Raw genomic sequence first — 57,671 nt, 5'->3', positions numbered from 1 at the left:
GGAGCGGTCACTAAGATCGGTAGCGACGGTTCGCAGCGGCACCGGCAGTTGGTCAAAGTCGTCGATGTGAGACACAGAACCGATAGAACGACGCAGCAGCGATGACATGCTCTGTCCATCCAATGCGCCTTTGGCAAACTTAAGTTTGGTGTCTTCGAAGCCAACCTTCATCTCAATTGGATATTCATCAACGTGGCTACGGTCGCGAAAGTTCAATGCTTTACGAGGGATTTTGTCGGAGTAACCGGCGGTGAAGTCAAGGGTACTTAAGGTGGTTTCAATCTCGTCAGGGCTGTAGCCCAACGCATAAAGGCCAGCAACATAGGCGCCCATTGAGGTACCGGCGATGTAATCCACAGGGATATTGTTTTGCTCCAATACCCGCAAAATACCCACGTGAGCGGCGCCTTTGGCACCACCACCGGACAGTGCCACCCCAACTTTTAACCGTTCTGGCTGTGGCGGTTGTTCAGCCGCATTCACGGTTGCTGCGAATACGCACAGCGGCAACCACAGCCATTGCATCACCTTGGTCATATTTATCCCTAACATCAAACGTCCCCTAGCCACGATGAGCTTGCCCGACAGCACTATAAGCCAGCGTATGCGGTTGGCGCGCCGACAACAACGTTTTCGCCAAATAAGCGCAATTACCTATCGACTCAAACATTGAGGCTTTTAAATTTTAATCAGTATATCAGCATGTTCCTGCAGCAATAATGGATAGTATTCATTATGTTGAAGATAGTGCATTCGCTGCTGCACATAATCGCTGCCACAACCACGACACGAGTAAAAAGCACGCAATAAAAAGGCTGTGTACCAATTAAGTGTTGTTCTTGCCAATGCTGTTAAAGCACCGGCTAGGTGAGTTTTGATACAAAGGGTAAAGCACTACTGCCGTTACCTTCTGCCGCATTGGAGCAGTGCAGCGAAGCGTCTTGGACTGCGACCTAAGGCAAGGGGGGATTGCAAAGGGGGCGAAGCTCCCCGCTAATGCATACAAGAATTGCATACAAGAATATGCCGTCGCCAACCCGACATTGTCCCCTAAAAGTACCAAAATCGGTGAAGCCGAAGGCTTAAGATAAGCTTCAACAGCTAACTACGACACAACCACAAAAAAGGCGCTTAACGCGCCTTCAGTGTCTAAATCTAACCAATATTCCGCCCTGTTCAGCTCATCGCACGGAGGTATTTAATCGGTGCCCACTTCATCAAGTGGCGCATGTAAGCCCATGGCCACGATGGTACAAAGGCGTTAGTCTTTTCCGCTTCAATGGCACGGATCATCGCGGCTACGCCAACATCGGTATCAACCATAAACGGTACTTTTTCAACCTTCTCGTTGATCTCGCTACGAATAAACCCTGGATGGATGCAGCTGGCTTTGATGTTGGTACCTAGTAGATCCACCCGGATCCCTTCGGTCAGATTGGACAACGCCGCTTTTGAAGCTGCATAGACGGTTAGGGCACGTCGGAAACCACGTACCGCACTCATCGATGAGATGTTGACCAGATGACCATCGTCTTTGGCTCGGAATATCTCCAATGCGGCTTCGCATTGAGCAATGGCTGAGACAAAGTTGGTAATGGCGGTCTCTTTATTGGCCTTGAAATAGCCTGTTCCCAACGAGGCGCCCTTGCCCATCCCGGCATTAACAATGACGCGATCCAAACCACCTTCAAACTCGGCATTAAAGGCGCGAAACACCTCAAACACTTGATCGTGGTCATTCACATCCAACGACTTGATCACCACCTTGATATCGGGGTAATTCTGCTCGAGCTGCGCCTTAACCGCCTCTAGCCGTTCAACTCGTCGAGCACATAATGCTAAGTTTCGTCCCTTCGCCGCAAACTGCTTGGCCATCTCTAGCCCTAAACCAGAGGAGGCTCCGGTAATTAAGATGTTCTTTCTTTCCATGATGTTCACCGATAAGTCACTAATTCATTGTCTTTATCGAACAGGGCGTGATCATTCAAACTCGACAATCGCAAACCATCCTTGCTCGCCAAAATCTTGCTAACACCGGCATTCACTAGATGCCAATTGAGTTTCAACGCTTGGGCGTTATCAAAACCCATTAGCTGTTGCGCTACGACACTAATGGCACCGCCAGAGCTCACCACCCACACTCGTTGTTTATCCCGAGCCAACTGCTCTGCACGCGCTAACGCGGCGCCGACACGTACACTAAACTGCTGCCACGGCTCGTGATAGTCATGATCGTGTTGACCCGACTGCCAGCGAGAAAAGGCTTGGTAGGTTTGCTCCATCAGGAATCGTTGCGGGTTCTGTTGTTGCGCGGCAAACGCCTTGATAGCTGTGTTGCTGGAAAATTCAGGACGAAACGCTTGCAACACCTGTTCGTGATCAAACTCATTCCAGCCGGGGTCGGTCTCTACCTCAAGTTCAAGCCCAGCAGCAGCCAGTGCCAGTTGAGCCGTATGTTGCTGCCGCTCCATCGAGCCAGCAAAGACACGCACCGGTATCAAGCCTCGCTCAACGAGATCTGGCCCAAGCAAACTGGCTTGACGTTGCCCCAAATCAGAAAGCCGATCGTAGTGAGCTTGGCCAAATGAAGCCTGACCATGGCGGATCAACGTAATCACACTCATGCAGCGCTCCTACGGCCACTGGCCTTGATCAGTCGCTGGCAGCGCCACAGCAAATAGTTAGAGAACAACCACATGTTTTTAAAGGCCGGATTGCGTGTTTGTTTGGTGTGATAGCGATGGTAGAGCTGTTGCACAATCCCGGTTAGGCGGAACAAGCCATAGACCTCATAGAAGGTAAAATCATCGCAATCGATCTGCGCTTGTTGGCAGTAATAGTCAATCACCTGAGCTCGAGTCAGCATGCCTGGGGCACTGGTTGGTTGACGACGATTGCCGCGCATCACTGGGTCATCGTCCGCTTGCACCCAGTAGGCGAGGCTGTTACCTAAATCCATCAACGGGTCGCCAATAGTGGCCATCTCCCAGTCCAATACCGCCAACACTTGGTCTGGTTGCTGTGGATCCAGTACCAAGTTATCCAAGCGGTAGTCGTTGTGAATAAGTGCCTGTCGCTCGGTCTTGGGCATGTTGGCTTCAAGCCAATTCATGATGCTAATGCCGCTACCAACGTTCCAAGTTTTGGCGTTCCGGTAGCGCTTATTCCAGCCTAAAATCTGCCGTTCAATGTAGCCCTCGCCCTTACCGATGCTGGCCAAGCCTGTGGCGTTAATATCAACCTGATGTAATTGGATAAGGGTATCGATAGCGCTCTTACACAAGGCATTGGTTTGGCTGCTATTGAGATTGAGTGAACGCGGCAGGTTGCGCCGAGGAATAAAGCCGTCGACCTTCTCCATCAGGTAAAAGTCGCTGCCCATAATCTCTTCGTCTTGGCACAGCGCCAGCATATTGGGAACCAGTGGAAAATGCGGCTGCAGCGCCTGCTGAATATTGTGCTCCCGCGCCATATCATGAGCACCCTTGGCTTTTTTACCAGCAGGGGCGCGGCGCAAGATAACCTCGGTATCACCAAAATCGAGGCAGTAGGTCCAGTTAGAAGCGCCACCGCTGTATTGGGTAATATTGGGTTTGCCTTGCAGTTGCGGGCAATTGGCAGCAAGCCATGGCAACAGTTGTTCTAACGGCAGCTCTTCACCTGAGCGAACATGACCACCGGGGTTGAGATCACTCATGCGGCCTGCTTCTTCGATTTTAAAACGCCAAATTTGGCCATCTTTTTGATCATCATCTTGATGTACCGCTGCTTACCAAGAATCCGTTGCAACATAACCACCTGACGGGTCGACTTATGAGTCACAATTTGATGCTCACCGCGGTCCATACTGGTGATTAAGGTGGCAGCGATCTCTTCGGCACTAAAGCCAGATTTGTTCAGTAGCTTGGTAACAAACTCTTTCATTTCAGGATCGTTAGAGCGGATGCTTTTATCGAGGTTGGTTTTAAAGAACTCCGGACAGGCCCAGGACACGTGAATGCCTCTTGGTGCCAGCTCTATCGCCATCGATTCAGCGAAGGAAACTACCGCAGACTTACCGGCACAGTAGCTGCCCATACGTGGCATCCCCACCAAGCCTGCAGCGGATGCGGTACAGAGGATCTGACTGCCCTGACGCAGCAGCGGCAAGAACACCTTGCAGGTACGCACCACCCCTAATACGTTAATCTGGGTAACCCAATTCCAGTCTTCCATCGATTCATCTTCGATGGCGCCGCCGGTCGCAACACCGGCATTGGCAACCAGCACATCAACACCACCCCAGCGTTGTTCAACGGCAGTGGCCAATGCGTTCATAGATGTGTCGTCGGTGACATCGCATTGCTGGAAGAAGGCTTCACCGCCAGCGGCTTCTATCTGTCGCACCGCATCCGCACCATCTTGGCGATCAGCTACCGCGATTTTACAACCCTGCTTGGCGTAATTAAGTGCCAATGCCAGCCCCAGTCCAGACGCTGCCCCAGTAATAACAATCCGCTTGCTCATGTCGTTGTCCCTAATTTAACTAAAATCCACATTGCCTATTTTTCACTCAATAGGCAATTACTTGAAAATTTTCAATCACACCGATAAACCGCTATTCGATTGAATGCTGACTGTTGCTGGCGTTACTTGTATTTTCGAAGTTCAAGGCGGGACAACATGCCTTTGTGTACTTCATCAGGGCCGTCGGCCAAACGCAAACTGCGGGCCTGCGCGTAAAAACGCATTAGGCCAAAATCTGGTCCCATACCGGCCCCACCGTGCAACTGCATCACCATATCGACAATATCTTGCAGCATGTTTGGCGCAGCCACCTTGATGGCCGAGATCTCTGTCATCGCCTGCTTGACCCCGACGTTATCGACCTTCCACGCGGCGAAGTAAGTCAGTAAACGAGCTTGATCAATAGCTAAACGTGCGTCAGCAATGCGTTCTCGATTGCCACCAAGTTCGATGATTGGTCGGCCAAATGCACTGCGGCTCATAGCCCGCTTGATCCCCATTTCCAGTACTCGCTCCGCCGCGCCAATGCAGCGCATGCAGTGATGGATTCGGCCTGGCCCTAAACGCCCTTGTGCGATGGCAAAACCATCGCCGAGTTTTTGAATCAGATTGGTCTTCGGCACCCGCACATTGTCGAAATTCACTTCGCCATGGCCATAAGGCGCATCGCTTTCACCGGCGGCGGTTAGCATTCGTTCAATGGTGATCCCCGGCGTATCCAGCTCCACCAACACCATCGAGTGCTGCTGATGCTTAGGGTTGTCTGGATTCGACAGCCCCATAAACACCCCAACCTTACAGTTTGGATGGCCAACCCCAGAGCTCCACCACTTGCGACCGTTAAGGATAAGATCGTCACCATCTTCGGTGATGGTGGCCGCCATATTAGTGGCATCGGACGAGGCGACGCCGGGCTCGGTCATAAAGAACACCGAGCGGATCTCACCGGCCAGCAGTGGCGTTAACCACTTAGCTTTTTGTTGCTCGTTACCAAAGTGATACAGCACTTCCATATTGCCGGTGTCCGGCGCATTACAGTTAAACACCTCTGGATAGAGCAACGACCGACCGGTTAGCTCCGCCAATGGCGCGTACTCCAATACCGATAAACCAGCTCCTAACTCGGCATCAGGTAGAAATAGATTCCACAACCCTGCAGCTTTGGCTTTGGCCTTAAGGGCTTCGGTCTCGGGAACCACCTGCCAGTTGCGCCAGTTAGTGTCGGGGTTTAACTGTTCGTTCAGCTGAAAGTATTCCTGCTCGAACGGGTCGAGGTTGTCAGCAATAAACTGCTGCATCCGTTGCTGCAGTTCGAGGCTTTTGGCGCTGTGAGTAAAATCCATGTAGTTATCACCTTGTTAACACTTTACAGACCACCCTAAGACAATTACCTTTGTGAATGAAACGAAAACAATTCAAACAACAAAATGAGTGAAATTCACCATGGATCGGTTACCGGAACAGCTCGATTTTAATTTGTTGAAAGTGTTTGAAGCGATCTACACCGAGCAGAGTATTAGTCGCGCTGGCGAGGTGTTACACGTTACCCCTTCGGCGGTAAGCCACGCCTTAAAGCGACTACGAGAGCGCATGGGCGAGCCACTGTTTGAGCGCCGAGGTCAGCAGATGGTGCCAACCCCAAGCTGCCAGCGGATGGCACCGCAGTTGTTGGCTACCTTGGCGCAATTACGACAGCTACTACAAAGTTGGGGCAAGTTTGAACCGGTATCGGCGGAGCAGCACTTTCAGCTAGGGATATCCGAGGCGCTAGAATCACTGTTATTGCCGCAGGTATGCGATGTATTGCAACAGCATGCACCCCACTGCCGCCTCACCAGCCGTCGCTTTAGCCGTGATCAGATGGAGCGCTTACTGGTACATCGGCAGTTGGATCTAATCATCGATATTCAGGCACTGACCCCAAGCGGCATTGCCCATCACCCACTAATGGATGATCAACTGGTGGTGGCCAGCAATGACCAGTTAGAACAGCTCAACCTAAAGCAGTACCAACAGGCCAAACACATCGAGGTTTCTAGTCGGCCATCTGGCCGAGTATTGGAAGAATACGCGCTGGATAAGCGGGGCTTGAGCCGTCAAGTGGCGGTGCGATGCCAAAGCTACCAATCGGCTTTGGCATTAGCAGCCCAGTCGGAGTTATTGGTTACCTTACCCAGTAGCATTGCGCTGGCACACAACTGCGATGATATGCAGATCTGGCCGCTACCATTCACTACCAGTCACATCAGCATTCACCTCTACTGGCATCAAAGCCGGGAGAACGATCCGGCCTTACAGTGGCTTATTGGCCAGCTTAATCAGGTTTTTGCAGTAGAGACCGCGCAGGCTACTGACGTCTCGCTATAGCAACCGGCACGTTTCCAGTAACAACAAAAAAGCCAACACCTAGGTGTTGGCTTTAGCATGGCGGAAAGCAGATTACTTGGGCTCTGTCGTAGTTAGCTGTTGAAGTTTATCTTAAGCCTTCGGCTTCACCGATTCCGGTGCTTTAACTGTATTAGAAAGAACAACAGTTAATTGCTACACAGCCATTACTTGCTTAGGTTGATGCCACGGCGGATCAACAGCGCTTCTGTTGTCGGCTCACTGCCACGGAAGCCTTTATAGGTTTCCATCAGATCCTGACTGTTACCCATCGATAGAATCTCCTTGCGGAACTTTTCCCCCTGCTCTCGGCTTAAGCCGCCGTGCTCACGGATGTAGGCAAAGGCATCAGCGGCAAGGATCTCACTCCACATGTAGGCGTAGTAACCCGCACTGTAGCCACCAGCAAAAATGTGGCTGAAATAGCTAGACTTATAACGTGGTGGAATCGCCGCTACGTTAATACCGTGCTTAGCTAATGCTTCCTTTTCAAAGGCTTCAATATCACTGATTGCAACATCACCACTGACACTGTGCCACTCCATATCCAGCAAAGCTGAAGAGAGATACTCAAGGGTATCAAAACCTTGGTTAAACTTACCCGCAGCCAATACTTTTTGCAGCAAATCAGCTGGGATCGGCTCACCGGTTTGGTAGTGCTTGGCGTAATTGCTGATTACATCAGGATGGGATGCCCAATCCTCTTGGAAGGTTGATGGAAACTCAACAAAGTCACGGGATACCGAGGTTCCCGCTAGGCTTGGGTAGGTCACATCAGAAAACAGCCCATGCACGCCATGTCCAAACTCATGGAACATGGTAGTGGCTTCATCAAACGATACCAGCTGCGGTTGACCTTCCGCCGCCTTGGGGATGTTCATCACGTTGAAGATAACCGGCTTAGTACCGAGCAGATGCGACTGGGTAACAAAGGCGTTCATCCAAGCACCACCGCGCTTACCTTCACGGGCAAAGTAGTCGGCAAGGAACAAGCCCATGGATGAGCCATCAGCATCGAAGATCTCGTAGGCATCAACATCTTCATGGTAAGTCGGTAGATCCGGGCGAGCCTTAAAGGTGATACCAAACTGGCGCTCCATGGCGTAGAAAACGCCGTCGTGCAGTACTCGGTCAAACGGCAGGTATTGTGCCACCTCAGCCGGATCCAGCTGGTATTTCTGCTGCCGAACTTGTTCACCATAGTAGAACCAGTCCCAAGGTTGCAGCTCGTGCTTAATCCCCTGCTGCGCCATCAACGCTTTGATCTGCTTCGCTTCGGTATCAGCGTTGATCACCACCTTCGGCACCATCGATCCTAATAGATCAAATACCGTATCAGAGCTTTGTGCCATCTGGGTTTTAAGCTGATAATCCGCCCACGTTGCATAACCAAACAGAGCCGCTTTCTGGGCACGTAACTTAGCGATCTCTAGCGCCACTGGGGTATTATCAAACTTGCCATGATTGGCACGGTTGGCAGACGCTTGCCACACCTGTTGGCGCAGTTCACGGCTGTGCAGATTAGTCAGGTAAGACTGGCGAGTGGTGTTAACCAAGGTCAGTAGATAACCGTCACTGTACCCGGCTTTCTCGGCGGCCATTTTAGCGCTGCCGATCTCCACCTCACTAAGGCCACTCAGCTCAGCCGCATCCTCCACCAAGACCGCATCGGCTTGGCTGGCTTGCAATACATTCTGACCAAACTCAGTGGTCAGTTCCGATAAACGGGTATTCAGCTTACGGACTTCGGTTTGCTGTGCTTGCGTTAAGCTGGCACCGGCTTGATCAAACTGTTGCTGGTAGACATCAATTAGACGCTTTTGCTCTGGATTCAGGTTGGCACTATCACGACTTGCCTTTACCTCAGTGAAGCGTTGGTACAGTTTGGCGTTTAAGTAGATGTTGTCTTGCTGCTGACTAACCAACGGGCTGATCTTAGCCATGAGCGCCAACCGCTCTGGGGTGCCATTAGAGCTACCAAGGTTGAACAAAATGGATAACCCACGCTGATACAAAGCTCCGCTTTGCTCTAGTGGCACCAATGTGTTGTCGAAGGTCGCTGGTGCGGGGTTGTTTGCGATGGCATTGACCTGCGCCAGCATCTCCACCATGCCCGCCATAATGGCCGCTTCCACATCCGCATCGTTAATCTTATCAAACGGCGGCAACTGGTAAGGCAATACACTTGGGTGCTTTAACGCATTGGCTTCGGGTAACGCTGCAACTTCGGCAACATCAACGTTAATAATGGACTCTGTCATCGTACTCTTTTCTATGGCGTGGTCGTCCAGACCGGAACAGGCACTCAACGCCAGCACTACGCTGACGGCAATCAGAGGCTTGGTAAACATCCTGTTGCTCCTTGGGATTGATTTAGCTACAGCGCAGTGCATGCGCCACCGACATTGAATCGGTCTAGCTTACTGAATTACCTCGCTTAGACTGCAATAGCTTAGTAACAAAGTGTGTACCTCCAGTACACAACCAATCACCATACCGATGGTGTATGCATTACGCAAAACCCCCTCTGTAGCGACTGTAAAACCCACCTCTAGATGTCCATTTTGTAAGTAAATAATGGCTACTTCGGCCTAAAAAGTGGCTCAGTTGGCAAATCCTAGCTTGGGTGGTTGCTGGATAATTTTGATTTTGCTACCACAACAACACCAATTGAATTAGTCGTCCTCACGACAGCCTTAGTTGCGCTAACGGCTGTCGCAGATTGTTACGATTCAGTACTCAGGCGACCCGCTTTCTCGGCACCAAATAACGCGCTGTTATTATCGTTGCCGAGAGCGTTGACTAAAGGAACCGTCATCATGTGCCTCTCCATCCCCTCTCAGGTAACTGAGCTTCATCCCAACGAAGACAGCGTCACTGTCGATACCATGGGGGTCAAACGCAAAGTCAGCACCCACTTGATTGCTGAGCCGCTTGAAATCGGCGACTACGTGCTATTGCATGTTGGGTTTGCGATGAACAAAATTGACCATAAAACCGCTATCGAGAACTTAGCTTTACTGAAGCAGATGGAGCTGGCTAATGGCTGCTAATGGCATCACCCTAGAGCAGCTATACAACGGTTTTCGCGATCCCGACACCATCAAGATGTTGTTGGCTAAGATCGCCCAGATAGCACCACAACTGCCTGAGCCACTGCGTATCATGGAGGTGTGCGGCGGCCACACCCACTCCATTATGAAATTTGGCTTGCACCAATTGCTGCCAGATAACATCGACTTTGTTCATGGCCCGGGTTGCCCAGTATGTATCATGCCGAAAGAGCGCATCGATCAAGCGATCGCCCTCGCCCAACAGCCAGATGTTATCCTCGCCACCTTAGGCGATATGATCCGCGTTCCCGGCTCAGACACCAGTTTGGCCAAGCTACGAGCCCAAGGCGCAGACATTCGCGCCCTATATGATCCCCTCGATGCGCTAGTACTGGCACAACAGAATCCAGACAAAACCGTAGTATTCTTTGCCATCGGTTTTGAAACCACTACTCCAATGAGTGCGGTGCTAGTGCAACAAGCAGAAGCGATGGAGTTAGATAATCTGCTATTACACGTCAACCATGTGTTGGTTCCGCCAGCAATCGATGCGGTGATGGCTGGCGGTGAAGCCACGATTAACGCCTTTATCGGCCCATCCCACGTTTCGGTTATTACTGGTGCCAAGATCTATCAAGCCGCCGTCGACAACTACCAAACTCCCCTGGTTGTTACTGGTTTTGAGCCAGTCGATATCCTCGAAGGAGTGTTGATGCTAGTACAGCAAGCGATTGCAGGCGAAGCCAAACTTGAGATCCAATACCGGCGCTCGGTGAGTCACGACGGTAATCTCAAAGCGCAGCAGTTAGTAGCTGATTACTTCGAATTAGCAGACGCCTTCCGTTGGCGTGGTTTAGGTGACATCCCCGCCTCCGCATTACGGCTGAAACCGCAGTTCAACCATCGCAACGCCGAACTTAAATACGCCCAGATCCTGCCTACAGATCCGGTTGACGATCACAAAGCCTGCATGTGCGGTGAGATCCTTAAAGGCATTAAAACGCCGCAACAGTGCAAGGTGTTCGGCCGCGGTTGCACCCCACAAACCCCAATGGGCAGCTGTATGGTTAGCTCCGAAGGCGCTTGTCACGCGCACTACAAATACGCTGGAGTCAGCCTATGAACGAATTAAAGAAACGCCGCGTCGAACTTAGCCACGGCGGTGGCGGCGTGGAGATGAACAACCTCATCCGTAAGGTGTTCTTCAAGCACTTTGAAAACGATATCTTAGTCCGCGACGAAGACGCAGCACGGTTGCAGTTTGATGGTCCGGTAGCCTTTACTACCGACAGTTTTACGGTATCACCCCGTCACTTTAATGGCGGCGACTTAGGCAAGATTGCCATTGCTGGCACCGTTAACGATCTGGCCATGGCTGGCGCGATTCCGCAGTACCTCTCCTGTGGTTTCATCATCGAAGAGGGCTTGGAGTTTGCTGAACTGGAAAGCCTAGTGCAATCGATGGCGGCAGAGCTGGCCAAGTCTGGCGCTAAGATCGTCTGCGGCGACACCAAAGTTGTGCCAAAGGGCGCTGCCGATGGCTTATTCATCAACACCTCGGGTGTAGGTACGTGCATAGCGGCACCATCATGGAAACGGCTCGAGGCTGGCGATGCTATCATCGTTTCCCGTGATATCGGTGCTCACGGCGCCTGTATCTTAGCAAGCCGCGAAGGGCTTGAACTCGACACCGAGCTGCAGTCAGATTGCGATACGCTATGGCCAGCAGTAAAGGCTCTATTGGATGCAGGCATCGACACCAAAGCGATGCGCGACGCTACTCGTGGCGGCCTAGCCGCGGTATTAAATGAGTGGGCTGAGGCACGCGAGCTGGGCATTGAGGTAGCGGAACAAGCGCTGCCGATTGATCCTGCGGTACAAGGTTTGTGCGAATTGTTTGGCTTCGAACCCGCAGAACTGGCTAACGAAGGCACCTTCGTTGTAGCGGTTGCTGCGGAACAGGCCGAACAAGCAGTGGCCATCCTGCAGCAGTTCCAGTCAACCGCTACCGTGATCGGCAAGGTGTGCAACGAGTACGCCGGTAAAGTAGTGCAGACCAGCCCGTGGGGATCTAAGCGTTATATGGAGCTGCCGAAAGGCGAACTGCTGCCACGGATCTGCTAACGGCAAACAGAATAACACTCGCCCCAGTTGCAGCTAGCTGGGGCAATCTCCCTCAAACAGGCCATTATTGCGCACAAAAATCATGCAAATGTGCACTCGTCGACGCTAATCGTCACCCAATTCCTGTATGGTACCCCGCTCTTTTAGCCGGACAGCGGAGCATCACTATGAGCACCCCACTCAATCCGAACCAAACACTAACCAGTGATGTGCAATATGCAGTATTGCGGTTGTTGCCTGGTCAGGAGCTATTGCAGCAACTCGATGCTTGGCTGCAACAACAACAGGTTGGCGCCGCATTTATCGCCTCTGCCGTCGGCAGCCTTAGTGTTGCCAATCTGCGCTTCGCAGCTCAGCCTGAGGGTTGTGTGTTGACGGAACCGTTTGAGGTCCATGCCCTCAGTGGCACCCTCGATGCCGATTGCAGCCACCTGCACATTAGCCTGAGTAACGCCCAAGGGCAGATGGTTGGCGGCCACGTACTGTCCGGTTGCGTCGTACGTACCACCTTAGAGTTGGTGATTGGGATCCTACCGGCGCTCAAGTTTGAACGACGCCATTGCCATCTCTCTGGGTATCCAGAGCTTTCCACCTCCAAACTAAATACCGATTCAAGGGTTTGATAGTGACTCCATCTAAATACCGTTTTAACAACCGCACCCTAAGCCTGATGGTTGTGGGCATAGCCATCAACATGAGTGGCGGTGAACTCAACTCAATGCTAAAGCTACCGTTGTTTATGGACTCCATCGGTTCCATCATCGTGGCGCTGCTTGCTGGACCTTGGGCTGCACTGTGCACGGGCTTAACTACCAACCTCATTTGGGGTTTGATCAGTGGCCCAGTTGCAGCCGCCTTCGCGCCGGTTGCTGGCGTTATTGGCTTAGTTGCGGGTTTATGCGCCCAACGCGGCGGCTTTAAGTCGTTCCCTAAGGTACTGCTCAGTGGTGTGTTAATTGCCTTAGCACTGACCCTAGTGGCGGCGCCAATTCGTGCTTACCTGTTTGGTGGTGCAACCGGTAGTGGGGCCGACTTTATCGTCGCCTACTTCACCGCCGTTGGCGACGGTTTGCTGCAATCAGTTGCCCTGACCGTTATTGGCGCCAATTTAGCGGATAAGATCATTGCTTGTTTGATTGCTTGGCAGCTAGTGCGCCGCTTACCACAGCGCAGCCGGAATCAATTCGATGATGCAGCTGCGGTGAGCTAAGTTGCACCCATTTACCGGCTTTATTCTATGGCTTTGGTACAGCGTCAGCGCCTTTATGCTGCCGCTTGGCCCGGCGTCGCTGTTGGCATTGGCATTGCCAATGCTGGCACTATTTGGCAACCCTGACGGACGTCAACGCCTAAGCTGGTTGCTGCAACTGCTGCTGCCGCTGGCGCTAGGTTTGTGGTTGATCCACAGTCAGATCCTAGCCTATTGCTTCGGCACTATTGAGAGCTGGCACTGGCCGTGGCCTGCCACCACTTTATGGCTGCGGATCGCCACCAGTTTAGTGGTGGCACAGCTGTGGTTTAGCTACTGCCCATTGCCACGACTAATCGCCGCACTGTTTGCCAGCCGGTTACCGCTATCCTTGAGCTACCTTCTTGCTGGACCACTACTGTTGCTCGATCCGATCAAGCGCCAGATAGCACAGATCCGCCAAGCTCAGCTTGCCCGTGGTGTGCCGTTGGACGGTACACTATGGCAACGTAGCAAGGCGGCGCCGGCGTTACTTATGCCGCTGCTCAATAGCCTGCTACAAGGGGTAGGACAGCAAGGTGCAATGCTGGAGATGCGTGGCTTTCGCCATCAAGCCCAGCGCACTCGCCGTAACGCCCCCTTAGATCCAATCTGGCAACAACAACTCCGTTGGGGCATTGCGGTGGTGATGCTACTGCAACTACTAGGAGCACTGTTATGGCGTTAATCGCACAGCAACTGCAACTGGTTGGCGCGGTTAATATCGGCCCAGTCGATCTGCACCTTGCTACCGGACAGTGGCTGCTGCTCGCCGGTGGCAACGGCTCCGGCAAATCGCTATTAAGCCAAGCACTGGCTGGCTGGGTCCCACAACTGACACCAATGTCCAGTTACGGCCAACTGCATTGGCACGATGAAGATCTGTTGGCACCGCAAACCCCACCATTGAAGGTACAACTGGTGCAAGCCAGCCCGCAGTGGTCTGGTTGCGTTTACACCGTAGCCGATGAGATTGGCTTCGGCCCGGACAATCTCAACCTAAGTGTTACTGAGGTTGAGCAACGGATTGAAACGATGTTGCAGCTAACCGGCAGTAGTCATCTGGCTGCACGTCATCCAGCCACACTTTCCGGCGGCGAAGCACAGCGGGTAGGTTTAGCCTGTGCCCTAGCGATGCAACCGGACTTGCTGATCCTAGATCAGGCCTTTTCTCGATTAACCCCCCTCGCCCACCAGCAGTTGTTACAGCAGTTGAAGCAGTACAGTCAGCAACATCAACTGACGGTTGTGCTGGCCGAGACCACGTTGCAACCAAGTGTAGAGTGGATTGATCAGGCCTTGGTGCTCAACGGCGGCACGGTCGCAGGTTATGGTTCGCCACAATCACAACTGCCACTGATGTTGCAACAGCTGCTGTGCAGCGATGCTTGGCAAGCATTGGCAGCCAACATCGCCACAGACGAATCGAGCGACAGCAAAGGGCTTCCACTAACCGACCGACAGCTGCTGCAATGGTTTAAGGAGCATCCAGATGCTACAACTTGAGCCGCTACGATTCAGTTGGCCAGACTGCGAGAACGACTGTTTGCACCTGCCGAAGTTAACCATCAAACCGGGTCAACATGTCGGCTTAGTCGGTGATAACGGTGCCGGTAAGTCAACCCTAATTAAACTGATAGCTGGGTTACTCCAGCCTCGGCGTGGCCACGTTTTATGGCAGCAGCAAGCTATTGATAAGATCCCCGCGCAACAGCGCTGCGGCTTAATTGGCATACTGTTTCAAGAGCCAGAAAACCAACTGTTGCACAGCCGAGTAGATAACGAAGTTAACTTGGTAATGAAGCAGCTAGGTTGGCCTCAAAGTAAGATAGAGCGCCATCGCAGCGACATCCTAGCGCAGCTTGAGCTAACTCAGTATGCACAATGCCACCCACTCGATCTTGATGCAGGTAAGCGCCGTATGGTGACTCTTGCCAGTATCGCGGTGGCACAGCCAGCAATACTGTTGTTGGACGAACCAAGCCGCGACTTTGATCGTCATAATCTAGCCTTGCTAGAACAGTTCCTGGCCGAGCAACGACAGCGTGGCACCACGATAATCAACATCAGCCATGACTTAGAGTTTGTAGCTCGAAATTGCGACCGAGTATTGCATCTGCAGCAGGGAAAAATTACTGCCGATGGCACGCCAGTGCAGACTCTGTCACATCCTGCACTACAAGCCTGCACTGAACTTCCGTCACCATCATTATGGTCATTGCGGCATCAGCTTGGGCTTGATAGAACTAATAACCACAAGGACTGATAGTGCCAATGCACTCGGTTCTTTTTAACCAGATAGGTAGCACATGACCTCCATTCTTTTAGTTGCGCACGATGGTCCTTATGGCAGCGAGAAGCTCTACAATGCGCTGCGCATGGCCATCGCGATGGAAGAACATAGCACCACACCGGTAACACAACGATTGTTTCTGATGTCTGATGCGGTCACCGCGGCGCTGTCGCAGCAAAAGACCCCAGATTTCAGTGTGCACATTGGCCAGATGTTGGAGATTTTGCTGGCCCAAGGGGTAAGCATCCATATGTGTAAAACCTGTGTTGAAGCACGGGGCATAACCCCTGAGCGTTGTATCGACGGAGTTGAGGTAGCTACCCTAGTTGAGTTAACCCAGTGGACCCTAGACAGCGATAAAGTGATTCACATTTAAAGCGGAATTTTGGATATCAGATGACTATTAAACTAACGGAATACAGTCACGGCGCTGGCTGCGGCTGCAAGATCTCTCCTAAGGTGCTCGACACCATGTTGCAATCTAGCCTGCCGGAACTGGACGATAAGCGTCTGATTGTGGGTAACGCTAGCCGTGATGACGCCGCCGTCTATGCGCTGGACGATCATACCGGGATCATCAGCACCACCGACTTCTTTATGCCAATCGTCGATGATCCCTTTACCTTTGGCCGCATTGCCGCCACCAACGCCATCAGTGACGTGTACGCCATGGGTGGCAAGCCGATGATGGCGATTGCGATCTTTGGTTGGCCAATTGCCAAGCTGCCACCGGAAGTGGGCCAGCAAGTGATTGAAGGTGGCCGTGCTGCCTGTCGTGATGCGGGCATCATCTTGGCCGGTGGCCACTCCATCGATAGTCCAGAACCGATCTTTGGCCTAGCGGTAACCGGTTCGGTGCCTCTGGAGCAATTGAAACGTAACGACCAAGCCAAAGCGGGCGATACCCTGTACCTAACTAAGCCTCTGGGCATCGGCATTTTAACTACCGCGCAGAAACAGAAGAAACTGCAGCCAGAGCACAGCGAAATTGCGGTTGAAGCGATGTGTCAGCTCAACAAAATTGGCATTGAATTGGCCAAAATTAGTGGTGTTCATGCCATTACCGATGTCACCGGTTTCGGCTTAGCTGGTCACCTAATTGAAGTGTGTGATGGCGCCGGCTTACAGGCGGCCATTAACTTTGAGTCGTTACCTTTGCTTCCACAGGTAAGCAACTACCTAGAGCAAGGTTGTATCCCTGGAGGTAGCGGACGTAATTTCGATAGCTACGGCCACAAACTGCCACAGCTAACCGATCAGCAGCGCACCATTCTCTGCGATCCTCAAACCTCAGGTGGCCTATTGGTTGCGGTGGCTGACGACGCTAAAGCGGAAGTAGAGCAAACCTTAGCGGCGGCAGGTATTGCCATTCAACCTATCGGCACCTTAGCTAAGCGCAGCGGTGAAACACGCGTCAGCTTAAGCTGATTGACCGCACACTAAAAAACCGCCATCGGCTCATGCTGGTGGCGTTTTTTTTGGCTGTGTCGTAGTTAAGTGTTGAAGTTTATATCAAGCCTTCGGCTCTGCCGATTACAGCGCCAGCAGCAGGAATATCCCTAACACCAAAGTGATAACCGCTAGCAACGGCCAACGGAATTGACGCAATAACACCATTGCGACCAAGGCGATAGCAACATCCCTTGGCTGACCAACGGCACTAGTAAACACCGGCTGATACAGCGCGCTAAATAACAGGCCAACAACGGCAGCGTTAAGTGCGGCAACAATCGCTGCTACCTGCGGCCGCTGTGCCAACGCTTGCCAACTGTTGATGCACAGCCACATCAACAACAACCCTGGCAGGAAGATAGCGATGGTCGTCGCGCCAGCCGCCATCACAGCATCATCGGGCAAACTCATGGCACCTAAGTAAGTGGCCACGGTAAACATCGGCCCCGGTACCGCTTGAGCCGCAGCATAGCCACTAAGAAATTCACTACTGCTAAGGCTATCGCCAGCAAATTGTTGTAACAGTGGCAGCACCACATGGCCGCCACCGAACACCAAGGCGCCAGCTTGATAAAAATCAGCCATCAACAGCCCCAGCGCCGTTTCACTTGGCCAGAGAATATACAGCGTCAACGCCAACAACGTTGCTAATGCCGGCCAGTTCAATGACAACGGTGAGGTGACTAATTCATCCGCCTGATTGCGGCCAGACCACCAGCCCCAACACGCCGCGGCGAGCAATACTGCCATTTGAGCACCAACATCGGGCACCACTAACATCACTGCTGCGGCCAGTGCCGCAAGTAACCACATGGCACTATCACGACAAAACTGCTTACTCATCTGCCAGACTGCGTCAGCAACCACCACCAATGCCACCAGCTTTAAGCCGCTGATTATCGAGTCAGCCATTGGCCACGACTGCCATTGGCCATAGCCCAACGCCAAGCTGAGCATGATAATGAATGACGGCAGGGTAAAACCCACAAAGGCGGCGATACCGCCAGCTAAGCCCCCCCTTAAGTAACCAATAGCAAACCCAACTTGGCTGCTGCCTGGGCCGGGCAACAACTGACTAAGTGCCACCAGTTGACTGTATTGTCCCTGCTTTACCCAGCGCAGTTCAGAGACAAAGTGTCGCTGAAAATAGCCCAAGTGCGCCGCTGGGCCACCAAAAGAGAGTAAGCCTAGCTTGAGGAACTGATAAAAGATCTGCAACGGATTGCTCATTGGCATCGATTGTTACCCCATGCAATAGAGGCAACAGCCTATCAAGGTTCGATGACAGTTTTAGGCTGTTGCCACTGCTGTAAATAATCTAAGTAGTGGTAAGGGTTGGTCGTTGATGCAAACCCTTTCCCGCCCGCAGAGCCAATAAACTTGGCGTCAATAACAACGTTAAGAAGGTGGCAAAAGCTAGCCCGCCAGCAACGGTTGTGGCCAGTTGCGACCACCATTGAGTTGATGGTGCTCCCACGGTTATCGCGCGGTTGAAGAGATCGATATTAACCTGCAACACCATCGGCATTAACCCAAGAATTGTGGTGATGGTGGTCAACATCACCGGCCGCAGTCGCTGCGCTCCAGTCCGGACGATCGCTTCGGCTGGCGTCATGCCCTGCTTGAGCAATACGTTATAGGTATCGATCAAAACGATGTTGTTGTTTACGACGATCCCTGCCAATGCAATTACCCCAAGGCCACACATGACAATACCAAATGGCTGGTTAGTCACCATTAACCCAAGCAGTACCCCTGCGATCGACAGCATCACTGCGGTGAGAATCAAAAACGCTTGGAAGATCGAATTAAACTGAGTGACCAAGATGATCGCCATAACGCACAACGCGATCAAAAAGGCGTTCACCAAGAAGGTTTGCGATTCTTGCTGATCCTCTTTCTCACCACGGAAACTGAACTGCACTGAAGGATCCAAGTTAAGATCCGGCAGTTTCGCTTGCAGTGCCGGTAGCACCTGCGCTAACTGGACACCGGGAGCCAGATCGGCTTCTATGGTCATCACTCGACGGCCATCAACCCGGCGAATACTATCCACCTTCGGTGCAGGTTGGCGCTCCATAAAGTTGCCTACCGGAACCTGGCCATAGCTGGTGTTTATCCGCAGCTGATCCAATCGCAGAATATGGCGTTTATCGGCAGGGAAGCGAGCACGGATATCCAGCTCATCATCGGCATCGTCCGGCCGATACTCCCCCAGCTTTAAGCCTGAAGTTACCAACTGAACGGTACTACCAACTAGGGTTGCATCAGCACCGAACCGAGCCGCCTTGGTTCGATCAACCAGCAGCTGCCACTCGATCCCTGGCTTGGTGCCGTTATCGGTAACGTTAATGAAATTCGGATCGGCGTCGAGCTCTGAGCGGATCTTATCGATCGCATCATTAAGAGCCACAGGCAACTTAGACGAGAGCTGCAACTGGAACGGTTTGCCGCCAGACGGACCATTTTGATCACGGCGTACCTCCAGCTCGATCCCTTTTAGATCGTCCAAGCGCTGGCGTACCTTAGCCACGACATCGTCCGCACTGACTCGCTGTTGCCAATCGATCAGATTCAAACGCGCATAGCCGATTTGATCGGTGCCACCACTGCGACTGTAAAGCGTTTCTAACTCCTCCATATCACCGATCCGCTGCTCCACCTTTTTCATCAGCTCGTCTTTCTCAGTGATCGACAGATCGCCATAGCCACGGACATAAAGATTAAGTCCATCAGGCTCTACTTCAGGGAAGAACTCAGTGCCCGCATTGTTAACCACATAAGCGGTGATGATCACCACCACCACTGCCAACATCAGCATTAAGACCTTCCAAGGGTGCACAATGGCTCGCTGCAACTGGCGCACATAATGGCCGCTAAAACCCGGCAACTTGGTTAAATCACCGCTTTGTGCTTGTGCCATCGCCGCCCTAGTTTTAGCGCTTAATGGCAAAGGTTTACCAAACAAAGAGCCAAGCGTCGGCACAAAGATCAATGCCATCAACAGTGACGCACTAAGGGTCGCTATCAAGGTGAGTGGCATATATTTCATAAACTCGCCCATGATCCCCGGCCAGAACAGCAGCGGAGCAAAGGCGGCTAAGGTGGTTGCGGTTGAGGCGATGATCGGCCACGCCATCCGCTGTGCTGCTTCGCTATAAGCGGTGCGTTTATCGGCGCCCTCGGTCATGCGTCGATCGGCAAATTCGGTCACTACGATCGCACCATCCACCAACATGCCGACCGCCATAATCAACGCAAATAGCACCACCATATTGACGGTAAGCCCCATGCTTCCAAGCAACAGGATCCCTGTGAGAAATGAACCGGGGATCGCAACCCCGACTAAACCGGCACTGCGCAGTCCCAGTGCCGCCACCACCACGATGGTAACCAAGATGATCGCCGACAAGACGTTATTTTGCAGATCCAACAACATCTCTTCGATCTCTTCGCTGCGATCGCCGGTAAAGGTTACCTCTAAACCGTTAGGCCACTGTGGTTGGCTCTGCTCAACAATGCCACGCACCAACTGCACCGTTTCGATAATGTTCTTACCCGGACGCTTCTTTACTTCAAGCGACAATGCCGGTTGTTGATTCAAGCGGGCGTAAGATTGCGGATCCTTAAAGCCACGACGAACCGTAGCCAGATCGCCAATGGTAACCACTTGATCGCCCTGTACCTTCACTGGCAGATCGAGCACATCTTTAATGCTTTCAAATACCGACGGTAACTTCACCGCAAAGCGGCCTTCGCCGGTGTCCATGGTGCCCGCCGGTACCAACCGGTTAGAGCGGGCAACCAAGGTAACGATGTCGCCAACCGACAGCTGATAGCTCTCCAGTAGCAGCGGATCAACAATGATCTCCAGCAGTTCATCGCGATCGCCGCCGATCTCAACTTCCAACACCTGCGGTAAGGCTTCAAACGCATCTTGCAAGCGACGGGCGATCTGCACCAATGATCGTTCCGATAACGGCCCAGACAGGGTTACCGTTATTACCGGATTCTCTCCGGCCATGGTTACTTCATTAACGGTTGGCTCTTCGGTATCCGCTGGCAACTTAGCCCGCGCTAAGGTGACTTTGTCGCGAACACTGGCTAGCGCCACCCGAGGATCAAAACCAGCATCGAACTCCATCACGATACTGGCGTGCCCTTCCGATGCGGTGGAACGCAACTCATCGATTCCCTCGATGCTGCGTAACTCCTGCTCCATCGGCCGGATCAACATGCGCTCGGCGTCTTCCGGTGAGATCCCATCGTGACTAATGGAAACGTAGATCACCGGAATGGTAATGTCGGGTTCAGATTCTTTGGGAATGTTGAGGTAGGTAACGGTGCCGGAGATCAACAGCAGCATGAAGACCATCAACACACTGCGGCTGCGACTCAACAGCGCTTGAATAATCGCACTCATGGTTGCGACTCCAGCGACACCTGAACTGGATCGCCATCGCGCACAAACGCCTGACCAACAGTGATAACGGTAATCTCGTCGGGCACACCGCCGGTCCAGACACCATCGCCGTCGGCTTTGACCATCTCGATGGGATAGAACTTAACGTGGCCCTGTTCGACCGCCTTTACCCCAAGATGACCCTGCTCATCCAACGCCAACAACGCCGGAGTGATGTAGATGGCGTTGCGCTGTTCCAGCGGCAAAACCAGCTCGGCGCTTTTACCTGCCCGCAGTTTGCCATTTGGGTTGGGTAACGCGACTTCAATACGGAAGGTGTTAGTACCTTCGCTCGACATTGATGAAATATAACGCAAGGTACCACTGGAACTGGCGTCGCCAATAAAGTTGGCCGTCGCTTGTTGGCCAGTACTTAGCGCCACTACATCAACCTCAGTCACCTCAGCATTGACTACCAAGGGATCCAGATCCGCCACCATTGCCACTGGATCACTCACGCCTAAGTAATCGCCTATCTCAACGTATCGCTCGTTAAGCACTCCAGTAAACGGCGCACGGATGATGGTATGGTCGATCTCTAATTGTAACCGCGCCACTTCCGCTTCGGCGCTGGCTAACCCAGCTTTGGCTTGTGCCAGTTGTAACTCGCCTTGCAAGCCTTGCTTGGCGAGCTTTTGCGCCCCATTGAAGTCGAGAGTTTGCTGTTGCAAGGTAGTTTGTGCACGGGCCAGTTGCTGCGGTAAATCCCGTTGGTGCAGTTTAACTAACGGTTGCCCAGCTACGACGGCACTACCGCGCTCAGCCAAGATGGCAGTAATGCGTCCACGTACCTCTGCTCTAAGCGTCGCCATGCGATCCGGAGCGGTGCGTCCATACAGGTTGACCTCGCGCTGGATTGGCTGCGCTTGCATCAACTTTGCCATTACCTCAACCGGCTCTTTTACCGCGGCAATGGTTGCCTTATCAGCGGATTCATCCTCGCTTGGCCACACTACGCCAGAGGCCAACCACAATACCAATGCCACACTGATCAGCATGGCAACCACAATCGGGTTTCGGGACATTACAACCACTCCTTGGGAACGTCATTTTCTAGTTATGCCCGAGATGATAATGTGATCGGCGTACGCTTTCAGCTTAAATATGTGACAACTTGCGCAGATTACAGTCGCGGCAATACAGATAACGCCACCCCCCGCAGGCTGCAGTTAAGATTGATATTTAATCGAAACCACCAAAAACGCCGCTGAAACTCAGCGGCGTTAATCTCTTTGGGTTGTCGTCTTGGCCAACTAGCAGCTAACTACACAGTAGCGGTTGCAAGCTATCCGCATCGGTAAAACCACGGAAGTGACGACGGAAACGACCGTCGTTTCCAGCTTTCAACATAATAGGCGTTGCCGGGATCCCACCCAGTTGACTAACTATCTCTTTAGAGGCTTGATAGGCAGGAAACTCCACCCCAATCTCAAACAGCGTTCGCTTCAACACAGGCAACCTGGCATGAACGCCAAGCAGTACTGAGTGAAAGTCCCCACCGCACGATTGCTGCAGTTGGGCTGGTAGTCCTTCCCTTTTTAACCACAGTTAAAAGTAGAGGCTAAGCATTGGAGAGAGGGCAGAGCGAAAGAAGTGAAGAGAATAAATGACGACTTATTCTTTGCTGTGACTATTGAACTGTGGACACAAAAAAACCGCCGTAAGGCGGCTTTTAGTGAGCTTTGAGCACGCTCGATTCAATCCATTTAGACTGAGAACGATGCGCCACAGCCACAGGTAGTGGTTGCATTGGGGTTGTTAACAAAGAAACGGCTGCCTTCCAGCCCTTCAGTGTAATCAACAATACCACCGACTAAGTATTGCAGACTCATCGGGTCTACCAGCAAGGTTACACCCTCTTTAACCACAGTCATGTCGCCGTCATTGGCCTTCTCATCAAAGGTAAAGCCGTACTGGAAACCGGAACAACCGCCGCCAGTTACGTAAACACGCAATTTCAATTCTGGGTTTTCTTCTTCTGCCAACAGGGTTTTCACCTTTGCCGCTGCGGCATCGGAGAATTCGATCGGCAGAGCTTGTTCAGCGACTGCAGTCATGTATACCTCTCAATTTTAGACTCAGCGATTATCTAATACCTGAGTAATCCGTTCAAGTATCATACCAAGCACATTTTGTAATTAGCCAGATTACACCATTATTCTGCGAACTGGGTTTCCCCTTGCAAATTGAGCAGGCTACTGATGCTGACCAGATCCGCAAATGGGTAGGTGTTTTCGTTTTTGGCCTTACGACTGGTGCCAGTTACGTTGACGCGAATGCGCTCAGGCACAAAGCTTGGTGGCAACACAAACTCTCCCTCAAACTGCTGAAAGTAGCGAAACGAAAACCGAGGCTTAGGCTCCAGCTCGCTCAATTCAATCAGATCTAAGGTCATAGGTTTACCCTCTTGGCTGCCGTCGACGCTGATTTCGACAAAGCCTTTGGCGTAGCGTTTACGCACCTTTTGCTGAGTTAGCACCAATTGAAACCGAAAACGGCGAATTTCGGTGGTTTCATCGAGCACAAAGTCATGGATCACCACCCCGTCGACTATGGTTTCCGGAGCCATAATACTGCGGTAAAACGCTAACTCTTTTTCCAACTCGTCCATTTTTAAGCGCTGCTGTGTCAGTGCTGCCGTGGTTTCTTGTTGGCTTTGCTGCTCAAGTTTCAGCTCTAATGCAGTAGTGTTCTGCTGTCGCTCCAAGACGGCATTAGCCACAGTTAATCGTTGTTTTTCATCTAACAGCTGCTCAATTTTACTTTGTTGCTGCACCAGCTCTGGCACCATAACAACGCAGCCAATTACAACAGCGCACAGAAGCAACGCCAATTGTATCCATGCGTTGGGATAAAGTTGTTTCCAAATATGCTTCATCAGTTAATGACATCTCTATGATAAACTTGGACTAATACAGCTTGCCTACGAAAAGACATGATTGCTGATTATAAATACCGCCTCTCTTCTGCTCGCCTTAGTGTGCAACTCTGTTTGCTCGGGCTGTTGGTCGGCGTCATTGCCAGCGGACTTATTATCATTTTTCAGCTTTCAGTCCTAAAATTGCAGGATCTAATGTGGCTGGGCGCTGAGGATTTTACCCAGCTGCCGCAATGGATGCGAGTGGCTTTGCCAATTTCTGGCGCCGCTGCGATTGCAGCCATGATCTATGTCAGTCACCGCCACTATCGTCGTACCGGTATCGCCTTCGTTATCCACCGAATCCACAAACATTATGGTCGTATTCCTCTGGGGTCAGGCTTTAATCAATTCGTAACCGCCGTTTTGGCATTAATCACTGGCTTTTCGGTTGGGCGTGAAGGTCCGGCGGTTCACATCGGTGCGAGTGCCGCCACCATGATAACCAAGCGCTGGTCTTTGCCTGACAATACTACTCGCATTCTCTCATCTTGCGGCGTTGCTGCTGGGATCTCGGCGATTTTCAATACCCCCTTGGCAGGGGTGTTGTTTGTGCTTGAGGTGGTTCTCCGCGAATACAAACTGCACTATTTCTTGCCGATAACCATCGCCGCAATGACCGCCTCATTAGGCAGCAGATTAGTGTTTGGCGACGTTCATTTATATAGCAGCCTCGAACTGCCACAAATGCCACTAGAGTATTACCCCACTTTAGTGTTGTTTGGGCTGATCTTAGGGGTGGTTGCTGCACTCTTTAGCCGTCTATTATTGCGTACCAACGAGGTCAGCTCTGGCTACCCGCTGTTAATCCGCTTAATGGCGGCGGGATTGATCACCGCCATCATCGGCTTTGCTATCCCAGAAGCTATGGGCGGCGAGCACCATGTAGTCGCTCTGTCTCACGTAGCCGACAGTAGCGTACTGTTACTGGCAACCCTATTGGTTGCAAAGATGGCGTTGTCTATTGCCGCGATCGGCCTTGGTATTCCCGGCGGAATAATTGGCCCCATGTATGGCATCGGCGCCCTGCTCGGCGGCACCCTTTGCTTGCTGTTTTCACCACTGTTACCCAGCATCACCGAATACCTTGGGATCTACAGTGCGCTTGGCATGACTGCCATGATGGCGGTATGCCTAAATGCGCCTTTGGCGGGGCTCGTCGCTCTGGTTGAGTTAACCAATAACGCTACGGTGATTTTGCCGTTCCTGTTGATCACTGTTCCTGCTCTACTGCTGGCTCACCTTGGCCTTGGTGCTAAGCAAATATTTTTACGGCAATTGGATGTAATGGGGCTCGGATACCGAGTTCGTCCAGTAGAAAACGCCCTAGCGAAAACGGGCGTACTGGCACTAATGCATACCGATTTGGTCGCGGTACGGCCTGACACACCTGAGTCGGAGCAGTTGGAGTTACTTAAATCTGCACCAAATAGCCACCTGTTGATGGCTACGAAGCAAGGGCAAACCTTAATCAATCTCCACTCAGACTTTACCGATGCCGATAACTGCCCCATCGACCGTAGTGACATCGACGGGGTTCCTGATCACGCCACCTTAGCTGAGGTTTACCAGCTGTTGTCGCCCAAACGACGCGGTATGGTTTATGTCTATCATGGCGATCACAGCTGCCCTATTGGCTTGATCAGCTGGTCGATGTTGCACAGTTTTGCCCGAAACAGCCATGATTAGCACCATTTGTTGATATCAGATCAACAAGCTGTGATCGTTGCGCTTGCACCAGATAGTCACAAAATGACACCCTGCTGACGCATTGAAATACCAAATTTTACTGTCACCACTATGTTGGTGATGGCAAGCGGACTATTGTCACGCTACCGTATACTTATTAACGCCGCTTAACAGCGGCTTAATCTCATCAGCCACTGGCCGCGGCGAGCCCCGCCAGTCACTTTTGGAAGGCAAGGAGAACCATGAACCGTTCCGAAACCCTGTTTGAACAAGCCCAGCAGACCATCCCTGGTGGCGTAAACTCACCAGTTCGTGCCTTTAAAGGTGTGGGCGGTACTCCAGTATTCATCGACAGTGCTGACGGCGCTTACCTGTTTGACGTTGATGGTAAAAAATACATCGACTACGTAGGTTCTTGGGGACCGATGATTCTCGGTCATAACCACCCTGAGATCCGCAAAGCAGTTCTAGCGGCAGTGGACAAAGGCCTGTCTTTCGGTGCTCCTACCGCATCTGAAGTTGAAATGGCTGATCTGGTTGCCGATATCCTGCCATGTGTTGATCAGGTTCGTATGGTTAACTCTGGTACTGAAGCAACCATGTCGGCACTGCGTTTGGCACGTGGTTTCACTGGTCGTGACAAGTTCATCAAATTTGAAGGCTGCTACCACGGCCACGCTGACTGCCTATTGGTAAAAGCCGGTTCTGGCATGCTGACCTTCGGTGAGCCAACCTCACCAGGTGTTCCTGCGGATTTTGCTAAGCACACCCTAACCGCTGACTACAACAAACTGGACTCTGTTAAAGAGCTGTTTGAGTCAAACAAGGGCGAGATTGCCGCCATTATCCTAGAGCCAGTTGCTGGCAACATGAACTGCATCCCACCAGTACCAGGCTTCCTTGAAGGCCTGCGTGCATTGTGTGACGAGCACGGTGCCCTGTTGGTAATCGATGAAGTGATGACCGGTTTCCGCGTATCTTTGACTGGCGCACACGGTTACTACGGCGTGAACCCAGACCTAGTATGTTTAGGTAAAGTTATCGGTGGTGGCATGCCTGTTGGTGCCTTCGGCGGTCGCCGCGACGTTATGGAACACTTGGCTCCAAATGGTCCTGTATATCAAGCGGGGACTCTGTCTGGTAACCCTGTGGCGATGGCTGCCGGTAAAGCACAGCTGAACCTGCTGCAGCAAGAAGGTGTGTACGACGCTCTTACTGCTAAAACCGAGAAGCTGATCAACGGTTTTAAAGCGATGGCCGACAAGAATGGCGTACCGATGACCACCAACACCGTTGGCGGCATGTTCGGCTTCTTCTTTACCACCGAAGCTCAGGTAACCAACTTCGAGCAAGTTTCTGCTTGTAACATGGATCACTTCAAAGCGTTCTTCCACGGCATGTTGGAAGAAGGCATTAACCTTGCGCCATCGGCATTTGAAGCAGGCTTCTTGTCGCTGGCACATAGCGACGAAGACATCGATGCAACCATCGCTGCTGCGGATCGCGTACTGGCTAAAATCGCTACAATGTAAGCGATTCACTGGCATTAAAAACGGCGCTCATTGAGCGCCGTTTTTGTATCTCATTGCCGGTTACCGGTGTTTGTCGTCAGCACACATTAAATTACCGTCGCGATTAACCAAACAGGTTCCCGGGGCTTTGTTACCAGTAGACTTTGCTATTTCACAGCTATCTCCCAGTGTCTTTTCGCTGCAAGCCTGTTGCAGTGCCGGTGCCTCACTAAGCGTGCCGATGTTATTGGCATGACAAACCATTTGGGTACGACGATAACTAATGCAGACTCCTTCGGTTTGGTTATTCTGATCCATACCAAAGCTGCAGGCCTCGTCCTCCTTTTTATCTTCGCAAGCCAGCATTACCTGACTGTGTAAGGCATTACTGTGAAACTCTTCGGCAGGTGTCATGGTGTTACTACAGCCAGATATCAACAGCGCGGCAATCAGCGATGCATAGCATTTCATAGGAGCTCTCCATTTCGGGTATCTCCCTAATAGTAGTAACGATATTCAGTTTTATTAGCTGAATTGCATCAGTCCTTGCTCAGTAACTCTGAAGTACCGCCGGTTTTACCATTGACCAGCCGCCAGCCCGATAATAATAAAGGGGATAAGAATGAGCAGAAAGGCGATCAATTGAGTCGCCAGCGACCGAGCTGGGCTGATATTCAGGGTTACTGCCGTCGATGCCACCCCAAGTACTAAGCCCCAGCAAGCAAACATCATCTGCATTAAACCGATGCCAACAACTGCAATGCCTTTCATCATACCAGCCTCGGTAATGGCGTCTGGATTATGCAGTAGCTCCATCCCAAACAGAGCAGCAAGGTAAACACGGTTGGAACTTGGGACCAGACCATGCCAGTGACGATATTGGTAAGCTCGCCGTCCCCACCCAACCAGCGCCCAACCAACCGCAGCACCCAAGCCGATAGGTACATCAGAACATACAACAATGGAATCAGCAGCAGCACCCCAAACATCGCTCCAAACAACTCTGGACCAGACAATCCCGCCATATCACCATTGGCGGCGTTGCCAATAATTGACGAGATAGCAATCAAACTCAGCAGCAACCAGAAACCACGACGTGGATTCTCGCTCGCCAAAATAGCTCTAAGGGTAATTCGAGGCTCTAACATCATTGCCAGCCACGGCTGACGCGGGAAAGTGCGGTATGGGGGATTCGTAGGTTGTTGCGGTTCGCTATTTTCGCTGGTATTGCTGTCAGATATGGCAGTGTGATCGACCATCAAGAATCCCTGTGTTGTGGCAATATGAAGCCACTAGCACAACAAAAATATGTACAAAAAGCAAACTAAAACAAGGAGTAAGCTAGCTTATAAAATTACTGGTCGCGCCTGCTGCGTACGGCCGCTCAGATTAGCACACTGCGTCTGCTGGCAGCTCTTGATAACTTGGAAAATCCGCTTGGCTCAATGCATACACGGCTAATTGATGGCTGTGTCGTAGTTAGCTGTTGAAGTTTATCTTAAGCCTTCGGCTTGACCGATTTCGGTGCTTTTAGAGGACTATGTTGCGGTGGCGACGGCACATTCTTGTATGCAATTCTTGTATGCAATTCTTGTATGCATTAGGGGGGCGCTTCGCCTCCTTTGGAATTCCCCTTGCCTTAGGTCGCAGTCCAAAACGCTTCGCTGAACTGCTCCAATGCGGCAGAAGATCAATAGCGGTAGTGCTTTACCCTTGGTATCGCGAATCGCCTAGCCGGTGCTTTAACAGCCTTGGAAAGAACAACACTTAATTGGTATTCAGCCCAAAAAAAACGCCACCGCAATTGCGGTGGCGCTTTTCAACAAGAGATGATAACGCTTACAGCGCTTTCAACTGCTCTTTCTGTTCTTCCAGCTTAGCGATGTCGCGCTTGGCTTCATCCAACTTTGCTTGCTCTTTAACAACAACCGCTTCCGGCGCCTTAGCTAAGAATCCTTGGTTACCCAGTTTCTTCTCAACACGCTCAGCTTCTTGCGCCAGCTTGCCAATCTGTTTGTCGATACGAGCGACTTCAGCGGCAACGTCAATCAGACCCGCCATCGGAATCAACAGCTCAAGTTCACCAATCAACTGCGTGGTCGACATCGGCGCGTCACCTTCCAGTACGCTGATGGACTCAAGATTAGCCAGCTTGGTTAACATCAAGCGGTTAGCTTCGATACGCGCCAACTCATCGGCTTTAGCGTTCTTCAGCAACACGTTTAATGGCTTAGAAGGAGCAACGTTCAACTCGCCACGGATATTACGAACCGCGGTAATGAACTCTTTAACCCATTCCAGCTCAGTCTTAGAGACTTCATCAACCAAAGACTCGGTAAACTCTGGGTACTGTTGCAACATGATGGTATCGCTAGCAGCTGCAGCAACATCAGTGCGGATCATCGGTGCGACTGTCAGCCAGATCTCTTCAGTGATGTATGGCATCAATGGGTGCATCAGGCGCAGAATGCCTTCCAGTACAGTCAACAAGGTATGGCGGGTACCACGCTGCTGTGCTTCATTGCCACCTTGCAGTACTGGCTTGGTAAGCTCTAGGTACCAGTCACAGAACTGGTTCCAAGTGAACTCATAAGCGATGTTAGCTGCGATGTCGAAACGGTAGCTGTCCATCGCTTCGCGCAATGACTTAACGGTGTCGTTGTACTGTGCCAAGATCCAGCGATCTGCAAGGCTCAGCTCCAGCTCACCGCCTTCTTTACCACAATCCTGCTCTTCGGTGTTCATCAGCACGTAACGGCTGGCGTTCCAAAGTTTGTTGGTAAAGTTACGGTACCCTTCCAGACGGTTCATGTCCCAGTTGATGTCACGGCCGGTAGAGGCCATAGCAGCAAGGGTGAAACGCAGTGCATCGGTACCGTGCGGTACGATGCCGTCAGGGAACTGCTTACGGGTAGACTTCTCAATCTTAGCCGCCAGCTGTGGTTGCATCATGTTGCCGGTACGCTTGGTTACCAGTGATTCCAGATCGATGCCGTCGATCATATCCAGCGGGTCAAGCACGTTGCCCTTGGACTTAGACATCTTGTCGCCCTGTTCATCACGGATCAAACCGGTTACGTAAACGGTCTTAAACGGTACCTGTGCTTTGCCTTCTTTGTCTTTGTTGAAGTGCATGGTCATCATGATCATGCGGGCAACCCAGAAGAAGATGATATCAAAACCGGTTACCAACACATCGGTTGGGTGGAAGGTTTCCAGCTCTGGTGTCTTCTCTGGCCAACCTAGGGTGCCGAAGGTCCACAATGCTGAGGAAAACCAAGTATCCAGTACGTCGTTATCTTGCTCCAGCGTAACGTCTTCGCCCAAGCTGTGCTTGGCGCGCACCTCTGCTTCGCTGTTACCAACGTAAACCTTACCGGCTTCGTCGTACCATGCTGGGATACGGTGACCCCACCACAGCTGACGAGAGATACACCAGTCTTGAACGTCGCGCATCCACGCGAAATACATGTTCTCGTATTGCTGCGGCACAAACTTGATGTCGCCATTCTCAACCGCTTCAACCGCTGGCTTGGCCAATGGTGCGACACGTACGTACCATTGATCGGTCAGCATTGGTTCGATAACCACGCCGCCACGGTCACCGTAAGGTACGGTTAGCTCGTGATCTTTGATCTCTTCCAGCAGACCCAGTTGTTCAAACTCGGCAACCACAGCACGACGAGCAGCAAAGCGCTCCATGCCGTGGTATTTAACTGGCAGTTCAGCAGAGTAAACGTCAGACACTTCACCGTTGGTGTCCAGTACTTCGGCTTCATCACGAATGTCGGCATTGAAGGTCAACACGTTGATCATCGGCAGCGCATGACGCTTACCAACTTCGTAATCGTTGAAGTCGTGAGCTGGAGTGATCTTCACACAACCGGTGCCCTTGGTCATATCTGCATGCTCATCGGCAACGATAGGGATACGACGACCCACGATTGGCAGGATCAGCTCTTTGCCGATCAGATCTTGGTAACGTGGATCTTCAGCATTTACCGCAACGCCTGTATCGCCCAGCATGGTTTCTGGACGAGTAGTCGCAACCACGATGTAATCTTTGCCGTCAGCAGTTGTAACACCATCCGCTAATGGGTAGCGGAAGTGCCACATAAAGCCTTTCTTATCTTTGTTTTCTACTTCCAGATCAGAGATGGCGGTGTGTAGCTTTGGATCCCAGTTAACCAGGCGCTTACCACGGTAGATAAGGTCGTCATTATAGAGGCTAACAAACACTTCCTGAGTGGCGGCAGACATGCCCGGATCCATGGTAAAGCGCTCGCGCTCCCAATCCACCGAAGCACCCAAACGGCGCAGCTGCTGAGTGATGGTGCCACCTGACTCTTCTTTCCATTCCCACACCTTGTCGATAAAGGTTTCACGGCCAAGATCTTGGCGAGTGATGTTCTGGGCAGAAAGTTTACGCTCAACCACCATCTGGGTAGCAATACCGGCGTGATCGGTACCAACCTGCCACAGAGTGTTTTTACCCTGCATCCGCTGGTAGCGGATCATGGTATCCATGATGGTATCTTGGAAGGCGTGACCCATGTGCAAGCTGCCAGTTACGTTTGGCGGCGGGATCATGATGCTGTACGCATCTTTGCTGGTGTCGCCGTGTGGCTTAAAGTAGCCGGCGTTTTCCCAGCGCTGGTAGTGGCGCTGCTCGATAGACTGCGGGTTGTACGTCTTATCCATGGGATCTTATATCTCGTAGAAACTAAAACGGCTGACTGGCTAAATCATGGGTACTCGTAGCGAGTCCCATTTGGCGTGCGGCGGCAAATCTTCTTCGCGCCTGCGCCTTAGCCTGATCATCAGCCGGAACAAAATCGATAATTTGTCCGAATTGTACCGCAAAATTGGGCAGTTCGGGGGCAAGGTTTAGCAACTGCGGTCGATTTTCTAACCGATTGTGATCGCTATCTTGCCAATGAATCACTACCGGTGCGCCCGCTTGTGGGCCCTCACCGGCTAAATTGTGGGGAATGAATCGCTCGGCGTCGAATTGCCACAGCAACTCATCAACCCGTTCCGCTTGGCTGCGATCAGCGCAATAGATCACCATTCCTTGGCCTTTGCTGTAGCTACGAGCGGCCAATTCACACGCCAACTGCTCCGCATCATTAGCGGCTGTCATCACATAAAAGAGAGCTTTGGGCATTGGTTCCTCAAGCGGTAGTAAGGGTTGTCGAGTTACGGCACAAAACACCTAACCGGAACTACGAGTATTTATTATCTGATACCAACGTAGGGTTGCTTCACCGCGAGCGTAATCGAACCGTTCACGACAGCCAACCACAAAAAAGGAGCTCATTATGAGCTCCTTTGTTTAATGAATAAACCCTATGAGAGTTATTCGCTATCGGCTTCGCCAGCACGACCTAACAAGTACTGAGTTAGGATTGGCACCGGACGACCGGTAGAGCCTTTATTTGCACCGCTGTTCCATGCTGTGCCTGCTACATCAAGGTGTGCCCAAGAGTATTTCTTAGTAAACTTTGATAGGAACAGAGCTGCAGTAATGGTACCTGCACCTTTACCACCGAGGTTGGTCATGTCAGCAAATGGGCTGTCGAGCTGATCAGCGTAATCATCCCATAATGGCAAGCGCCAGCAACGATCGCCTGAGGACTCACCGGCAGCAACCAGATCGTGTGCCAAGCTGTTTTGATTCGACAACATACCAGTGGCGTGTTTGCCCAGGGCAACCACACAGGCACCGGTTAAGGTAGCGGTGTCGATAACCACTTCTGGGTCGAACTGTTCAACATAAGTCAGGGCATCACACAGGACTAAACGACCTTCCGCATCGGTATTCAGCACTTCGACGGTTTGGCCAGACATAGTAGTAAGAATGTCACCAGGACGGTAAGCGTTGCTGCTTGGCATGTTCTCGCAACCGGCCAAGATGGCCACAACATTGATGTCTAAGTCGAGTTCACACAGTGCCCGCATGGCACCGATAACGCCTGCGGCGCCACCCATGTCGTACTTCATCTCGTCCATGCCTTCGCCTGGCTTCAAGCTGATACCGCCGGAATCGAAGGTCAAACCTTTACCAACCAAGACAATCGGCTTGCGTTCAGGGTCACTGGCACCGTTGTAGGTCATTACCGTCATGACCGATTCATTAACAGAACCACGGCCAACAGCAAGGTAGGCGTTCATGCCTAGCTCTGCCATCTGCTCTTCACCAACGGTACGAACCTGCAGCTTGTCGAATTTCTCAGCTATCTGTTTCGCTTGGCTAGCCAAGTAAGCTGGGTTGCATACGTTTGGCGGCATGTTGGCAACGTCGCGGCACAGTTTGTTGCCATTAGAAACGGCCATACCGTGAGCGATCGCCTTTTCACCAATCGCTAGCTCGCGGCGAGTTGGTACATTAAACACCATCTTGCGCAGCGGACGACGGGTTTCATCTTTCTTCGACTTCATCGCATCGAAGGTGTACAGGCAGGTGTTGGTTGCCTCTACAGCTTGACGAACCTTCCAGTAGCTATCGCGACCCTTAACGTGCAGTTCGGTCAAGAAGCACACTGCTTCCATTGAACCGGTGTCGTTCAAGGTGTTGATGGTTTTGCTGATGATCTGCTTGTATTGACGCTCATCGAGCTCACGCTCTTTGCCGCAACCTACCAATAGAACGCGCTCAGACAACACATTCGGTACTTGATGCAATAACAGCATCTGCCCTGGCTTTCCTTCTAGATCGCCGCGACGTAGTAAGTTGCTGATGTAGCCTTCACTGATCTTATCCAGCTGCTCACCTACCGCAGAGAGTCGACGTGGTTCAAATACGCCAACTACAATACATGCGCTACGCTGCTTTTCTGGACTGCCGCTTTTTACACTGAACTCCATGGCATCTCCCTGTTCTTAAAGACATGACGTTAATATTGTTAGATAATACGTCTTTTGCTGGCCAAGTGGCGACGAACCCAATAGTAGGTTCGCATTTGTTATAAACACTTTTTGCACTTAACCTTACGATAACAGCCCGTAACGACTGTTGAAAAGGTATTAAAACAAACAGTCTACTTAAAACACGGCCCGTTACCAGAGAAATTACCAGTTTACTAAGCGGACACAGCGTTGATATTACTTAAGTATCTGCTCAAAGAAGCACTAAAGTCGCAAATGGCGGTTCTGGCAGTGTTGCTCACCATCTTCGTGAGCCAACAGTTTGTCCGGATCTTAGCCGATGCCGCTGATGGCCAGTTTCCCGGCCAACTTGTTGCAACCATTCTGGCATTGAACCTTCCAGAGCTCTTAACCCTTATTTTGCCATTATCACTCTTTCTTGGAGTGATGACGGCCCACGGGCGCATGTATGCCGACAGTGAGATGACGGTACTGCATGCGGTTGGCGTATCTGAATGGTACGTCACCCGCGTCACCTTGATGCTGGCAGTGCTTATGGCCGGGATATCGGCCTACTCCACGCTCTACCTCGCCCCTTGGGCCAAGGAGGTTGAGTATCAGGTACTTGAAGAAGCTAAGGCCGATGCCGGGCTCTCCTCGATCGTCCAAGGTCGCTTCCAGAAAACCGGCAACGGCCAAGCAGTGGTGTATGTTGAGGATATAGAAAAAGGTAAATTATCGAAGGTATTTGTAGCCCAGCTGCCCAAAGCGGTAGAAGGTGAAGTTTTCACCACTGAAGACGCCAGTACTTCAATCGTAATGGCTGACGGTGGTTCAATTCTGGAAGAGCAGAACGGCTCCCGTCGCCTTGTCCTCGACGATGGCACTCGCATCAACGGGGTGATCAATCAGCTCGAGTACAGCCAGATTAAGTTCAGCGAATACGAAATGGAGATCCGCGAGCAACAGGCAGAAGCCCAACGCCGCAAGATGAGTGCCTTGACAGTGCAACAACTGCTGGACGATGGCAGCATTGATGCGATGGCGGAGCTGCACTGGCGCATTGCCATTCCATTCTCATTGCCGTTGCTGGTATTGATTGCGGTGCCGATGTCGCGGGTTAATGTACGTCAAGGTAAGTACGCTAAAATGATCCCTGCGATTCTGATTTTCCTTGGTTATTTCGGCTTGATGATGGCGGGTCGCAAGGCACTAGAAAACGGCTCAGTGCCGATTCAGATGGGGCTTTGGTGGATCCACGCTACTGCGTTTTTGATTGGCATCATCCTCGTTGGCAAAGGCAGACCGTCAGGGCGTAAGTTCCTGTCTAAGTTTCGCTTTCGCAAGTCAGCGGAGAAAGCCGCATGATTAAGATCTTAGATCAATACATCGCTCGCACCATCATCGGCAGTTCTACCGTATGTTTGCTGGTGCTAACGGGCTTGTCCGGCCTGATTAAATTCGTTGATAAGCTGCGCTGGGCCGGTAAAGGCGACTTCACCACCTGGGACGTGGTGGTGTACGTGCTATTTCTTATCCCGCGGGATATCGAAACCTTTTTCCCGATTGCCGCCATGCTCGGGGCACTTATCGGCATGGGCATGCTGGCCCAAAGCTCAGAATTGGTAGTGATGCAAGCGGCAGGATTATCACGGATGAACATTGCCATGTCGGTGCTAAAAACAGCGCTGCCGTTGATGTTGTGTGTGATGCTAATCGGTGAATACGTTGCCCCAGTTGCGGAGAAAACCGCACGGGAATATGCCGCACAAAAGCGCTCTGGTGGCAGTTTAATCCGCTCCAGTAGCAGTGGCACCTGGGCCAAAGACGGCGACGGTTTTGTTAATATTAGAGAGGTTATCAACGCTGATCATCTGTCCGGCATTACCCTCTATCGCTTTGATGAAGACAACACCCTTCGCCACGTTACCCATGCTGAAATAGCGCAATTTGAAGGCAACTCCTGGCAGCTAAGTGACGTTACCCGCACCCACTTTAACGACGATAAAATCGATACCAGCCATGAGCTCACCAGCTACTGGCAATCCAACCTAACTCCAGAAAAATTACAGGTTGTGACGGTAAAGCCGGAGTCATTATCGATCTCTGGCCTAGTCGATTACTTGGATTATTTAGATGCAAACCGTCAAGATCCTACCCGTTACTGGCTAGCCCTGTGGCGCAAAGTAGCTCAACCTGTGACGGTTGCGGTGATGATGATGCTTGGTTTGTCGTTTATCTTTGGGCCACTGCGGACCGTTACCATGGGCGCTCGGATTTTACTCGGGGTCATCACCGGCTTTAGCTTCTACCTTAGCAACGAGATCTTCGGTCCAATGAGTATGGTGCTCGGATTGCCGACCTTCTTGGGGGCGATGCTACCCAGCATGCTCTTTGCGCTGGCTGCGCTATTGCTATTGCGGCGGCGCTAATATATTGATTCATAAAAAAGGCTGTGTACCAATTAAGTGTTGTTCTTTCCAAGGCTGTTAAAGCACTGGCTAGGCGAGTCGCGATACCAAGGGTAAAGCACTACCGCTATTGATCTTCTGCCGCATTGGAGCAGTTCAGCCAAGCGTTTTGGACGGCGACCTAAGGCAAGGGGAATTCCAAAGGGGGCGAAGCTCCCCTAATGCATACAAGAATGTGCCGTCGCCACCGCGACATCGCCCCCTAAAAGCACCGAAATCGGTGCAGCCGAAGGCTTAAGATAAACTTCAACAGCTAACTACGACACAGCCTAAAAAAACGGCACCTTACTGGTGCCGTTTGTGTTTGTTGTTACCTATCAACGGGTAGCGACGTAACCAGTCGGTTGCGTCCTTGACTCTTCGCTCGGTATAAGTTTCTGTCGGCAACTTTAATTAAAGTATCGAGATCGCCGTGGCCTTGACGCAACTGCGCTGAACCCATACTGAAAGTGAACTCCTTATCAGCGCTAACCCCATCGATATCAACGGCGCTGAACTGCTGCCGTAATCGGCTAAAGACAGCCTCTAGTTGGTCTTCGCTGGTGGCTGGAAACACCAATAACCACTCTTCGCCACCAAAGCGACCAAACTGATCCTCATTACGCAGTTCGTGTTTGCACAGCTGAGCAAATGCCTGCAGTACCTTATCGCCAACATCATGGCCATATTCATCATTAACCGATTTAAAGTAATCCAAATCGATAATAGCTAACGAGAAAGGCTGCTGCTCTCGTACGCATATACTGAGTGTCTTACTACCATACTCCATCACTGCACGGCGGTTGGGCGACCCGGTGAGGAAGTCTTGCAACGCCACTTGTTGGATTTTGTGCCGGCTGGCGCGCTCACGCGACCAAAACAAAATAATCGAACCGCAAAAGATGATGGAGGCCAATCCTAACAGATACAGCACCGTTACTTCGTTTTCGGCTTTATCTAGCTTGGCTTGTTTGAGCTGATTTGCCTGCTCAAGCAACCTGTTTTCAGCATTGGCCTGTTCAATGCCAAATTCGGCGAGACGCTGTTGCATCGAGCTCTCCCGTGCCTGCTCAGCTTTCTCAATTTTAAGATCCGCATAAACCTTATAGGCTTCCATCGCCGTTTCCGGGTCTTGTTTGGCCACGGCCAACTGATAATGGAGCAGCTGATACTTGAGCAAATCAGCATCACCTTTGTTTATTAATGCCCGCTCCAGCTGTGCTAACAGCTGCTCTGCAGCCTCCAGGTTGGCAAGGCCGATCATCGCTTCTACTTTGTGGTTGAGAATGGTGAGGTATTGCTCTGGACTGCGATCGGCCGTAAACACCTCTTCAACCAAAGCTAACTGTTGTAGCACCTGTTCAAACTGTTTAAGTTGGAGATAATGCTCACTGAGCAACAAGTCTGCGTAAGCTACTCCAACCAGATCATTGCTCTCAATGCTTAATGCTCGGGCCTTATCAATGTACTCCCGCGCAGCCTCATATTGCTCAGATAAGATGTAGGTTTTGCCCACGTTGTAGAGCATGATCGAGCGATTGAAATCGCTGACAGGCAACTCAGTATCCGCTAACAACTCAAGGTAGATATCGATAGCACGTTGGTAATTACCCATTTCCCGGTGAATGTTGGCCAAGGTATTTTGGGCATTACTGAGGCTGTCCAAATCATCCGTAGCTCGAAATATACGAATAGCCGCCATAATAGGCTCCAGTGCGCCCTGAGAATCTCCAAGCCATAATGTGTTGTTGCCTAGCTCCAGTAGGGTCCACCCCTGCAGCTCGATATCACCGGCAAGCGCTAACTGCTCGACCAGCGCCAGCGTCTGCGCCTTGAGTTTCGAAAAGCGCCCATACTCTTTACGCGACGCGGCTATATACGCCTGCGCACCCAATGCAGAGCTTAGGCTTTGGTTATCAATATCAGCGGCATTAAACTGTTCAAAGGTGTGTAACTCCTGCTCGGCGGCTTCAAAGTCGCCACTATGGGCATAGAGGAATAGCAGACTGGCCGAGGTGGTGATGGCTACCGTTGACCAGAGCCGCTCTTGGGCGAACGCCTGAAATGACTTTAATTCAGGCATAAGCTCTTGAGGGTTGAGGGATCCATCATCAATCATCAGCTCGATATGTTGCAGCAACTCGGCTTCCGTTGCTGTTGGCGCCGCACTAACTGGTAGCGCCAATACAGCACTGACAAATCCACTTATCACCATCTTAATGATTTTGAATCCCATCATTACCACTCCCTTCCATGAGGAATTCATTTTACCCGATAAATACTAAGTGTTTACGTTATTTATACTGCTTTATAGCCCAACTTAAGTCAGCAGAGCTATCGCTGCGATTACCGGTGTTTTCCGCCGTTCCAGCCACCAGGTGACAACACCTCTTGTCCCATTGCTAACGCCGGTTGCTCGATTTGCGTGGCCATTGAGTCGTTCCAGCGATTCAAGAAGCCGTAGAGTGAAATCGCACCAAGGATCTCAACGATCTGCACCTCACTCCAGTACTGCCGCATCCGTTCCATCAATGGTTCATCAACTGCATTAGGTACGCTTCCAGCAGCTAGAGCAAAGTCCAGTGCAACGCGCTCCGCATCAGTGTAAAGCGGACTGGTTTGGTATTCCCAAACCGCCAACACCTTTTGATGGGAAACATCATGTAACTCTGCAGCAATTAACGAGTGTGCTTCACAATATTGGCACCCCGCAGCACGGCTACAAAAGTGTGCCAGTATTCGCTTAAAGCCTGGATCAACATCGCCATTGGGATCCATTACCGCCTTTGTGAGTGCCCCAAAGCCGGTCACCATTGCTGGTACCCGCTGCATGGTCAGCAAACTGTTGGGGACAAACCCTAGTATCCGCTCGAACAGTGCAAAATCATTGGCAAGCTCAGGAGTTGTATCGGCAGCAAGAGGAGTTAATAAAGGCATATCTAGTCCCTGTTTAATAAATGAACATTGAAACTAGCAGGCTACTTATGGTGAGAACAACGTATTGCTATAGAACAGCCAACGTTAGGAATAAAAAAATATAAGTAAACGGTTACGCTAAAGGCGTTGCCATGGCTACCCACAAGAACACATTTAACCTACTGATTTATAAATCTAAATTAAGGTAATAATCTCACATAAATCGATGCGGTTCACAAATTAGCCCCTGCCGCGTACCAATTCAGAACATTGATTCGCCATTTTTTGTGAACCAGATCATAGCCAAGCCCCAGCGAAACTCTATACTTGCGCCGAATTGTGAGCCGCCCAATGAACTCACAAATAGTGACACTTCGGCCATCAGTGCCATTTTCTAATCTGGATGCTCTAGAGGTTCCCCATGCGCTTTACCAAAACGTTACTTGCTGCAGCCATCGCCACTACCGTTCTCGTCGGTTGTAATGATGATGACACTACTAATATCTATCCTGTAGAACCAACGCCGGTAGCTCCTACTGAAGTATCTATTGCCGCCTTCAACATCTCTTTCGATCACTCAGACTTTGCTGAACTAAGTGAAGTAATGAGCATGACTCAAAGTGAGCAAGATGACTTGATTGCCCAATGGGAAAACGCCTCTATCAGCGATGATGCTGAGCTCAAGAAAGCGGAAAAAGTGATTCAAATCCGCAATATTGCAACCATCATCCAGAAAAGCCGTCCTGCTGCTGTGTTATTAAAAGAGTTTAATAACGACGGTGTTGGTGAAGACCAAGTAGCACTGCAAGGTTTCCGCCTCAACTACTTAGGGGTACCACAAGAGTTCGAAGGTGAATCACTCGAGCCTATCCAGTTCCCTTATGCCGACAGCTACTCAACTAACACTGGCCTAAACAGCGGTTTGGACCTGGACAACAACGGTTCAACTACTGATGCAAATGACGCTTGGGGCTTCGGCTTCTTCCACGGTCAATACGCTTTTGCTTTGCTATCCCAGTACCCAATCGATTCTGAAAACACTCGTACCTTCCAAAGCTTCAAGTGGAAAGACATGCCGGGCGAGACCAACGTAGCTATCGATTGCGCCTTGAACGATGTTAACGATACCGATTCATACTGTAGCGTATTGCCAGAAGGCACCACCCCAGCAGAAAACTGGTACACCGATGAAGCGTGGGAAGAGATGCGTTTGTCTTCTAAAAACCACGTTGATGCGACCATCCTGATCCCAACTGAAAATGGCGAGTCAGAAGCTATTCACCTGTTGATGTCTCACCCAACGCCACCAATTTTCGATGTAGCTGAAGCAACCTACAACAAGTCACGTAACCGCGCAGAGATCGATTTCTGGGTAGATTACATCGACGGCGCAGATTACATTTACGATGACGCTGGTGTAACTGGTGGCTTGGCAGAGGGTGAGCACTTTGTTGTACTGGGTGACTTAAACGCCGATCCTTTAGCGGGCGACGGTGACCTAACCTCTATCAACGGTTTGATGACTCACGATAAAGTAAACCAGCTAGCAACCTTCGGTGTCTACGCACCAAAATCTTTCGGTGGACCTGAGTGTATTGCTAACAGCGAATGCCGTGAGAGCGACGTTCCTGCACCAGAGATGGCCACTTCTACTTCTGGCTTGCGTTTAGATCACGTGATCCCATCAGCCACTCTTAACGTGGTTGATTCCGGCGTATTCTGGCCTGCTACCTTCGAAGATGGTCGTATCCTGATGAACGATGACCGACTTACTCGTCTAGATACTTGGAACCCAGGCGTTGGCAAGAACGTTTCCTCTGATCACCGCATGGTATGGATTAAGCTAGAGCTGTAATCGCTTCGATGCTTACTCTATAACGAGAAATGGCTTCCCTAGGGAAGCCATTTTTGTTTAAAGCGACCGCTTTAACGGAGTTTGCTTTGCGCCAACAACTCACGATTCTGCTCTAAGGTAAGTTGTACTACCTCAGTCGATGACAGCCGATCATGCAGCGCGCTTAGCGTACTGTCCCACAACAAAGAGAAGTTAGCGAAGCCACCAAAGGCGTAAGCAGCACGGCGCCACGCTTGACCTTTACTCATCAGATTGCCATCGGTGCATTGAGCTCGGATCCGCCAAGCACGCATACCTATGGTCTGGCCACTACGAGTCCAGCTCCACACAAACAGATAGGCTACCGCCAACAGCTTGAACAATTCATTAATGCCACTGTAAAGGGGGTTGGAAATCATGATATCGCTTACATGTTCCATGCCATCGGTTGGGATAAGTCCGCCCTTAACTAATGCAGTAAATAAGCCAAACAGTAGCGACCCCGCCAACATATAAACGGCTAAGCCGACCAGAAAATCATAAGCCCATGCGGCTAAGCGGCGCATCATCGTTGCTCTAGGCGCGTTTGCCAACGACATCTAAAATCCCTCTATTTACAGCGAAAAAAGCAGTGTAACAGAGCTTTCTGAGCAAAGATGATGGTTTTGTGCGCAAACAAACCATAAACGCTTGCCCCTTCCGCTGGGGTGTATATAATTGCCGTCGAAATGCCGAGGTGGCGGAATTGGTAGACGCAGTGGATTCAAAATCCACCGGTGGTGACACCTTGAGGGTTCAAGTCCCTCTCTCGGTACCAAATTTAGAGAAAGCCCGTAACGAAAGTTACGGGCTTTTTTGTGTCTGCGATTTATGTGCCGTTGCGGGCTATGGCCGAACGCAAATCCTGCCTCGTATCTGCTGACATTGCCCCTGTGCGGCACTCCCCCCTGATAGCTTTACCCTGTCCATATCCGGTTTTGCCCGTACCGATCCTGTGCGTGACTGGATCCATGGCTATCCAACAAGATCCAACATCTTTCGGCTCTGAGCTACTGTCCTGTTCCGGTACTGACCTTGTCCATCTAAGCAAACAAGCTTAAAGCTCGAACAAGTCCTTCGGTGGGGGTGGCACTCCAGTACTTCGACAATAATCGATATAACGTTCACAGTGCTCGGAGTACTTCCGTTGAGCAGTTCTCGCTCGGTGAAGCATCTTTTTAAACTCTGTGGAAATGGTCGAGGTTCGCCACCCTGGTACAGGTGAGGTAATGGAACACCTTTCTTTCGACAGCGAACCATGGAAGACCGTTGAAGAAGGTCTATCAACCCGTGCCATCTTCGATGAATGGCGTGTAAACCACTGCCTAAAGACGATGGAAGATTGGGAAGCGTGGATGGACTTTTATAAGGTTCGTCGATACCTAAAAGGCACTGGGGTGAAATACCTAGGCGATGCCAACGGTTCAGAGGGGATCTTCAAGGTTCAAATGCTACGCGCTATCACTCAAGGCGGTTGGGGGTTACCACCGGCTCCGAAACGCGCACCAAGGGGCTATTACCCTAAACTGGTCGCGACTTTAGAAGATGGTGGTATTGCGGGAATTTCCAAGCAGGATTTAGCTAACTCCAAGAGTCGAAAACTGTTGGAATCACAGCTACCAATAACGCAGCGTATGCTACCTGTATTATCTTGGTTTGCTCGGCAGTACCCAACGGTGGATCTGACCCAAGTCTTCCATTCTGACGAGGTTGAGGAGGCGGTAGCCATGCTCGAACAGTACAACCTCAACAATCCACCAAAGACGACCGTTTCGTAATCTTACTTCTATAGCCCCAGCCCAATTCACCCCCCGAATCGGGCTATCAATATCAGACTCGGTTATTAGCAATGTAGCGGCGCGATTGCTGTCATTCTCTGCCGTCTTCACGATGGTCACATGACCGGTATCACGCACCTTATCGCACCGGCAAATCCCGCAATGTCCATTGCTATGTACTGGGATTGAGATTTACCGTGCTGTAGAACTGTGTCGTAAAGAACCAAAATGTGGAATTATCGTTTAGTAGAACACTGAGTATACAACCTCAACCAGTTATTATAGTTAAATATTAGATCGTCTCGCCCATGATAAGGTTGGTAGTTCTGAATACTATTGAAAAAAGAAGTTTTAATAACTTTTGGGTGGCTACAAACATGAGGTGTCGAATGATATATACTGAGAAAATACTTTTTTTGAAAAAATATATACCAGCACTGAATCCTGTAGATGAAGTTTACGAATCTCTTCATCCTCACCAAATCACCATGAGTGACTTAGATTTATGCATTAAGGTAATTGAGTACGCTTACGCCCTCCATATCATTGACGTTCGTAAACATTTTAAATCCGAACAAACCACGCCAGCAATCGACTGACGCTCAAGTTGTTTTTTTCATGTTTTATATGAAGACAATTTGGACAAAGATAAAATTCTAAAAAACTGTAATTGTAAATGTTTCAAAAAAGGAAACATAAATCAACTTCAATGTGCATATGTATAAGCATCAACCAAACATCTGACCAGCTTGCTAAAATGCTACCTTGGTTAAAATGGCCGGTGATTGATTAATTTATTTACCCTTAGAGCCCTTATGCACTATATTAATACCCAACCTATGGTCAACTTCTAGGATATTAGTTCCGTCATATGAATTGTTGATTGCTGCACTATCGGTTACCAGTCCCCGTCTTTCGTCTTGAGCCAGCCTTTTTAATCTTTGATTTTGTTCTTTTTGTTTCATAAGTTTTTCTTGCATTCTATTTGATTCATCTTCCGCTTTCGCTCGAATTACGTCTTCTTTATGGCTGTTAGCAAGGATATAGCCATGCAACCAGTCGTAATCGATTCGTTTTCCAGAGTAATCGTTGGTCAGTCCTTTAGAACGATGCTTTTCAAGCCGGTAACCGACCCCTAGGTCAAAAGATACAACGATAGCAGTTGCATAATGAGGGCTATAATTTATTCTAAGATGTTTATTGGTAAGTTCTAGTTCAAAGCCATGCTCATCGGCTATCTTACTCAATTGTTCCTTCAGGTACCTAAGATGTGGTTCACTCATTAGTTGGCTACTTTCTCGATGAAGGAGACCCTTTTGAGTCCGCCACTGTACTATTTTTTAACTTTAAGGTAGAAGTGTTAATAAGTGCAAATGAAATCGGTACGCTGTAAACCTAGGATGGAAGCTATGAACCTTGTCATGTGCTGCACAATTCCCGAGGTGGCAATTCAGCCTGAGAGCCCAGACGCGACATCCATGGATTCAAAATCCACCGGTGGTGACACCTTGAGGGTTCAAGTCCCTCTCTCGGTACCAAATTTAGAGAAAGCCCGTAACGAAAGTTACGGGCTTTTTTGTGTCTGCGATTGTTGTAGAACAACGCTACATCGCCAAATACCAACCAAAACCATTAGTAATCCATTGCCAATTCAAAGTAATTGGCACCGCAGATGCTGTGGCTCACCCCTTGAGACGACGGACAGGCGCATTATTAGTCTTGTTGCAAACGCTAGCCCATACTGAACGCTGAGGACACGGTGCCGCCCAACGAAAACGCCCAGTAGATTGTGGCAGGTCAAATCTTTTCATCGCAAAGAAACAGCAATAGGGCTAGACAAGTCTCCTCAATGCCGAGGGGGAATTAGTAGGCACAGTGGATTCAAAACCCTCTCCTGATAAGAGGAATTATCGATTTATGTTTTGTCTACTGGCTACGAGATATTATCAGTTCTTTTAGCCATTGATGAGCTGGCTCATTTGTCCTATTTTCGTGCCAGAATAGATTATATGAAAGCCGTGGGAGCTCGAAGGGGCAAGGGATAACCTTTAAATTTAATCGAGATTTAATATGCTCTGCATAAAGGCTTGGTGCGGTAAGAATTAGTTCTGTATGGCTACATAATTCCGCTGCAATATTAAAGTCAGGGACATAAAGTGCAACATCTCGCTTTAATTGTTTTTCGGCCAGTTTTATATCTAACAGCCATCGTTCTTTTTTATAGCTTTTAGTCATTATATGCCTGCAAGACATGTAAGCCTTTAAATCCCATTTTTCTGCCAATATAGGATGTTCAGAATTAACAATGCAGCATAACTCATCTTGGTAAAGTTGAGTCGAAACAATACTCTTAGGAGGCATAAGCGTCAGTTCTGCATCTTCAAGGCTTAAGTCCTTACCTGTGATTGCAAAATCAAGACTCCCTTTCTCAAGTTGCTCGAATGTATGTGAATCCCATCCACAGGCATCAATGGTTAATTGGGGGGCTTTTGAAAGCACTTCATTGATAAAACGAGGAAACACTATCGGGTAAATACTTTCTACGACAGCCATTCTAAATATTTGAGTGCTACTATCAGGATTGAATGTATTAGGCGCGGTCAGTTTTTCGATATCGAATAAGAGCTTAACGAGCATAGGCTTAAGCTGTTTTGCTCTTGGGGTTGGTTCCATTGTGTAACCTGAACGTTCCAACAAGGGATCATCAAAAATGTCCCTTAATCTGGCTAGACTTTTACTCATAGCTGATTGACTTAAATTTAAATGTTCAGCGGCCTTGGTGACGCTATTATGCTCTAGCAATATGTGAAAGCAAACAAGTAGATTTAAATCGAGCCTTGCTAATTTTTCAAAAGACATTTAATCCAACCTTATAGATCTATTCCCCTGCGTAATAGATGTTGTGAATCTAAACCATTTTAATTCATCTGTCAATTTCCCTAAACTCTCCCCCTATAGACACGTCATTTATTATGCTGGCAAAAAGTGGAGCGTTATTATGCTGGAAATTATGGTCACAATATTTATAGGGCTATTGGGCGGTATTGCAGTTGGCACTCAAGCTCCTATAGCGAGTGCAATGTCACAACGTGTAGGCGGCGCAGCAAGTAGTTTCATTGTACATCTAGGCGGGTTATTCGCATCACTTATTCTGCTCGTGTCTAAACGAGGAGAAAATATAGACCAATGGCGTGAATTACCATGGTATATGCTTGGGTGCGGGGCATTTGGACTGGTATTGTATCTTTCTATAAGCCATACCATGCCAAAACTAGGCGCTGTTTCAGCGATCACACTGATCATAATTGGTCAACTACTTGCTGGGGTCGTTATTGATTACTTAGGTGCGTTTGGATCAATTCCTCGTGGATTAGATATCTACAGGGTTTCTGGCATCGCTTTATTATTTACAGGAGCTTACCTAGTTATTAAATAAACACACATTCATTTTACTCAAGAGTCTTTATATATGAAAATCTTAGTGACGGGTTCTGCTGGTCGAGTTGGACGCAATATCTATATTCATTTGATGCGACAGTATCAGGTTGTGGGTTTAGATATGATGCCATGTTCAACGGTTGATTATATAGGTGACATCAGGGATCCAATGTTAATTAAGTCATCTCTTAAGGATGTAGATGTCATTGTACATGCCGCTGCATTGCATGCGCCACATGTTGGCTTGCGGCCTGATGATGATTTTATTGATATCAACGTTAGAGCGACTGAACAATTAATTAATATGGGGATTGAGCTGGGCATAAGCCGTTTTGTGTATACGAGCACAACCGCACTATATGGTTATGCTTCAACGCCGAAAGATAAAGCAGGCTGGGTAACAGAACAGGTTGTTCCACAACCAAGAACGATATACCATCAAAGTAAGCTTCAGGCTGAAAGGTTATTGCAACGAATTTCAGAAAAAAACTCGCTCCCAGTGACCGTATTACAGATGTCTCGTTGCTTTCCAGAACCCGCCGACTCTATGACCATCTTTAGATTAAATCGGGGGATTGATGCTCGCGATGTCGCCTCAGCGCATGCTTGTGCAATAAATAGCAACACTGACGGGTTCAGGCGTTACATTATTTCAGCTAAAACTCCGTTCTGTGCGTCGGACTGCGGCTTATTATACTCGGATGCGGATAAAGTGATCAGTAAATACTTACCTGAATTAATTGCTGAATTCAATTTGCGAGGATGGGTAATACCTAAGAAACTAGATCGTGTATATGACTCATCTTTAGCGCAGAAAGAATTAGGCTGGGAGCCTCGCTATGATTACAAAGATGTTTTAGAGCTTTTAGATAATAATTTTGCAGAGGTTATCCCTGTTACTTTTTAAAGTAAGATTCCAGACGAAAAATAATTATGGGTTCAAAATTCGCTCCCTTCAGCAGTGGCGCTTCAAATCCGCCACTATTACCAACATATAGATAAAGGCCGTAACGAAAGTACGGCCTTTTTCGTTTCTGATTACATAGCACCTTGACTTTACAAGGCCGATAAACGCCCGGAGGCGACCATTAGGCGAGTATAAAGTCCCCCGCAAACTGCGACATTATATTCCTTTGCCGCCTTTCGTTTTTTAGCTAAATAATTTCCCAACTAGCTATTATCCTTTCGCAACCGGATCGGTCGCCCCTAAATCATTGAAGCGACTAAGAGCAGTTTCCAACAACTGTGCCAACATCTTTGGTGTTATTGAAATTACAAATAGAGCAGATATTTTCTCGGATACGTATTCCTTGAATCGACACGATTTTCTTAGGTGCGCTAAATGAGATGCTAATTCTATTGCTCAACTTTCGGCTCTAATTCATGCTCAAACCCATGGCAGGTACCACATGAGTATGGATCCGGGTAGGTTTTGCTCATGGTGTAATCGCTGTTATGGCTAGGCACCCAAAGGTCACCGTAAGGTTCATGTTCATTCTCTCTATTAACTGGCGCAGTAATGCGTAACAGTTGATTAGAGACATTTTTCGCCGCGGGAATGAACTTCGGTAGGCTGGCGTCGGCGTGTTTGTCCATCCACAGGTTGTCTAACCCATCCTTGTTGTTAGTGTTGTGGCACCAGAAACAGCGAGCAGCGCGGTTGTGGCCTTGCGGGGCACCATTAGCGCCGTGACAAGTAGCGCAGTAGTACGGCTGCATGAAATCGAAACCATCGGCCTCATTCACCGGCCAAGCGCCACCACCGTGACCATTTTTATTATCAACAGTGTCTTTGTGACACTGGGTGCAATTCAAAGTGAGTTGAGTGAGAGGTAGCCTCGGGCCACCTGCCACAAGAGATGTCTGCTGACATGATGGGTGCTTACGCCGCAACTAACACCGATGAAAGCGGCTACAACGGTAACTGGACCGAAGCGCAGGTTTATATTGCGCTAGGTAATGTGCTGCACACCTTAGCCCGTCTTGGCATTGATGCAACCCCAATAGAAGGCGCAGGTAAAGCCTTGATTGGAGAAAAATTAAAGCGGAGTTAGATGGCCATGTGTGTGAAGTAGCCATCCCCATGGGCTGTAACCTCGACTCAGAGGATTACAACCACGGGCTACCCAAGGTGCGCTTAGCACTTGCGAACGTCATGACTGTACTATTAATCGTTTCCATGCCTAGTTCGCCGTGCTGAACAGGCAGTAGTAACTAACCTTAGCGAGCTAAACCAGTAAAGTTACTGTTTTATCGAAAAGTTATGCTGGAGAAAATTACCCTACCCGCAGTCGCAATACACACCGAGTGGCAAGGATTAAGTGCAGCAGTGACACAAAACTGCCATGGCAACGCCACTTAACCATAATCATTACCGTATTAGGCTAAGCGCTTAGTTGCTGTTGTGCTCAGGTTGATCTCTCGCTCAAATCAGCCATTGAGACATCAACACGGGTAAGCGAACACACTTCGAACTTACCTTCTCCGCGGCAACCAGAAGCGTGATCACGATCACTTAGCCTCACAGGGTTAATCTCTATACTCACGCTCAATGTGATTCTGTGTGAATCAATGCTAACGACTCTGAATAATGAAAGGTACCGGTGTGAAAAAGACCCTAATTGCTTCAATGGTATTATCCGCGCTTATGCTTACCGCATGCAGCGATGATGACAAAACTTCATCACCAGACGCGACCGCTAAACTGCGCCTGCTAGAAACCTCCGACATCCACGCTAACGTGATGGATCACGATTACTATCAGGATAAGCAAGACATCACTATTGGCTTGGCTCGCACCGCTGCAGTAGTTGAGGCCGCTCGTGACGAAGTGATTAACAGCATTCTTGTTGATAATGGCGACTTGCTTCAAGGTTCTCCAATGGGTGACTACTTTGCCGCTGAATTTAAAGGCAAAGACTTTGATGTGCATCCGGCCCACAAAGCAATGAACACCATGGATTACGCCGTGGGCAACATCGGTAACCACGAGTTTAACTACGGTTTAGAGTTCTTAGAAAACGCCATCGATGGCGCAGCATTCCCTTACATCAGCGCCAACGTAAAGTGTGCTGTCGACAACTGTTTCGGTGACAAAAAAGCGGGTGAGCACCTGTTCTCTCCTTACCTGATCCAAGACAAGGTAATTACCGATAGCGAAGGCAACACCCACACTATCAAGATTGGTTTCATTGGCTTTGTACCACCGCAAATTCTGCTGTGGGACAAGCAGAACCTAGAAGGCTTAGTGGAAGCAGAAGATATTTTTGAGTCTGCTAAGGCACTGGTGCCACAAATGAAAGCGGAAGGCGCCGATATCATCGTTGCTATCCCGCATTCTGGTGTTGGTTCTTCTGAAAACCCAGCAGAAATGGGCGCTGAAAACGCAACCTACGCCTTAACCACTATTGATGGTATTGATGCCATCTTGTTTGGTCACTCTCATTCAGTATTCCCAAGCGCAACCTTCGAAGGCCAAGCTGAATCCCACAACATGGATCTTGCGAAAGGCACCATCAACAACGTTGCTGCCGTAATGCCAGGTCGTTGGGGTGACAACATGGGTCAAATCGATCTGTCTCTAGAGCTTCGTGGTGAAACTTGGCAAGTAGTAGATACTGAATCTAAAGCTCGCCCAATTTACGTTCAGGACGAGCAAGGCGATAAGGTTGCCGCTGACGAAGTAGTAGACAACATGGATATGGTAACCCACATCCACACTACCGTTGCTGATGACCACAGCGCTACCTTGGCTTACGTTAATGCCCCTATCGGCTACTCTGACGTCGACATGTTCAGCTTCCTAACGTTGGTACAGGATGATCCAACCGTACAAATCGTATCTAACGCCCAGATCGCTTACGTAGCGGATAAGATCAGCAGCGACTACGCTGATCTGCCTATCATTACCGCATCAGCACCGTTCAAAGCTGGTGGCCGTCGCGCTACTGCTGGTGATGCAGCATCATACGTAATGGTTCCGGCTGGCGACTTAAGCTACAAAAACGCAGCGGATCTCTACCTATACCCGAACACCGTAGTGGCAGTAAAAGCGACCGGTGCTCAGATTAAGGATTGGCTGGAATGTTCTGCCACTCAGTTCAACACCATTGATCCAAACAGCAGCGCTGAACAGCCGTTGATCAACTGGAGCTTCCCCACTTACAACTTTGATGTAATTGACGGCGTTAACTACAAAATTGACGTAACTCAACAAGCAAAGTTTGAAGGTACTGATTGTGCAGCGGTACAAAACGAAAATGGCCGAATCACAGAGTTAAGCTACACCAATGCCGCTGGTGACGTGATCTCTGGCACCGCCTTCAATGAGCAAGAGTTCGTTGTTGCTTCCAACAACTACCGTGCCTTTGGCGGTATGTTTGCTGGTACTGGCGCTGACTACGTGATTCAAGAATTCCCTGACGCTAACCGCGATGCTTTGGCGGCCTACATCACCGCAGAAACCGAAGCCAATGGCAAGGTTGACCCAAGCATCGACGCCAACTGGGACTTCGTCAACATCGCTAACCCTGCGCTTAACGTAGTTTTCGAAACTCAAGACAGCGACCTAGCTGCCGACTTTGTTAGCGAATACAAACAGCGTGAGATGACCTTCGTTAAGTCTGACGATGATGGCTTTGGTTTTGCCATCTACAAGATTGATATGACTGGCCCTATCGCTGAATAATTGATCCGCCAGATTCAAATAAACGGCTTCCCTTGGGAAGCCGTTTTTGTATCTCATTGCCGCATAATTTTTGATATTTGCTATCAGCTGGTACTACGAAAGTTAAAGTTTTTCACAACCAACATGTTGGGATTTAGATCACATTATTCCTCACGGCGGAACCTATACTTGCGCGAGTTTGTGAATTCTCGTGATTCATTGTCATTACTGTTTGTAGGTGCCCTTTTGAAACGTATCTTATCCCTCGCCGTGCTCAGTGCAGCAACCCTTGCAGGTTGCAGCAGCCAACCACAACCTAACGTTACTGCCCAACTTAGAGTATTGGAAACATCCGATATTCACGCCAACGTGATGGATTACGATTACTACAAAGGCAAACAAGACATCACCATCGGTTTGGCTCGCACCGCAGCAATGCTGCAAGCCGCTCGTACCGAAGTGACGAACTCGGTACTTATCGATAACGGCGACCTGATCCAAGGCTCGCCAATGGGTGATTACTTTGCCGCTACCCATAAAGACGATAACTTTGATGTGCATCCAACACACAAAGCAATGAACACCATGGATTACACCATCGGTAACATCGGCAACCATGAATTTAACTATGGCATGGCGTTTCTGGAGCAAGCAATCAAAGGCGCGCAGTTCCCATACATCAATGCCAACGTTATCTGTAACGTCGACTGTGGCTTTGGTAAAAATCAGGGCGAGAACCTGTTTACCCCATACCAAATCATCGCCACCGAAATCGTCGATAACAACGGCGATAAGCAGCAGCTAAATATCGGTTACATCGGTTTTGTGCCACCGCAAATCCAGTTATGGGATAAACAGAACCTCACCACTGAAAACGGCGAACAGCGAGTTAAGGTGTTGGGTATCGTCGAAGCCGCACAACAATTTGTGCCGCAGATGAAAGCCAAAGGTGCTGACATCATTATCGCTATTCCACACTCTGGCTTGGGCAGCAGCGCCAACCCAATGGATGTAGAAGCAGAAAACGCCACCTACGGCATTGCTAAAGTAGCGGGCATCGACGCCATCTTGTTTGGCCACAGCCACTCAGTATTCCCAAGCCAACGCTTCGCGGCTAAAGCGGCAAGCCACCAGCTGGATCTAGACAAAGGCACCATCGCTGGCGTTCCAGCCGTTATGCCGGGTCGTTGGGGTGATAACCTTGGCCAAATTGATCTAACCTTAAGCCGTATTAATGGCCAATGGCAGGTTACCAACAGCCAAGCCAAGGTTCGCTCTATCTACAAAAAGAACGAGCAAGGCCAAAAGGTTGCCGTAGCAGAGGTAGAGCATCACCACCATCGCAGTGCTGAGATCCGCACCAGTGTAGCGGCTGAACACCAAGCAACCATCGCTTACGTTAATGCTCCACTGGGACAATCCAGCGCCGACATGTACAGCTTCTTGTCATTGGTACAGGACGACCCAACCATGCAGGTTGTGTCCAACGCCCAGATCGCATACGCCCAGAAGCATCTCGCTCCTGAGTTGGCCGAGCTGCCAATCCTCTCTGCCGTTGCTCCGTTTAAGGCTGGTGGCCGTCATAGTACCCTTGCCGATGCTGACAACTACACCCAAGTCGCTGCTGGCCCGTTAACAGTTAAGAGCGCCGCCGATCTGTACCTCTACCCAAATACCATTGTGGCGTTAAAGGTAACCGGTGCCGAAGTACAACAGTGGTTAGAATGTTCAGTTAACCAGTTCAATCAGGTTGATCCGAACAGCAGCAAGCCACAACAGTTAATCAATTGGAACGGCCACCGTACCTTTAACTTCGACGTTATTGATGGTGTCAGCTACCAAGTGGACCTGACCGAACCAAGCCGCTATAACGCCGAATGTGAACAGGTGAGTGACGGAAATCGTATCCAAGAGCTGAGCTACACCGATACCAACGGTAACCAGATCCAGGGTGATGCCTTAGCCAGCAAGACCTTTGTGATCATCACCAACAACTACCGCGCCTTCGGCGGCAGCTTTGCCGGTACAGGTAATGATTACATCGCCCAAGAGTTTCCTGATATGAACCGCGATGCAGTGGCTAGCTACATCAAGGCACAGCAGGGTAAAGCGGTTGACCCTCGTGCTGATAACAACTGGTCGTTTAAAACCATCAACAGCAACACTACCTTGGATCTTCGCTTCGAAACCCAAGACAGTGATGTGGCGGCGCAGTTCATTAACCAGAACCAGCAGCGCCCAATGACCAAAGTCGGCCAAGATGAGCTTGGCTTCGCTGTTTATCGCCTCGACCTACAATAAGCAGCAAATGCTTTAACCGAAACGGGGACTTACTATGAGTCCCCGTTTTTTTGGCGGTGTCACAGTTAAGTGTTGAGGTTTATATCAAGCCTTCGGCTCTACCGGTTGCAGTACTCTTAAGGGGTTATATCGCAGTGGCGGCGGCCCCAAAAGGGGGAGCTTCGCCCTGTTGCAGTCCTAGCCAACCTTATTTCGTCGCTATTTTGCGCAGCCATCGTGGTAATGTCGCTTTTCTATCCAGTTAGCTCGGCTAGGGGTTGCGCTTCGAAGCGATGGCTCTATAATGCAAATCCTCAAAGCCGAGGTGGCGGAATTGGTAGACGCAGTGGATTCAAAATCCACCGGTGGTGACACCTTGAGGGTTCAAGTCCCTCTCTCGGTACCAAATTTAGAAAAAGCCCGTAACGAAAGTTACGGGCTTTTTTGTGTCTGCGATTTATGTGCCGTTGCGGGCAATGGCCGAACGTAAATCCTGCCTCGTATCTACTGTCATTGCCCCCATGCGGCATAGCCTAAACAATGCGAGCCAATCTATTTGCTAAAACTAGTGCTACCGTCGCTGCACCGAATGGCTTCGTCGCTACCATTAAAAACAGCGCTTGCCTAAATAGATTCCTAATTCTGAAATGGCCATAGATGATTCGCGATAAGCTTTCGCTAAAAAGTCATCCTCAAGCCTAGTGAAGGTTTGAGGGCGAGGTGGACCAGCTAATTAATGCCACTCGCAGTTAAGCCAGTGGTTCTAAGCCATAGGCTGTCCGTTTTATCGAATTCAGCAATACTTCATTGCCGTGTTATTCAACAAAAATCAAGCATGAACACCCTATGCGATATAGTTTTGTAAGTTGAAGAAATCATAAAAACCAGCCGAGTTGCATGTTCCCAAGTGAGGTATTCACCCTAAAGCTTATGCAGTTTGCTAACACTCCAGCTTAGATCCAATGAGCCAATTTAAATCTTGATCACGTATTTAATATAACAACGCAATTTAAAAACTTGTGATAACAAGGTCTACTGTAACAAGGATGCATATGGAAGGTTTTATACCCTTAAGCACTTTCTTCAACTCAGCTGATGAGAAGAACGTCGCGGCCATCAGTAAAACTAACTTAGCAACTATGAAGCTAAGGCAAAGGCATCCCTCCTACGCTACACAACCGTCTAGCTATGCCATAACTTTGGTTTTAGGCTGTCGTTATTTACGCAATTGTACACTAATGTATTTTGAAAATATCTTCATCTACATTCAGGTAGTTAGTTCTATATCTCAATCAAACCGCTGGAATAGGTGTTCACTAACTAATAGCAATGCCAAGTATTTGATTGTCACTAGGGAGCGATCTAATCGATTGAATAAGCCCAACTGTTCGGTTCCAATTGAAGTTGTTCCCGATTACTAACCCAGACATTTAAGAAAAGATTGGATTGCCTATTTTAGACTCGATGAAAATTAATTATCAATAAAGGAAGTCTCATAATGAAAAGACATTGGATGTCTACATGTGTTCAAACCTTTGGTATTGGTTGTGTTTTTATTTCATTTTGCTCGTTTGCCAACATTGATCGAGAGGGAGATATAGCACCGCCATTACAAACTAAAGATTTTGGCCATAACTTTATCGAAGAAAATAACATTAACCCCACTATCAAGTCATTAACATCCGACTTGTTTGGAGACACCCTTGATTTATCGACAGGGAACCTTGCCTTTTCTCATGATGACCTGTCAATTCCGGGAAATTTTGACATTCCAGTTGGTATTATCAGAAAGTTGTCTGACCCAGACTCATGGCATCGAGAAACACTAGAGTTTGGAAATTGGAGCTTAAGCCTTCCCCATATTCGCTCTACATATATTCTAGATAAGAACGGCAATGCCGATCAAGCTTATTGGAACCGAGGCAAAGCTTGTACGTTACCTTTGAACTCCAATCCAAACTATAACGTTTACATTGGAGGCGGTGCCAACCAAAGCTCTCAACCTTACGTGGTTTCAAAGAAAGCATACTGGAATGGGGATACCGTCTCAATCCCTCAACAGGGCTCGGTAAAACTTACAACTAAAAAAGGTGATTCGACTTACCAGCGATATAATAACAAAAACTGGAAAGTAGAGTGTTTTAGTGGAGAGGACGGTAATGAAGGGTTCAAAATTACCACTAATAATGGTCTAACCTACTTTCTCGAAAAAGAACGACGAATTAAATCCTTTAGAAAGTATACTGCGGCCTCAGTCAGCACCGGTCAAACCTGTACTACAAACTGTGCTCCTGTAACCCTTCCTTCCAATACCGGTTACATTGACCCTAAACTTCTCTTTGACCAAATTAGTATTTTTCTTCTGCCGTCAAAGATTATTGACCGATTCGACAATGAGGTACGCTTCACTTACGGCGAGAATGGTCTAATTGAACAGATATCGACTAGCGACGGTCGACATATTTCATTTGTGTCATCACAAGGACGAATTGCCGAAATTCGCGCAAATGGCAAAGTGTGGCACTACAACTATCAAGGTAATGAAAAAACTTATTTGCTTGAATCAGTAACACGTCCTGATGGCAAAAGTTGGCATTTTGACTATAGCGACTGGAGCGAAGATACCGTCTTTGGTGATATATACAACGACGGCCATATTGACTGGGGAGTTCCAGGTACCCGCTGCCTAGCTGATCGTATAGACCGACCTTATCTCTTGATGGCTCATCCTGATGGTGTAGTTGGCAATTTTAAAGTTGTTGAACACTGCCATAACCAAAGCGAAGTGCCGAAATTAAGGCGCATAGACTATAACCAGTCTGGCCCGGCAATTGAAACTTATCACATTCAACCATTCTCTCGTTTGTTCTCGCTATCCAAAAAATCATTAACCCTGAATGATGGCTCGTCTTACGAATGGCAGTACGAATACTCAGCCTCAAAGTGGGCTTTTAAGAACGATCCACTAACCGAACACCACCGCTTGAACGGCGCTCTCGATGGGGTCGAAACTGCCCATCTCAAATCTACCAAGGTTATTCAACCGGATGGCAGCGAAACTGTCAGCTATTTCGACCGACGTTATGCTTCGGCAGGAAATAAATTACATGAAGAATTATTCGACAGTTTTGGGGTGTTACGAGAGCGTCATAATTACACATATATAAATGGACCAGACCATGGTGATAATGGACTTGAGGCATTTATTAATGGTGCCAGTCAAGACCCATTATCTGCTGAGGATGCTCGAACAACAAATCCACACAATCAACTGATAACTAAACAAGTTGTCTATACATTCTCCGAAGCAGGAGCCTTTCAGGATAGTTATACTAAGAAGTGGTATGAATTTAATGTTTACGATGAGCCAGAGCGTTTTGAAGAGTCCAATTCCTTTTCAAATAACAAGCGATTTATAAAAAATGGATTTCACCATGATTTGCTAAATCATGTGCTCAACTTGCCCACATTCCTCGACGTATCGACAAACGGCAATGATTGGCAAAGATACTCATTAAAGACCTACCACACTGCCGTCGGGCCATACAAAACTCAGTTAAAAGATACTTATTCGGTAAGGAAACTAATTAGTACCAACAGCGAATACCACACTGATGGAAACCTTAAAAAAACTAGATATACAGATACAAATCGCTACGAGATTTTCGAAAACTATTATCGAGGTAAAGCACGCAAAATCACTATGCCCTGTGGTACCGTAAACGGCTGCAATAACGCTAATGGGAGTAGCACTAATACTATCATTGCGAATCTAAAAATTAA

Annotated in this window: 47 protein-coding genes, 3 tRNA genes and 1 pseudogene (2 of these 51 cut by a window edge); 26 read left to right on the top strand and 25 right to left on the bottom strand. The window is 49.6% G+C overall.

The window, feature by feature from the left end; translation table 11 throughout:
• The 6 genes from HER31_RS18585 to HER31_RS18560 form a co-directional block, all read right to left on the bottom strand.
• Positions 1-552 carry the beginning of a patatin-like phospholipase family protein gene (locus HER31_RS18585; protein WP_168662973.1) on the bottom strand. It extends 1,734 nt beyond the left edge of the window, so the window shows 552 of its 2,286 coding nt (coding positions 1-552); its start codon is at positions 550-552; its stop codon lies beyond the left edge, outside the window.
• Positions 553-1,176: 624 nt separating this feature from the next.
• Positions 1,177-1,929 carry an SDR family oxidoreductase gene (locus tag HER31_RS18580; RefSeq protein WP_168662971.1) on the bottom strand — a complete coding sequence of 251 codons (753 nt, stop codon included), beginning with the start codon at positions 1,927-1,929 and terminating at the stop codon, positions 1,177-1,179.
• 5 nt (positions 1,930-1,934) lie between these two features.
• On the bottom strand, positions 1,935-2,624 hold the full coding sequence (locus HER31_RS18575; protein ID WP_168662969.1) for a histidine phosphatase family protein: 690 nt from the start codon (positions 2,622-2,624) through the stop codon (positions 1,935-1,937).
• Positions 2,621-3,697, bottom strand: coding sequence for a phosphotransferase family protein (locus HER31_RS18570; RefSeq protein ID WP_168662967.1), 1,077 nt, complete (start codon positions 3,695-3,697; stop codon positions 2,621-2,623). Before HER31_RS18570 ends, HER31_RS18575 begins: the two co-directional genes overlap by 4 nt.
• Entirely contained in the window at positions 3,694-4,506 is an 813-nt protein-coding gene (locus tag HER31_RS18565; protein ID WP_168662966.1) for an SDR family oxidoreductase, read from the bottom strand. Before HER31_RS18565 ends, HER31_RS18570 begins: the two co-directional genes overlap by 4 nt.
• 122 nt (positions 4,507-4,628) lie before the next feature.
• The gene (locus HER31_RS18560) at positions 4,629-5,849 is read right to left on the bottom strand and encodes an acyl-CoA dehydrogenase family protein (RefSeq protein WP_168662964.1); all 1,221 of its coding nucleotides are present in this window, start codon (positions 5,847-5,849) and stop codon (positions 4,629-4,631) included.
• Positions 5,850-5,949: 100 nt separating this feature from the next.
• On the opposite strand from HER31_RS18560, the gene HER31_RS18555 reads away from it, so the two are divergent.
• The gene (locus HER31_RS18555) at positions 5,950-6,873 is read left to right on the top strand and encodes a LysR family transcriptional regulator (protein WP_168662962.1); all 924 of its coding nucleotides are present in this window, start codon (positions 5,950-5,952) and stop codon (positions 6,871-6,873) included.
• 185 nt (positions 6,874-7,058) lie between these two features.
• Here HER31_RS18555 and HER31_RS18550 read toward each other — a convergent pair whose 3' ends face one another.
• Positions 7,059-9,242, bottom strand: a complete 2,184-nt coding sequence (locus HER31_RS18550) for a M3 family metallopeptidase (protein WP_168662961.1) — start codon at positions 9,240-9,242, stop codon at positions 7,059-7,061.
• Positions 9,243-9,710: 468 nt separating this feature from the next.
• Here HER31_RS18550 and HER31_RS18545 point away from each other — a divergent pair, with 468 nt between their 5' ends.
• From HER31_RS18545 to selD, 10 genes are all read left to right on the top strand, one after another.
• Positions 9,711-9,944, top strand: a complete 234-nt coding sequence (locus HER31_RS18545) for a HypC/HybG/HupF family hydrogenase formation chaperone (protein WP_168662959.1) — start codon at positions 9,711-9,713, stop codon at positions 9,942-9,944.
• Positions 9,934-11,067, top strand: coding sequence for a hydrogenase formation protein HypD (gene hypD, locus HER31_RS18540; protein WP_168662957.1), 1,134 nt, complete (start codon positions 9,934-9,936; stop codon positions 11,065-11,067). Before HER31_RS18545 ends, hypD begins: the two co-directional genes overlap by 11 nt.
• Entirely contained in the window at positions 11,064-12,068 is a 1,005-nt protein-coding gene (gene hypE / locus HER31_RS18535) for a hydrogenase expression/formation protein HypE (protein ID WP_168662955.1), read from the top strand. Before hypD ends, hypE begins: the two co-directional genes overlap by 4 nt.
• A 167-nt stretch (positions 12,069-12,235) precedes the next feature.
• Positions 12,236-12,691, top strand: coding sequence for a PPC domain-containing DNA-binding protein (locus tag HER31_RS18530; RefSeq protein ID WP_168662953.1), 456 nt, complete (start codon positions 12,236-12,238; stop codon positions 12,689-12,691).
• Between the two features lie 2 nt (positions 12,692-12,693).
• On the top strand, positions 12,694-13,278 hold the full coding sequence (locus HER31_RS18525) for an ECF transporter S component (RefSeq protein WP_238786863.1): 585 nt from the start codon (positions 12,694-12,696) through the stop codon (positions 13,276-13,278).
• 1 nt (position 13,279) lies between these two features.
• On the top strand, positions 13,280-13,984 hold the full coding sequence (locus tag HER31_RS18520; protein ID WP_168662951.1) for a CbiQ family ECF transporter T component: 705 nt from the start codon (positions 13,280-13,282) through the stop codon (positions 13,982-13,984).
• A complete protein-coding gene (locus HER31_RS18515) occupies positions 13,975-14,802 on the top strand; it encodes an ATP-binding cassette domain-containing protein (RefSeq protein ID WP_168662949.1) in 828 nt (275 codons plus the stop codon). Before HER31_RS18520 ends, HER31_RS18515 begins: the two co-directional genes overlap by 10 nt.
• Positions 14,789-15,562 carry an energy-coupling factor ABC transporter ATP-binding protein gene (locus HER31_RS18510; protein WP_168662947.1) on the top strand — a complete coding sequence of 258 codons (774 nt, stop codon included), beginning with the start codon at positions 14,789-14,791 and terminating at the stop codon, positions 15,560-15,562. Before HER31_RS18515 ends, HER31_RS18510 begins: the two co-directional genes overlap by 14 nt.
• A 43-nt stretch (positions 15,563-15,605) precedes the next feature.
• Entirely contained in the window at positions 15,606-15,965 is a 360-nt protein-coding gene (locus HER31_RS18505) for a DsrE/DsrF/TusD sulfur relay family protein (RefSeq protein ID WP_168662945.1), read from the top strand.
• 20 nt (positions 15,966-15,985) lie between these two features.
• Entirely contained in the window at positions 15,986-17,017 is a 1,032-nt protein-coding gene (selD, locus tag HER31_RS18500) for a selenide, water dikinase SelD (RefSeq protein WP_168662943.1), read from the top strand.
• 105 nt (positions 17,018-17,122) lie between these two features.
• Here the strand turns inward: selD and chrA are convergent, their stop codons facing one another.
• From chrA to HER31_RS18470, 6 genes are all read right to left on the bottom strand, one after another.
• Positions 17,123-18,277, bottom strand: coding sequence for a chromate efflux transporter (gene chrA, locus HER31_RS18495; protein ID WP_238786862.1), 1,155 nt, complete (start codon positions 18,275-18,277; stop codon positions 17,123-17,125).
• 82 nt (positions 18,278-18,359) lie between these two features.
• On the bottom strand, positions 18,360-21,464 hold the full coding sequence (locus tag HER31_RS18490) for an efflux RND transporter permease subunit (RefSeq protein WP_168662938.1): 3,105 nt from the start codon (positions 21,462-21,464) through the stop codon (positions 18,360-18,362).
• Complete coding sequence (locus tag HER31_RS18485) at positions 21,461-22,528, bottom strand: efflux RND transporter periplasmic adaptor subunit (protein WP_168662936.1); 1,068 nt, start codon at positions 22,526-22,528, stop codon at positions 21,461-21,463. Before HER31_RS18485 ends, HER31_RS18490 begins: the two co-directional genes overlap by 4 nt.
• A gap of 235 nt (positions 22,529-22,763) precedes the next feature.
• Positions 22,764-22,955: a hypothetical protein gene (locus tag HER31_RS18480; RefSeq protein ID WP_168662934.1), complete on the bottom strand. Its 192-nt coding sequence runs from the start codon at positions 22,953-22,955 to the stop codon at positions 22,764-22,766.
• Between the two features lie 254 nt (positions 22,956-23,209).
• Positions 23,210-23,560: an iron-sulfur cluster insertion protein ErpA gene (erpA, locus tag HER31_RS18475; protein WP_168662932.1), complete on the bottom strand. Its 351-nt coding sequence runs from the start codon at positions 23,558-23,560 to the stop codon at positions 23,210-23,212.
• A gap of 98 nt (positions 23,561-23,658) precedes the next feature.
• Positions 23,659-24,381, bottom strand: a complete 723-nt coding sequence (locus HER31_RS18470) for a DUF6776 family protein (RefSeq protein WP_168662930.1) — start codon at positions 24,379-24,381, stop codon at positions 23,659-23,661.
• Between the two features lie 57 nt (positions 24,382-24,438).
• On the opposite strand from HER31_RS18470, the gene HER31_RS18465 reads away from it, so the two are divergent.
• Together HER31_RS18465 and hemL are read left to right on the top strand one after the other, a co-directional pair.
• The gene (locus HER31_RS18465) at positions 24,439-26,109 is read left to right on the top strand and encodes a chloride channel protein (protein ID WP_168662929.1); all 1,671 of its coding nucleotides are present in this window, start codon (positions 24,439-24,441) and stop codon (positions 26,107-26,109) included.
• A 242-nt stretch (positions 26,110-26,351) separates the two neighbouring features.
• Complete coding sequence (gene hemL / locus HER31_RS18460; RefSeq protein ID WP_168662927.1) at positions 26,352-27,641, top strand: glutamate-1-semialdehyde 2,1-aminomutase; 1,290 nt, start codon at positions 26,352-26,354, stop codon at positions 27,639-27,641.
• Between the two features lie 60 nt (positions 27,642-27,701).
• On the opposite strand, the gene HER31_RS18455 is transcribed toward hemL, so the two are convergent.
• From HER31_RS18455 to pepA, 6 genes are all read right to left on the bottom strand, one after another.
• Entirely contained in the window at positions 27,702-28,091 is a 390-nt protein-coding gene (locus HER31_RS18455) for a hypothetical protein (protein WP_168662925.1), read from the bottom strand.
• Between the two features lie 105 nt (positions 28,092-28,196).
• Entirely contained in the window at positions 28,197-28,394 is a 198-nt protein-coding gene (locus HER31_RS18450; protein WP_168662923.1) for a hypothetical protein, read from the bottom strand.
• Entirely contained in the window at positions 28,391-28,879 is a 489-nt protein-coding gene (locus HER31_RS18445) for a Yip1 family protein (RefSeq protein ID WP_168662921.1), read from the bottom strand. Before HER31_RS18445 ends, HER31_RS18450 begins: the two co-directional genes overlap by 4 nt.
• 580 nt (positions 28,880-29,459) lie before the next feature.
• Positions 29,460-32,321, bottom strand: a complete 2,862-nt coding sequence (locus HER31_RS18440; protein ID WP_168662919.1) for a valine--tRNA ligase — start codon at positions 32,319-32,321, stop codon at positions 29,460-29,462.
• Between the two features lie 22 nt (positions 32,322-32,343).
• Positions 32,344-32,787: a DNA polymerase III subunit chi gene (locus tag HER31_RS18435; protein ID WP_168662917.1), complete on the bottom strand. Its 444-nt coding sequence runs from the start codon at positions 32,785-32,787 to the stop codon at positions 32,344-32,346.
• Positions 32,788-32,978: 191 nt separating this feature from the next.
• Positions 32,979-34,487 (bottom strand): leucyl aminopeptidase, encoded by a 1,509-nt coding sequence (gene pepA, locus HER31_RS18430; RefSeq protein WP_168662915.1) that lies wholly within the window; start codon positions 34,485-34,487, stop codon positions 32,979-32,981.
• Between the two features lie 231 nt (positions 34,488-34,718).
• On the opposite strand from pepA, the gene lptF reads away from it, so the two are divergent.
• Entirely contained in the window at positions 34,719-35,855 is a 1,137-nt protein-coding gene (gene lptF, locus HER31_RS18425) for an LPS export ABC transporter permease LptF (RefSeq protein ID WP_168662913.1), read from the top strand.
• Entirely contained in the window at positions 35,855-36,919 is a 1,065-nt protein-coding gene (gene lptG, locus HER31_RS18420) for an LPS export ABC transporter permease LptG (protein ID WP_168663454.1), read from the top strand. The genes lptF and lptG overlap by 1 nt, the downstream gene beginning before the upstream one ends.
• Before the next feature lie 349 nt (positions 36,920-37,268).
• Here the strand turns inward: lptG and HER31_RS18415 are convergent, their stop codons facing one another.
• Both HER31_RS18415 and HER31_RS18410 read right to left on the bottom strand, forming a co-directional pair.
• Positions 37,269-39,176: a diguanylate cyclase gene (locus tag HER31_RS18415; protein WP_168662912.1), complete on the bottom strand. Its 1,908-nt coding sequence runs from the start codon at positions 39,174-39,176 to the stop codon at positions 37,269-37,271.
• 107 nt (positions 39,177-39,283) lie between these two features.
• Positions 39,284-39,874: a carboxymuconolactone decarboxylase family protein gene (locus tag HER31_RS18410; RefSeq protein ID WP_168662910.1), complete on the bottom strand. Its 591-nt coding sequence runs from the start codon at positions 39,872-39,874 to the stop codon at positions 39,284-39,286.
• A gap of 400 nt (positions 39,875-40,274) precedes the next feature.
• On the opposite strand from HER31_RS18410, the gene HER31_RS18405 reads away from it, so the two are divergent.
• Positions 40,275-41,708: an endonuclease/exonuclease/phosphatase family protein gene (locus tag HER31_RS18405; RefSeq protein WP_168662908.1), complete on the top strand. Its 1,434-nt coding sequence runs from the start codon at positions 40,275-40,277 to the stop codon at positions 41,706-41,708.
• A gap of 71 nt (positions 41,709-41,779) precedes the next feature.
• Here HER31_RS18405 and HER31_RS18400 read toward each other — a convergent pair whose 3' ends face one another.
• Complete coding sequence (locus HER31_RS18400; RefSeq protein WP_168662906.1) at positions 41,780-42,286, bottom strand: RDD family protein; 507 nt, start codon at positions 42,284-42,286, stop codon at positions 41,780-41,782.
• Positions 42,287-42,417: 131 nt separating this feature from the next.
• Between HER31_RS18400 and HER31_RS18395 the strand changes: the two genes are divergently transcribed.
• Positions 42,418-42,504, top strand: a tRNA-Leu gene (locus HER31_RS18395).
• A gap of 451 nt (positions 42,505-42,955) precedes the next feature.
• Positions 42,956-43,504, top strand: a complete 549-nt coding sequence (locus tag HER31_RS18390; RefSeq protein ID WP_202983577.1) for a hypothetical protein — start codon at positions 42,956-42,958, stop codon at positions 43,502-43,504.
• Between the two features lie 794 nt (positions 43,505-44,298).
• Here HER31_RS18390 and HER31_RS18385 read toward each other — a convergent pair.
• On the bottom strand, positions 44,299-44,787 hold the full coding sequence (locus HER31_RS18385) for a hypothetical protein (protein WP_168662904.1): 489 nt from the start codon (positions 44,785-44,787) through the stop codon (positions 44,299-44,301).
• Positions 44,788-44,940: 153 nt separating this feature from the next.
• Here HER31_RS18385 and HER31_RS18380 point away from each other — a divergent pair.
• A tRNA-OTHER gene (locus HER31_RS18380) sits at positions 44,941-45,042 on the top strand.
• A gap of 388 nt (positions 45,043-45,430) precedes the next feature.
• On the opposite strand, the gene HER31_RS18375 is transcribed toward HER31_RS18380, so the two are convergent.
• Positions 45,431-46,363, bottom strand: a complete 933-nt coding sequence (locus HER31_RS18375; protein ID WP_168662902.1) for a LysR family transcriptional regulator — start codon at positions 46,361-46,363, stop codon at positions 45,431-45,433.
• 139 nt (positions 46,364-46,502) lie between these two features.
• Between HER31_RS18375 and HER31_RS18370 the strand changes: the two genes are divergently transcribed.
• Together HER31_RS18370 and HER31_RS18365 are read left to right on the top strand one after the other, a co-directional pair.
• Entirely contained in the window at positions 46,503-46,940 is a 438-nt protein-coding gene (locus HER31_RS18370) for a DMT family transporter (protein WP_168662900.1), read from the top strand.
• Positions 46,941-46,973: 33 nt separating this feature from the next.
• Positions 46,974-47,849: an NAD-dependent epimerase/dehydratase family protein gene (locus HER31_RS18365; RefSeq protein WP_168662898.1), complete on the top strand. Its 876-nt coding sequence runs from the start codon at positions 46,974-46,976 to the stop codon at positions 47,847-47,849.
• A 449-nt stretch (positions 47,850-48,298) separates the two neighbouring features.
• Here HER31_RS18365 and HER31_RS18360 read toward each other — a convergent pair whose 3' ends face one another.
• Positions 48,299-48,757, bottom strand: coding sequence for a hypothetical protein (locus HER31_RS18360; protein ID WP_168662896.1), 459 nt, complete (start codon positions 48,755-48,757; stop codon positions 48,299-48,301).
• A 14-nt stretch (positions 48,758-48,771) separates the two neighbouring features.
• Here HER31_RS18360 and HER31_RS19030 point away from each other — a divergent pair.
• The 5 genes and pseudogenes from HER31_RS19030 to HER31_RS18335 all read left to right on the top strand — a co-directional run.
• Positions 48,772-49,142, top strand: a pseudogene (locus tag HER31_RS19030) (nitroreductase family protein); the annotation flags it as partial.
• A 390-nt stretch (positions 49,143-49,532) separates the two neighbouring features.
• Complete coding sequence (locus tag HER31_RS18350) at positions 49,533-51,629, top strand: bifunctional 2',3'-cyclic-nucleotide 2'-phosphodiesterase/3'-nucleotidase (protein WP_168662892.1); 2,097 nt, start codon at positions 49,533-49,535, stop codon at positions 51,627-51,629.
• A 225-nt stretch (positions 51,630-51,854) separates the two neighbouring features.
• Positions 51,855-53,909 carry a bifunctional 2',3'-cyclic-nucleotide 2'-phosphodiesterase/3'-nucleotidase gene (locus tag HER31_RS18345; protein ID WP_238786861.1) on the top strand — a complete coding sequence of 685 codons (2,055 nt, stop codon included), beginning with the start codon at positions 51,855-51,857 and terminating at the stop codon, positions 53,907-53,909.
• Positions 53,910-54,207: 298 nt separating this feature from the next.
• Positions 54,208-54,294: transfer RNA gene (locus HER31_RS18340), tRNA-Leu, on the top strand.
• Positions 54,295-55,386: 1,092 nt separating this feature from the next.
• Positions 55,387-57,671, top strand: partial view of an RHS repeat domain-containing protein gene (locus HER31_RS18335; RefSeq protein ID WP_168662888.1) — the 5' end (the start) only. It continues 3,091 nt past the right edge of the window; the window shows 2,285 of its 5,376 coding nt (coding positions 1-2,285); its start codon is at positions 55,387-55,389; its stop codon lies off the right edge, out of view.

Source organism: Ferrimonas lipolytica, assembly GCF_012295575.1.
Taxonomy (GTDB): domain Bacteria; phylum Pseudomonadota; class Gammaproteobacteria; order Enterobacterales; family Shewanellaceae; genus Ferrimonas; species Ferrimonas lipolytica.
Note: the sequence above shows the minus strand (reverse complement) of the source record. Positions and strands in the feature narration are given on the sequence as shown.

Excerpts from the sequence above, each read along its gene's own strand:
- HER31_RS18580 (WP_168662971.1), bottom strand. The coding sequence starts at position 1,929 with ATGGAAAGAAAGAACATCTTAATTACCGGAGCCTCCTCTGGTTTAGGG.
- HER31_RS18575 (WP_168662969.1), bottom strand. The coding sequence starts at position 2,624 with ATGAGTGTGATTACGTTGATCCGCCATGGTCAGGCTTCATTTGGCCAA.
- HER31_RS18570 (WP_168662967.1), bottom strand. The coding sequence starts at position 3,697 with ATGAGTGATCTCAACCCCGGTGGTCATGTTCGCTCAGGTGAAGAGCTG.
- HER31_RS18565 (WP_168662966.1), bottom strand. The coding sequence starts at position 4,506 with ATGAGCAAGCGGATTGTTATTACTGGGGCAGCGTCTGGACTGGGGCTG.
- HER31_RS18560 (WP_168662964.1), bottom strand. The coding sequence starts at position 5,849 with ATGGATTTTACTCACAGCGCCAAAAGCCTCGAACTGCAGCAACGGATG.
- HER31_RS18555 (WP_168662962.1), top strand. The coding sequence starts at position 5,950 with ATGGATCGGTTACCGGAACAGCTCGATTTTAATTTGTTGAAAGTGTTT.
- HER31_RS18550 (WP_168662961.1), bottom strand. The coding sequence starts at position 9,242 with ATGTTTACCAAGCCTCTGATTGCCGTCAGCGTAGTGCTGGCGTTGAGT.
- HER31_RS18545 (WP_168662959.1), top strand. The coding sequence starts at position 9,711 with ATGTGCCTCTCCATCCCCTCTCAGGTAACTGAGCTTCATCCCAACGAA.
- hypD (WP_168662957.1), top strand. The coding sequence starts at position 9,934 with ATGGCTGCTAATGGCATCACCCTAGAGCAGCTATACAACGGTTTTCGC.
- hypE (WP_168662955.1), top strand. The coding sequence starts at position 11,064 with ATGAACGAATTAAAGAAACGCCGCGTCGAACTTAGCCACGGCGGTGGC.
- HER31_RS18530 (WP_168662953.1), top strand. The coding sequence starts at position 12,236 with ATGAGCACCCCACTCAATCCGAACCAAACACTAACCAGTGATGTGCAA.
- HER31_RS18515 (WP_168662949.1), top strand. The coding sequence starts at position 13,975 with ATGGCGTTAATCGCACAGCAACTGCAACTGGTTGGCGCGGTTAATATC.
- HER31_RS18510 (WP_168662947.1), top strand. The coding sequence starts at position 14,789 with ATGCTACAACTTGAGCCGCTACGATTCAGTTGGCCAGACTGCGAGAAC.
- HER31_RS18505 (WP_168662945.1), top strand. The coding sequence starts at position 15,606 with ATGACCTCCATTCTTTTAGTTGCGCACGATGGTCCTTATGGCAGCGAG.
- selD (WP_168662943.1), top strand. The coding sequence starts at position 15,986 with ATGACTATTAAACTAACGGAATACAGTCACGGCGCTGGCTGCGGCTGC.
- chrA (WP_238786862.1), bottom strand. The coding sequence starts at position 18,277 with ATGCCAATGAGCAATCCGTTGCAGATCTTTTATCAGTTCCTCAAGCTA.
- HER31_RS18490 (WP_168662938.1), bottom strand. The coding sequence starts at position 21,464 with ATGAGTGCGATTATTCAAGCGCTGTTGAGTCGCAGCCGCAGTGTGTTG.
- HER31_RS18485 (WP_168662936.1), bottom strand. The coding sequence starts at position 22,528 with ATGTCCCGAAACCCGATTGTGGTTGCCATGCTGATCAGTGTGGCATTG.
- erpA (WP_168662932.1), bottom strand. The coding sequence starts at position 23,560 with ATGACTGCAGTCGCTGAACAAGCTCTGCCGATCGAATTCTCCGATGCC.
- HER31_RS18470 (WP_168662930.1), bottom strand. The coding sequence starts at position 24,381 with ATGAAGCATATTTGGAAACAACTTTATCCCAACGCATGGATACAATTG.
- HER31_RS18465 (WP_168662929.1), top strand. The coding sequence starts at position 24,439 with ATGATTGCTGATTATAAATACCGCCTCTCTTCTGCTCGCCTTAGTGTG.
- hemL (WP_168662927.1), top strand. The coding sequence starts at position 26,352 with ATGAACCGTTCCGAAACCCTGTTTGAACAAGCCCAGCAGACCATCCCT.
- HER31_RS18455 (WP_168662925.1), bottom strand. The coding sequence starts at position 28,091 with ATGAAATGCTATGCATCGCTGATTGCCGCGCTGTTGATATCTGGCTGT.
- HER31_RS18450 (WP_168662923.1), bottom strand. The coding sequence starts at position 28,394 with ATGATGAAAGGCATTGCAGTTGTTGGCATCGGTTTAATGCAGATGATG.
- HER31_RS18445 (WP_168662921.1), bottom strand. The coding sequence starts at position 28,879 with ATGGTCGATCACACTGCCATATCTGACAGCAATACCAGCGAAAATAGC.
- HER31_RS18440 (WP_168662919.1), bottom strand. The coding sequence starts at position 32,321 with ATGGATAAGACGTACAACCCGCAGTCTATCGAGCAGCGCCACTACCAG.
- HER31_RS18435 (WP_168662917.1), bottom strand. The coding sequence starts at position 32,787 with ATGCCCAAAGCTCTCTTTTATGTGATGACAGCCGCTAATGATGCGGAG.
- pepA (WP_168662915.1), bottom strand. The coding sequence starts at position 34,487 with ATGGAGTTCAGTGTAAAAAGCGGCAGTCCAGAAAAGCAGCGTAGCGCA.
- HER31_RS18415 (WP_168662912.1), bottom strand. The coding sequence starts at position 39,176 with ATGATGGGATTCAAAATCATTAAGATGGTGATAAGTGGATTTGTCAGT.
- HER31_RS18410 (WP_168662910.1), bottom strand. The coding sequence starts at position 39,874 with ATGCCTTTATTAACTCCTCTTGCTGCCGATACAACTCCTGAGCTTGCC.
- HER31_RS18405 (WP_168662908.1), top strand. The coding sequence starts at position 40,275 with ATGCGCTTTACCAAAACGTTACTTGCTGCAGCCATCGCCACTACCGTT.
- HER31_RS18400 (WP_168662906.1), bottom strand. The coding sequence starts at position 42,286 with ATGTCGTTGGCAAACGCGCCTAGAGCAACGATGATGCGCCGCTTAGCC.
- HER31_RS18390 (WP_202983577.1), top strand. The coding sequence starts at position 42,956 with ATGGAACACCTTTCTTTCGACAGCGAACCATGGAAGACCGTTGAAGAA.
- HER31_RS18385 (WP_168662904.1), bottom strand. The coding sequence starts at position 44,787 with ATGAGTGAACCACATCTTAGGTACCTGAAGGAACAATTGAGTAAGATA.
- HER31_RS18375 (WP_168662902.1), bottom strand. The coding sequence starts at position 46,363 with ATGTCTTTTGAAAAATTAGCAAGGCTCGATTTAAATCTACTTGTTTGC.
- HER31_RS18370 (WP_168662900.1), top strand. The coding sequence starts at position 46,503 with ATGCTGGAAATTATGGTCACAATATTTATAGGGCTATTGGGCGGTATT.
- HER31_RS18365 (WP_168662898.1), top strand. The coding sequence starts at position 46,974 with ATGAAAATCTTAGTGACGGGTTCTGCTGGTCGAGTTGGACGCAATATC.
- HER31_RS18350 (WP_168662892.1), top strand. The coding sequence starts at position 49,533 with ATGAAAGGTACCGGTGTGAAAAAGACCCTAATTGCTTCAATGGTATTA.